This window comes from Arthrobacter sp. S41 (genome assembly GCF_004320535.1).
In the GTDB taxonomy this organism is placed as follows: domain Bacteria; phylum Actinomycetota; class Actinomycetes; order Actinomycetales; family Micrococcaceae; genus Glutamicibacter.
Genome location: NZ_SIHY01000003.1, coordinates 285,395 through 343,065, shown reverse-complemented (window position 1 = coordinate 343,065; position 57,671 = coordinate 285,395). Strand labels below are relative to the sequence as shown.

General features: G+C 55.4%; 50 protein-coding genes and 4 tRNA genes (1 of these 54 cut by a window edge). 33 read left to right on the top strand and 21 right to left on the bottom strand.

All coding sequences use genetic code 11. The annotated features are described in order from the left end of the window. Positions 1-126 carry the 3' end of a dihydrofolate reductase family protein gene (locus EYR88_RS15600; RefSeq protein WP_131090673.1) on the top strand. The gene continues 432 nt to the left of window position 1, outside the view, so the window shows 126 of its 558 coding nt (coding positions 433-558); the start codon falls outside the window, past its left edge; the stop codon is at positions 124-126. A 57-nt stretch (positions 127-183) separates the two neighbouring features. Here the strand turns inward: EYR88_RS15600 and EYR88_RS15595 are convergent, their stop codons facing one another. Further along, positions 184-1,671 (bottom strand): mannitol dehydrogenase family protein, encoded by a 1,488-nt coding sequence (locus EYR88_RS15595; RefSeq protein ID WP_131090672.1) that lies wholly within the window; start codon positions 1,669-1,671, stop codon positions 184-186. 27 nt (positions 1,672-1,698) lie between these two features. Beyond that, positions 1,699-3,012 carry an MFS transporter gene (locus EYR88_RS15590; RefSeq protein WP_131090671.1) on the bottom strand — a complete coding sequence of 438 codons (1,314 nt, stop codon included), beginning with the start codon at positions 3,010-3,012 and terminating at the stop codon, positions 1,699-1,701. Positions 3,013-3,153: 141 nt separating this feature from the next. Between EYR88_RS15590 and EYR88_RS15585 the strand changes: the two genes are divergently transcribed. From EYR88_RS15585 to EYR88_RS16310, 8 genes are read left to right on the top strand one after another with little or no spacing between them, the layout of a single operon-like run. Next, positions 3,154-3,990: a DeoR/GlpR family DNA-binding transcription regulator gene (locus tag EYR88_RS15585; protein WP_131090670.1), complete on the top strand. Its 837-nt coding sequence runs from the start codon at positions 3,154-3,156 to the stop codon at positions 3,988-3,990. Next, positions 3,987-5,375: a xylulokinase gene (gene xylB, locus EYR88_RS15580; protein ID WP_131090669.1), complete on the top strand. Its 1,389-nt coding sequence runs from the start codon at positions 3,987-3,989 to the stop codon at positions 5,373-5,375. The genes EYR88_RS15585 and xylB overlap by 4 nt, the downstream gene beginning before the upstream one ends. 26 nt (positions 5,376-5,401) lie before the next feature. Next, the gene (locus EYR88_RS15575; RefSeq protein ID WP_131090668.1) at positions 5,402-6,271 is read left to right on the top strand and encodes a glycerophosphodiester phosphodiesterase family protein; all 870 of its coding nucleotides are present in this window, start codon (positions 5,402-5,404) and stop codon (positions 6,269-6,271) included. A 46-nt stretch (positions 6,272-6,317) separates the two neighbouring features. Further along, positions 6,318-7,001 carry an AzlC family ABC transporter permease gene (locus tag EYR88_RS15570; protein WP_131090694.1) on the top strand — a complete coding sequence of 228 codons (684 nt, stop codon included), beginning with the start codon at positions 6,318-6,320 and terminating at the stop codon, positions 6,999-7,001. Between the two features lie 2 nt (positions 7,002-7,003). Beyond that, positions 7,004-7,321 (top strand): AzlD domain-containing protein, encoded by a 318-nt coding sequence (locus EYR88_RS15565; RefSeq protein WP_131090667.1) that lies wholly within the window; start codon positions 7,004-7,006, stop codon positions 7,319-7,321. Between the two features lie 25 nt (positions 7,322-7,346). Then, positions 7,347-7,649, top strand: a complete 303-nt coding sequence (locus EYR88_RS15560; RefSeq protein WP_131090666.1) for a thiamine-binding protein — start codon at positions 7,347-7,349, stop codon at positions 7,647-7,649. 14 nt (positions 7,650-7,663) lie between these two features. Further along, a complete protein-coding gene (locus EYR88_RS16315; protein ID WP_242632618.1) occupies positions 7,664-7,813 on the top strand; it encodes a hypothetical protein in 150 nt (49 codons plus the stop codon). Between the two features lie 24 nt (positions 7,814-7,837). Continuing rightward, positions 7,838-8,239: a class I SAM-dependent methyltransferase gene (locus EYR88_RS16310; RefSeq protein ID WP_242632617.1), complete on the top strand. Its 402-nt coding sequence runs from the start codon at positions 7,838-7,840 to the stop codon at positions 8,237-8,239. Positions 8,240-8,369: 130 nt separating this feature from the next. Here EYR88_RS16310 and EYR88_RS15550 read toward each other — a convergent pair whose 3' ends face one another. Beyond that, positions 8,370-8,750: a hypothetical protein gene (locus tag EYR88_RS15550; RefSeq protein ID WP_131090665.1), complete on the bottom strand. Its 381-nt coding sequence runs from the start codon at positions 8,748-8,750 to the stop codon at positions 8,370-8,372. A gap of 154 nt (positions 8,751-8,904) precedes the next feature. Here EYR88_RS15550 and EYR88_RS15545 point away from each other — a divergent pair, with 154 nt between their 5' ends. Both EYR88_RS15545 and EYR88_RS15540 read left to right on the top strand, forming a co-directional pair. Beyond that, entirely contained in the window at positions 8,905-9,411 is a 507-nt protein-coding gene (locus EYR88_RS15545; RefSeq protein WP_242632626.1) for a GNAT family N-acetyltransferase, read from the top strand. After that, a complete protein-coding gene (locus EYR88_RS15540) occupies positions 9,404-10,231 on the top strand; it encodes a fused MFS/spermidine synthase (RefSeq protein ID WP_131090663.1) in 828 nt (275 codons plus the stop codon). The genes EYR88_RS15545 and EYR88_RS15540 overlap by 8 nt, the downstream gene beginning before the upstream one ends. Here the strand turns inward: EYR88_RS15540 and EYR88_RS15535 are convergent. Continuing rightward, positions 10,228-10,731 (bottom strand): DUF2087 domain-containing protein, encoded by a 504-nt coding sequence (locus EYR88_RS15535; protein ID WP_165477400.1) that lies wholly within the window; start codon positions 10,729-10,731, stop codon positions 10,228-10,230. The genes EYR88_RS15540 and EYR88_RS15535 overlap by 4 nt on opposite strands. Positions 10,732-10,825: 94 nt before the next feature. Continuing rightward, the gene (locus EYR88_RS15530; RefSeq protein ID WP_131090661.1) at positions 10,826-12,274 is read right to left on the bottom strand and encodes an NCS2 family permease; all 1,449 of its coding nucleotides are present in this window, start codon (positions 12,272-12,274) and stop codon (positions 10,826-10,828) included. A 170-nt stretch (positions 12,275-12,444) separates the two neighbouring features. Between EYR88_RS15530 and EYR88_RS15525 the strand changes: the two genes are divergently transcribed. Next, the gene (locus tag EYR88_RS15525) at positions 12,445-13,419 is read left to right on the top strand and encodes a universal stress protein (protein ID WP_131090660.1); all 975 of its coding nucleotides are present in this window, start codon (positions 12,445-12,447) and stop codon (positions 13,417-13,419) included. Positions 13,420-13,494: 75 nt separating this feature from the next. Here the strand turns inward: EYR88_RS15525 and EYR88_RS15520 are convergent, their stop codons facing one another. Then, positions 13,495-15,249: an NlpC/P60 family protein gene (locus tag EYR88_RS15520; RefSeq protein WP_131090659.1), complete on the bottom strand. Its 1,755-nt coding sequence runs from the start codon at positions 15,247-15,249 to the stop codon at positions 13,495-13,497. Between the two features lie 526 nt (positions 15,250-15,775). Beyond that, complete coding sequence (locus EYR88_RS15515; protein ID WP_131090658.1) at positions 15,776-16,147, bottom strand: metallopeptidase family protein; 372 nt, start codon at positions 16,145-16,147, stop codon at positions 15,776-15,778. Between the two features lie 134 nt (positions 16,148-16,281). On the opposite strand from EYR88_RS15515, the gene EYR88_RS15510 reads away from it, so the two are divergent. The 4 genes from EYR88_RS15510 to EYR88_RS15495 all read left to right on the top strand — a co-directional run bounded on the left by EYR88_RS15510 (position 16,282) and on the right by EYR88_RS15495 (position 16,739). Next, positions 16,282-16,354, top strand: a tRNA-Glu gene (locus tag EYR88_RS15510). A gap of 55 nt (positions 16,355-16,409) precedes the next feature. Then, positions 16,410-16,483 (top strand) — tRNA-Asp (locus EYR88_RS15505). A 49-nt stretch (positions 16,484-16,532) separates the two neighbouring features. Continuing rightward, positions 16,533-16,605 (top strand) — tRNA-Phe (locus EYR88_RS15500). 60 nt (positions 16,606-16,665) lie between these two features. Then, positions 16,666-16,739, top strand: a tRNA-Asp gene (locus tag EYR88_RS15495). Between the two features lie 56 nt (positions 16,740-16,795). Here the strand turns inward: EYR88_RS15495 and EYR88_RS15490 are convergent. Together EYR88_RS15490 and EYR88_RS15485 are read right to left on the bottom strand one after the other, a co-directional pair. Then, complete coding sequence (locus EYR88_RS15490; protein ID WP_131090657.1) at positions 16,796-17,650, bottom strand: hypothetical protein; 855 nt, start codon at positions 17,648-17,650, stop codon at positions 16,796-16,798. A 2-nt stretch (positions 17,651-17,652) separates the two neighbouring features. Then, on the bottom strand, positions 17,653-18,453 hold the full coding sequence (locus EYR88_RS15485; RefSeq protein WP_131090656.1) for an exodeoxyribonuclease III: 801 nt from the start codon (positions 18,451-18,453) through the stop codon (positions 17,653-17,655). Positions 18,454-18,558: 105 nt separating this feature from the next. Between EYR88_RS15485 and EYR88_RS15480 the strand changes: the two genes are divergently transcribed. Then, positions 18,559-19,587, top strand: a complete 1,029-nt coding sequence (locus tag EYR88_RS15480; protein ID WP_131090655.1) for a 3-hydroxyisobutyryl-CoA hydrolase — start codon at positions 18,559-18,561, stop codon at positions 19,585-19,587. Positions 19,588-19,611: 24 nt separating this feature from the next. Here EYR88_RS15480 and EYR88_RS15475 read toward each other — a convergent pair whose 3' ends face one another. Continuing rightward, positions 19,612-20,115, bottom strand: a complete 504-nt coding sequence (locus tag EYR88_RS15475) for a MarR family transcriptional regulator (RefSeq protein WP_131090654.1) — start codon at positions 20,113-20,115, stop codon at positions 19,612-19,614. A 187-nt stretch (positions 20,116-20,302) separates the two neighbouring features. Here EYR88_RS15475 and EYR88_RS15470 point away from each other — a divergent pair, with 187 nt between their 5' ends. The 3 genes from EYR88_RS15470 to EYR88_RS15460 are packed head-to-tail and all read left to right on the top strand — an operon-like array spanning position 20,303 to position 21,239. Beyond that, positions 20,303-20,506, top strand: coding sequence for a hypothetical protein (locus tag EYR88_RS15470; RefSeq protein ID WP_131090653.1), 204 nt, complete (start codon positions 20,303-20,305; stop codon positions 20,504-20,506). Next, positions 20,503-20,943: a hypothetical protein gene (locus EYR88_RS15465; RefSeq protein ID WP_131090652.1), complete on the top strand. Its 441-nt coding sequence runs from the start codon at positions 20,503-20,505 to the stop codon at positions 20,941-20,943. Before EYR88_RS15470 ends, EYR88_RS15465 begins: the two co-directional genes overlap by 4 nt. Continuing rightward, positions 20,940-21,239, top strand: a complete 300-nt coding sequence (locus tag EYR88_RS15460) for a transcriptional regulator (protein ID WP_131090651.1) — start codon at positions 20,940-20,942, stop codon at positions 21,237-21,239. The genes EYR88_RS15465 and EYR88_RS15460 overlap by 4 nt, the downstream gene beginning before the upstream one ends. A 3-nt stretch (positions 21,240-21,242) precedes the next feature. Here the strand turns inward: EYR88_RS15460 and nadE are convergent, their stop codons facing one another. Beyond that, a complete protein-coding gene (nadE, locus tag EYR88_RS15455) occupies positions 21,243-22,067 on the bottom strand; it encodes an ammonia-dependent NAD(+) synthetase (protein WP_131090650.1) in 825 nt (274 codons plus the stop codon). A 96-nt stretch (positions 22,068-22,163) separates the two neighbouring features. Then, positions 22,164-22,607: a MarR family transcriptional regulator gene (locus EYR88_RS15450; protein WP_131090649.1), complete on the bottom strand. Its 444-nt coding sequence runs from the start codon at positions 22,605-22,607 to the stop codon at positions 22,164-22,166. Between the two features lie 39 nt (positions 22,608-22,646). Here EYR88_RS15450 and pyrE point away from each other — a divergent pair, with 39 nt between their 5' ends. Beyond that, positions 22,647-23,204, top strand: coding sequence for an orotate phosphoribosyltransferase (pyrE, locus tag EYR88_RS15445; RefSeq protein WP_207306536.1), 558 nt, complete (start codon positions 22,647-22,649; stop codon positions 23,202-23,204). A 79-nt stretch (positions 23,205-23,283) separates the two neighbouring features. On the opposite strand, the gene EYR88_RS15440 is transcribed toward pyrE, so the two are convergent. Beyond that, positions 23,284-24,498 (bottom strand): LacI family DNA-binding transcriptional regulator, encoded by a 1,215-nt coding sequence (locus EYR88_RS15440; protein WP_242632616.1) that lies wholly within the window; start codon positions 24,496-24,498, stop codon positions 23,284-23,286. Positions 24,499-24,579: 81 nt separating this feature from the next. Between EYR88_RS15440 and EYR88_RS15435 the strand changes: the two genes are divergently transcribed. The 4 genes from EYR88_RS15435 to EYR88_RS15420 are packed head-to-tail and all read left to right on the top strand — an operon-like array spanning position 24,580 to position 30,189. Then, the gene (locus EYR88_RS15435; protein WP_131090647.1) at positions 24,580-25,878 is read left to right on the top strand and encodes an extracellular solute-binding protein; all 1,299 of its coding nucleotides are present in this window, start codon (positions 24,580-24,582) and stop codon (positions 25,876-25,878) included. A gap of 8 nt (positions 25,879-25,886) precedes the next feature. After that, positions 25,887-26,924 (top strand): sugar ABC transporter permease, encoded by a 1,038-nt coding sequence (locus EYR88_RS15430; RefSeq protein ID WP_131090646.1) that lies wholly within the window; start codon positions 25,887-25,889, stop codon positions 26,922-26,924. Then, positions 26,921-27,808, top strand: a complete 888-nt coding sequence (locus EYR88_RS15425) for a carbohydrate ABC transporter permease (RefSeq protein ID WP_131090645.1) — start codon at positions 26,921-26,923, stop codon at positions 27,806-27,808. The genes EYR88_RS15430 and EYR88_RS15425 overlap by 4 nt, the downstream gene beginning before the upstream one ends. A gap of 50 nt (positions 27,809-27,858) precedes the next feature. Beyond that, positions 27,859-30,189 carry a glycoside hydrolase family 3 N-terminal domain-containing protein gene (locus tag EYR88_RS15420; protein ID WP_131090644.1) on the top strand — a complete coding sequence of 777 codons (2,331 nt, stop codon included), beginning with the start codon at positions 27,859-27,861 and terminating at the stop codon, positions 30,187-30,189. Positions 30,190-31,000: 811 nt separating this feature from the next. On the opposite strand, the gene EYR88_RS15415 is transcribed toward EYR88_RS15420, so the two are convergent. Beyond that, positions 31,001-32,122 carry a type I restriction endonuclease gene (locus EYR88_RS15415; protein ID WP_242632615.1) on the bottom strand — a complete coding sequence of 374 codons (1,122 nt, stop codon included), beginning with the start codon at positions 32,120-32,122 and terminating at the stop codon, positions 31,001-31,003. 395 nt (positions 32,123-32,517) lie between these two features. Beyond that, positions 32,518-33,360: an HAD-IIA family hydrolase gene (locus tag EYR88_RS15410; protein WP_131090643.1), complete on the bottom strand. Its 843-nt coding sequence runs from the start codon at positions 33,358-33,360 to the stop codon at positions 32,518-32,520. A gap of 138 nt (positions 33,361-33,498) precedes the next feature. Here EYR88_RS15410 and EYR88_RS15405 point away from each other — a divergent pair, with 138 nt between their 5' ends. The 5 genes from EYR88_RS15405 (at position 33,499) to EYR88_RS15385 (ending at position 39,310) form a co-directional block, all read left to right on the top strand. Continuing rightward, positions 33,499-34,155 (top strand): RNA methyltransferase, encoded by a 657-nt coding sequence (locus EYR88_RS15405; RefSeq protein ID WP_131090642.1) that lies wholly within the window; start codon positions 33,499-33,501, stop codon positions 34,153-34,155. 106 nt (positions 34,156-34,261) lie between these two features. Beyond that, positions 34,262-35,659 carry a M23 family metallopeptidase gene (locus EYR88_RS15400; protein WP_131090641.1) on the top strand — a complete coding sequence of 466 codons (1,398 nt, stop codon included), beginning with the start codon at positions 34,262-34,264 and terminating at the stop codon, positions 35,657-35,659. A gap of 161 nt (positions 35,660-35,820) precedes the next feature. Beyond that, a complete protein-coding gene (gene fbaA, locus EYR88_RS15395) occupies positions 35,821-36,843 on the top strand; it encodes a class II fructose-bisphosphate aldolase (protein ID WP_131090640.1) in 1,023 nt (340 codons plus the stop codon). Between the two features lie 2 nt (positions 36,844-36,845). After that, a complete protein-coding gene (locus EYR88_RS15390) occupies positions 36,846-37,262 on the top strand; it encodes a DUF3151 domain-containing protein (RefSeq protein WP_131090639.1) in 417 nt (138 codons plus the stop codon). A gap of 95 nt (positions 37,263-37,357) precedes the next feature. Then, a complete protein-coding gene (locus EYR88_RS15385; RefSeq protein ID WP_131090638.1) occupies positions 37,358-39,310 on the top strand; it encodes a serine/threonine-protein kinase in 1,953 nt (650 codons plus the stop codon). A gap of 110 nt (positions 39,311-39,420) precedes the next feature. Here the strand turns inward: EYR88_RS15385 and EYR88_RS15380 are convergent, their stop codons facing one another. The 6 genes from EYR88_RS15380 to EYR88_RS15355 all read right to left on the bottom strand — a co-directional run bounded on the left by EYR88_RS15380 (position 39,421) and on the right by EYR88_RS15355 (position 50,666). Then, the gene (locus tag EYR88_RS15380) at positions 39,421-40,383 is read right to left on the bottom strand and encodes a hypothetical protein (protein ID WP_131090637.1); all 963 of its coding nucleotides are present in this window, start codon (positions 40,381-40,383) and stop codon (positions 39,421-39,423) included. Positions 40,384-40,385: 2 nt separating this feature from the next. After that, on the bottom strand, positions 40,386-40,979 hold the full coding sequence (locus EYR88_RS15375) for a DUF805 domain-containing protein (protein WP_131090636.1): 594 nt from the start codon (positions 40,977-40,979) through the stop codon (positions 40,386-40,388). 48 nt (positions 40,980-41,027) lie between these two features. Then, positions 41,028-41,507: a DUF1307 domain-containing protein gene (locus EYR88_RS15370; RefSeq protein ID WP_131090635.1), complete on the bottom strand. Its 480-nt coding sequence runs from the start codon at positions 41,505-41,507 to the stop codon at positions 41,028-41,030. 205 nt (positions 41,508-41,712) lie between these two features. Then, the gene (locus EYR88_RS15365) at positions 41,713-46,032 is read right to left on the bottom strand and encodes an FtsK/SpoIIIE domain-containing protein (protein WP_131090634.1); all 4,320 of its coding nucleotides are present in this window, start codon (positions 46,030-46,032) and stop codon (positions 41,713-41,715) included. An 81-nt stretch (positions 46,033-46,113) separates the two neighbouring features. Then, positions 46,114-47,427 (bottom strand): ABC transporter substrate-binding protein, encoded by a 1,314-nt coding sequence (locus tag EYR88_RS15360; RefSeq protein WP_131090633.1) that lies wholly within the window; start codon positions 47,425-47,427, stop codon positions 46,114-46,116. Further along, positions 47,427-50,666: a hypothetical protein gene (locus tag EYR88_RS15355; RefSeq protein WP_131090632.1), complete on the bottom strand. Its 3,240-nt coding sequence runs from the start codon at positions 50,664-50,666 to the stop codon at positions 47,427-47,429. Before EYR88_RS15355 ends, EYR88_RS15360 begins: the two co-directional genes overlap by 1 nt. 375 nt (positions 50,667-51,041) lie before the next feature. Here EYR88_RS15355 and EYR88_RS15350 point away from each other — a divergent pair, with 375 nt between their 5' ends. The 3 genes from EYR88_RS15350 to EYR88_RS15340 all read left to right on the top strand — a co-directional run bounded on the left by EYR88_RS15350 (position 51,042) and on the right by EYR88_RS15340 (position 57,665). Beyond that, entirely contained in the window at positions 51,042-51,323 is a 282-nt protein-coding gene (locus EYR88_RS15350) for a pyrophosphorylase (protein WP_131090631.1), read from the top strand. Between the two features lie 121 nt (positions 51,324-51,444). Then, positions 51,445-57,198 carry a DUF6531 domain-containing protein gene (locus EYR88_RS15345; RefSeq protein WP_131090630.1) on the top strand — a complete coding sequence of 1,918 codons (5,754 nt, stop codon included), beginning with the start codon at positions 51,445-51,447 and terminating at the stop codon, positions 57,196-57,198. A gap of 20 nt (positions 57,199-57,218) precedes the next feature. Continuing rightward, entirely contained in the window at positions 57,219-57,665 is a 447-nt protein-coding gene (locus EYR88_RS15340) for a hypothetical protein (RefSeq protein WP_131090629.1), read from the top strand. Positions 57,666-57,671: the final 6 nt, after the last annotated feature.

The following is a 57,671-nucleotide window of genomic DNA, read 5'->3' as shown; positions in this document are numbered from 1 at the left end:
ATCATCGCTGGGCATGGGCCACGGTTGTACAACTCTGGTTTACCTGATGCGCGTCATCTTCAGCTGCTCGATACCAAGACACTAAGCAACGGCGTGATCGCTGTTCACTATTCTCGCGCACAATAAGGCCGGCCCGCTCATACATTGGGTGCACGAGCGGGCCGGCTGTCAGAGGCCAGTTGGCTAGCGGGTGGAGACCTGCTGATCCATGAGCTGCGCCAGGGTGGCCACAGCGCCTTGCTGATGCAACGACTCCAAGGTCTTCAGATACGGGGTGGTGAACCGTTCATCATCAATAACGTCCCCAAAGAGGTCGCGCTGGCGCAGGAAGGCTAGCGGATCTTCGCTGTGCTTAGCCGCGGCAGCCTTGACCTCTTCGGCCAAGCGGTCCACGATGGTGATCTCTTCGCCCGCTTCATCGGTCCCCTCGGCATAACGAGCCCAGCTGGCGACGATGGCTGCGGATAAGGTGACCTCACGATCGGCGACAAGATTTTCGCGAACCACTGGCATGAGCCATTTGGGGATGCGATCGGAGGAATCCGCGCAGAGGCGGGCCACGGTATCGGCAACGTACTCATTGCTGTAGCGCTCAATGAGCTTGTGCTGGTAGGCGTCCAGGTCAACGCCGGGCAGTTCGCGCAGGGTCGGCTCGGCCTCGTTTTTCATGTAGCGAAGCAAGAAGTCTGCAAACAACTTGTTGCGGGCCACGTCGTGCACCGCTTGGTAGCCGGCGAGGTGGCCAAAGTAGCATAGGCCCTGGTGGGTGGCGTTAAGCAGGCGCAATTTCATCAGCTCGTAGGGCACCACGTCGTCAACCAATTGCACGCCAGCTTCTTCGTAGGGTGGGCGGCCGGCAACAAACTTGTCCTCCAGCACCCACTGCTCAAAATCTTCGCAGACAACTGGCCAGCCGTCCTCGATGCCATAACGCTGCATGACGTCGGCGCGATCGGCATCCGTGGTGACCGGGGTAATGCGGTCCACCATGGAGTTTGGGAAGGACACGTTCTCTTGGACCCACTGGCCGAACTCGGCATCGAGGGCGGAAGCAAAAGCACCAAACATCTTGTGGGCCACTTCGCCATTACCTTGGATGTTGTCGCAGCTCATCACGGTGAAGGGGGCGATGCCACGGGCTCGGCGCAGCTTCAGCCCGGCGCTAATCAACCCGAAGGTGGTGCGTGGTGCCTGCGGGTTGGCAAGGTCGGCGGCGATGGCCGGATTGGCGGTATTAAACTCCCCGGTGACTGGGTGGACGTTGTAGCCGCCTTCGGTGACCGTCAGTGAGACGATGCGGATCGCAGGATCGGCCAGCTGGTTGATGGCGGCGTTTATGTCATCTGGTGCGTAGAGGAAGTCGAGGATCGAACCGATGACTTCAACATCGCGGGAGCCATCAGGGTTTTTCACTACGAGGGTGTAGAGCCCGTCGCTGTCCTTGAGTACATCGCGCATGCGCTGATCGGACTCCATAACGCCCATGCCGATAATTCCCCAGTCCAATGCCTGGCCCTGATTCATCAGCCGGTTCAGATACATGGCCTGGTGAGCGCGGTGGAAGCCACCTACGCCGAAGTGCACAATGCCGGCGCTGGCTTGTTTGCGGTCGTACTGTGGGGTGCGAACCTGCGGGTCAACCTGGTTCAGGGTGTGGTTGCTCAGTTTCATTATTCAATGCTCCTTAGTCAGGATCGATTAGTGGGTGCTGACGGCGGCGGGTTGGGCGACACCCTGAAAGCCCGGCTGGGTGCCGCGCAGTGCGTGGGACATCAGGGCCGCGACGAGGTAGAGGGCTGCAAAGAGGAAGACCATGCCCGCAGCACCAAGTACGTTGTAGAGCACGGCGACCAGCAGTGGGCCAGCAAAGACGGCGGCGCCGATGCCGAGGTTATAGGAGGCCATGGCTGCCCCTGGATGTTCGGGAGCTAGGGACACGGCGATGGCCGAGAGTGGAACAAAACCTGCCAGCCCGATGCCAAAGATCGCACCGATGATCAGGGCCAGTGGGTAGGCGAAGGGGTAACCGTGATCGGTGGCCCACGCTGGTACGAGGTACAGTCCTGCCATGGAGATCGCGCACAGCACCGCGCCAAACCACACCACCACTTTGGACCAGCCCAGCTTGTCACCCAGTGCGCCAAAGAACAGGTTGAACGGGATGTTCACCGCGTAGATGACAGTGGTCAGGATCAGGAACTGGCCCACGCTCCAGCCGAAGCGGTCCACGAACAGGGCCGGGAAGAAGATGGCCATGCCGTAGGTGGGGACCGAGTTGATGGTTCGGGTGAGCATGACCATCAGGGCCTTGCGGTTGCTCACCAGCAGGCGCAGGCCGAAGCTCATGGTGCTGAAAACCTGTTCGGGATTGGCCACCAACGGTGCCCGTCCGGTCTTTTCCTTCACGCCGATCAGCGCGATGGCCGCTCCGATGACCACCAGGGCCAGTGAGACCCAAAGGGTTTGGTAGTAGCTCAGGGAGAAGAGTTCAAGGCTGGCGCTGGCGGTCAGTGCGCCGAGGGTTGGCAGTCCGGAGCTGAAGGCTACGTAGAACCAGCCAATGGCCACGGCCAGTCGTTTGGCGTTGGCGGTGGCCGAAATCCAGACGAGGAAACCGTAGGCGAAAAATGGGTAGCCAAATCCGCGTAGTCCGTAGGCGATAAAGATCAGAGGCAGGCTTGAGGTGTTCAGTGCGACGCCCAAAAAGAGCAGTTCAAAAATCACCCAGATGCCGGCTCCGATGAACATCACCTTGCGTGGGCCCCAGAGGTCGGAAAGCGAAGCGGAGAGGAAGGCAGCGATGGCTACGGCCACTCCGTAGATGGTGACCAGGGTTCCGGCCAGCGGGATGGAGAAGCCATGTTCGCCGGTGAGGTACGGGGCGAGGATGTTGGTTTCTACGCCGTCGCCGATCATGAAGATCATCAGGCCCACAAAACCCCATAGGAGCGGACGCGGTAGCCCTAGGCGATCAAAGATCGAGGGGTGTGTTGGCGTTGAGTTTGTGGTCATGACGCTCCTTTGCGACGGCCTTGCCGGTGTGATCGATTGAACCAATCTAACACCAAACAAACAAACTCAACAGATTTTCTGTTAAAAACTTGAAGAAAGTGATGTTTTGAGACTTGAGACGCAGCATCTATCATCAGAGATGTGGCAAATCACGAATTCGATGTTGAAAACGATGGTCCCGGCTTAAGTCAGGGGCTGCCTCCAGAGACCCGCCGGGACGAAATCACCGGGCACGTTAATAAGGTGCGCACTTCACGGGTGGAGGAATTGGCCGAGCTCTTCTCGGTCAGCGCCATGACCATCCACCGCGACCTGGACTACCTGGCCAAGGAAGGCCGGCTCGAGCGCATCCGCGGTGGAGCACGAGCCATTACCGCCCGGCTGGCCGAACGCGATGTACGCCTGCGTCGGCACCTGAACGCTGAGCTAAAAAGTCAGCTTGCCGCCATCGCCGCCAAGCTGATCGAACGCAATTCGGTGATTGCGCTGGATGACTCCACCACGGTTGGGGCGCTCGGTGCGCACCTAGAAGAGCGCGAGCCTTCCACGGTAATCACCCACTCGCTGGCGCTCATGGGCGCGGTCTCGGCCATGGCACATATCGACATGGTGGGCCTCGGTGGACAGTACTATGCCGAAACCGATTCCTTCCTCGGCTCCATCGTGGTCGAACAAGCACAACGGCTGACCGCCGACGCAGTTTTTGTCTCCACCACCGCCATCAAGAACAACGCCTTATTACACCCGGATGCCGAGGCAGCGCGCACCAAACGCAGCCTGCTGCAGATGGGGCGACGCAAGATCCTGGTGGTGGACTCCAGCAAATATGAATCGGCAGGCATTTATCATGTGATGAACCTGTCCGAGTTCGACGATGTGGTGATCGATGATCAACTTGATGACGCACTGATGACCCAGCTGCAGCAGCTGGGCCCACGCATTCACATAGCCACCACCTCTGCAAAGGCGCAGCCATGAAGCCCACCTATGTACTAGGCATCGATTCCTCCACCCAGTCCTGTAAGGCACTGTTGGTCGACGCGAACAGTGGTGAAGTAGTGGCCGAACAACGCCATGGGCATCCGCAGGGAACACAGGTTGACCCGCAAGAGTGGATCACCGCACTTGAAGCGGCCACCGATGGATTACTTCAGCGGGCCTCAGCGGTGTCCATTGCCGGCCAACAACACGGCATGGTCGCCCTTGATAAGCACGGGAATCCGGTGCGTGACGCGATGCTGTGGAATGATACTTCTTCGGCGCAACAAGCAAGGGAGCTGACCGAAGAGCTCGGCGGCGAGCTGGCCTGTGCGCAGCAGATTGGCAGCGTACCGGTGGCCTCACTGACGGTGACCAAGCTACGTTGGCTACGTGATCAGGAAACGGAGAACGCAGAACGCACAGCGATGGTCTTATTGCCACACGACTACCTCACCTGGCATTTAGGTGGACGCAAAGAGGCGGTCAGTGATCATGGGGACGCCTCGGGTACGGGATACTATTCCCCAGCGCAGCGCCGCTTTGTACCCGAAATAGCTGCCGCAGCGTTGGGGCACCAGGTGCAATTGCCACGCCTAGCGCAGGGCAACGAGGTGGTCGGTCGAACGTCCACCGGGGCGGTAATCGGTGCGGGTACCGGAGATAATATGGCGGCCGCCTTGGGGCTGGATCTGCAGCCCGGTGACGTCTGCATTTCCATGGGCACCTCCGGGGTGGCCTCCGCAGTGGTAGAACACAGCGTGCATGACGGATCGGGCATGGTTAACGGCTTTGTGGCCGCCAACGACAAATTTTTGCCACTGGCCTGCACGCTAAACGGGGCACCGGTGCTGGACTTCGGCGCCCGCATGCTCGGGGTGGGACAACAAGAATTTTCAGACCTCGCGTTGGCTGCACAACCGGGCTCGGGCGGGGTTGTATTACTGCCCTACTTTGGCGGAGAACGTACCCCCAATCGGCCCGAAGCCACCGGTCTATTACAGGGGTTACGCACCAGCACTTCCCGCGAACAGATTGCTCGCGCGTATGTGGAAGGACTGTTGTGCTCCATGAAAGATGCGGTGGCTGCCCTGGAGGCGAGCACCAAGGTGAGAACCCGACGCATCTTGCTGATCGGTGGGGGAGCGCAGTCCGAAGCGGTGCGAGTGATCGCCCCACAGATCTTCGGCGTCGCCGTCCAGGTCCCGCAAACAGCAGAGTACGTGGCCTTGGGTGCTGCGAGGCAAGCGGCCTGGGCACTGAGCGGGCAGGATCAACCGCCGGTATGGAATAGCGCCGAGTCCACTACCTATGAGGCGCAATCCCGTCCAGAAATTTATGCGAACTATGCACGCCTGCGTGATGACACTAAGGGGTGGAAATAAGCGACAGATCGCGTAGCGTAGGGACTATGGATACGCTCTTTTTCGCCCACCGCGGCAGTTCCCACAAATATTCGGAGAACACCCGGGCCGCCTACCTGCAGGCCATTGATGAGGGTGCGGACGGTATTGAATGCGATGTCCATTTGAGCTTGGACGGTCAAGTGGTATGCCACCACGACCCCACCGTTGATCGCACCTCTGATGCCTCGGGACTGGTATCTACCTTTACCCTCGAGCAGCTCAAAGCCATGGACTTCACCGGGGTTGTACCGACCGAAGTACCGGCAGAGTACGGCACGGAAAATGAGCAGCTACTGAGCCTTGATGAGCTTTTGACGCTGATCGAAGAACGCGGCAAACCGGTGGGTTTGGCTGTGGAGATCAAACACCCCAGCCCTTATGGGTATCTACTTGAAGACCGGGTCATGCAGGTCCTTGCTGCTCACGGTTTTGATCCTCAAACCGGGCGGGCCGGAAGCGCGGGGCAGATCGCGGTGACACTGATGAGCTTTGATCCTGGCTCATTGCGCTACCTTGGCCGCAAGGTGAATCCGGACTTGCTCTGCCAGCTGATGACCGAGGTGAATCCCGATTACATTCAGGAGCTTGTAGATTCGGGGCAGGTGGGCCGGGCCGGTGTGTATTCGGTGCTGTACCGTTCGGTGGCCGAAGGCATTGAACTGATCAACGCCGGTGGAGCCGGGATTATCGGCTCGGGCGTTGCCTGGACGCGTGCCAATGAACCGATGGTGCGCCAATGGTTGGCCGAAGGGCGACATGCTCGCATCTGGACGGTGGACCGCCCTGCCGATGCACAGTATTTGATTGACCTTGGGGTTGGTGAGCTCACCAGCAACCGGCCAGTGGAGCTTCGCCGGGAATTGGAACAGCATTAAAAGATGAGCGATACAAGTGAATAAATGGTTGACCCCGGCCACCAAGATGGGCCTATCCATCGCGGTCGCGACCGGGTTGTACGGTATTTCTTTTGGTGCGTTATCCATCGCCGCGGGGCTGAACCTGTGGCAGACACTCGCGCTGAGCGCGCTGATGTTTACCGGCGGATCGCAGTTCGCTTTTATCGGCGTGATCTCTGGCGGCGGGGCCGCATCGGCGGCATTTTCCGCGGCTTCATTATTGGGCATCCGCAACGCGGTATACGGGATGCAGATTAAACAATCCTTGCGCCCGCGCGCAGCGCAGGTGCCGGGAATGGCCCAAATAACCATCGACGAATCCACGGCCGTGAGCCTAGGACAAGCAGAAATCGGCGAAAAGCGTCGCGGATTTTTCACCGCGGGCATTGGCGTTTATCTGCTGTGGAATCTCTTTACCCTGGTGGGAGCACTGCTGGGTGAGAAGATGGGGGATCCTGCCGCTTGGGGCCTCGACGGTGCAGCGGTGGCCGCGTTTATTGGGTTGCTGTGGCCGAGGCTCAAGTCGATGCAACCGATACTGATCGCGCTCGCGGCGGCGATCGTTACTGCGCTCGCGGTGCCGGTGGTTGCACCGGGCTTACCGATCCTTTTAACTGCTATTTGTGCCGCCGTTTATGCGGTGCTTTCGGCGCGACAAAAGCCTGCTGCTACCCAGCACGGTGATCTAGACCGTGTGGACGGGGAGTAACAATGAGTGAATTAAGCTGGTGGGTTCTAGCCAGTTGCCTCACGGCCTATGCCATCAAATTGTGCGGCTATTTTGTCCCGCGCAAGGTGCTGGATTCGCCGATGATGTCCCATGTGGCTTCCACCTTGACCGTTGCCCTGCTGGCCTCCTTGGTGACAGTAAACGCCTTCACCTCGGGCCAAGAACTGAAAATTGATGCCCGCATTGGCGCCTTGGCAGCGGCAATTATTGCGCTGATCTTCAAAGCGCCCTACCTGGTGGTGGTATTGGCTGGCGCACTGGCAGCGGTGCTCTTGCGGGCCACCGGGCTAGCGGCCTAAGCCAAGTAAGTGGGACAGTAGAGGCATGATTGTAGCTTTTTCTGTAGCCCCAAGTAACGACAACCCCAACGGTTCAGTCCACGATGCCGTGGCTGAAGCTGTGAAGATCGTGCGTGATTCCGGTCTGCCTAATCGCACCAGCTCCATGTTCACAGAAATTGAGGGTGAATGGGACGAGGTTATGGAGGTCGTTAAGCAGGCCACGATGGCCGCTGGAAAGTTCGGATCCCGCGTTGCGCTGGTGCTCAAAGCCGATATTCGTCCCGGCTACGAGGGCGAAATTGACGCGAAGATTCAACGGCTTGAGAAGGCTATCAAGGATAGTTAGGAGAGTGCGTCGCCATGATTCACCATAGGGCTGAACGTGAGGCCGGTGCGGTTGAGCAGTATCTGGAAGAATCCCTCGGGCTTCAGGTCCAGGCCCTGGAAAAAGGCCGTGAGCATGATCGGGCCTCGGGGCTGCCGTCCATTGAAGTCAGCACGGGGCAGTGAAAATTTCTGTAGTTAGTAGCGCAGATGATTGGCGCTCGCCGAGTGCTAGAGATCGGGACCTTAGGTGGCTACTCCACCAGCTGGCTGGCCCTTGGTGTTGGTGAATCGGGCAAGGTGATTACCTGCGAATTTGAGCCCTTGCATGCCCGCGTAGCGAGAGGAAACCTCGAACGGGCCAGGCTTGGCGACCGTGTAGAAATCAAATTAGGTGCCTCCCAAGCAACCTTAGACTCACTGATTACCAAACGCACCGAGGCATTTGATCTGATCTTTATCGATGCCGACAAGCGCAATAACGTGATCTATCTTCAACGAGCGCTGGAACTCTCGCACCCGGGAACGGTGCTGGTCTCAGACAACGTGGTGCGAGGCGGGGCGATCTTGGATGATTCGGGCCAATTGGGAAGCCAAGAAGCCGACGTGTGAGGAGTCCAAGAGGCACTGATCTGGCTACGTTATCATTCGCGGGTCTCAGCCACCGCACTGCAAACAGTGGGCGCCAAGGGCTGGGACGGGTTTGCGCTGGCCAGGGTGCTGTAAAAATGCGGAGACGGTACTAGCGTGCCGAGTGGTGTTCGCTGAAGCTGCGTTCGGGTTCCTCGTCGGCCTCCGGAGCAAAAGGTGGGGCCTTGATAATCAAGACGTACATTGCCACAGCGCAGATCACGGCGACCGGGGCTCCGATCCATAGGGCGTATTCGGTGTTGCGCACTAATCCTGCAACAACCGGGCCAATGAGCATCGGGACGATGTAGTAGTAATGCTGCGGTGTGGCCGGGCCCCAAATACGCTCGAGTTTTGAGATGAGACTGAAGCCGGCGGCCAAAAGAATGCATCCGAGCAGGATGACCCAGAGCGTTGATGAAAGGCTGATAGTCAGGGTCAGCGAGCCGACTAGGCCCGCGGTTAGATAGGCGTACTTCGTATTTTGATGCAAGCCTTCTCCCTTTTCTGCTCCAGTTTGATTTGATGCGATACATGTATTTTTTCAAACCTTTGGACAGTTCGCAATGCTACTTAAGTAGGAGGGGTGCCGGGAGCGTTGAAAGAAATAAGCCCAAGCACTGCCGTAGGCTAGAAATGTGCCACAAATGAACGACTACCGAATCCGACTGGCGACCGAAAACGACGTACGCCCAGCCTTGGAAATGAAACTTGATTCCTGGCGCGAAGCCTATGCTGCGTTACGCGAGCCCTCCTTCTTCGCCCATCACCAAGAACAGCTCGAAGGCCAAGTAGCTTGGTGGGAGCGGGGCTTGGCTTCCGGCGCGCAATTTTTTATCGCCGAAGATGAGCAGGGCAAGATCATTGGCCTTGCCGGCGGTACCCCAACCATTGAAGAAGACAAAGACACCGGCGTTGAGATCGAGCTGGGCATGCTCTACGTAGAAAAGCAGTACTACGGCAGCGGGCTGGGTGCACACCTGATGGACGTGGTGCTCGGTCAGCGTGATGCGCTGGTTTGGGTGCTGGAAGGTAATTCGCGAGCCCAGGCCTTCTTTGAAAAGCAGGGTTTTAAAGCCGATGGAACTACCGAGTCACTGGTGGGCACCTGGCAGGGATTGATTGAAAGACGGATGGTACGCGCCCATGGCTAGGGACTCCAAGGACTCATTGCTCGGCGAATTCCCCATTGATACGGGCACAGCCATTATTGAGTCCGATCCCTACGGCGGAAACCGGTACATCCTCAAGGTCAACGGGGTCCCGTCCTCGCATATTGACCTCGACGACCCGACGTACCTGGACTTTGAGTACATGCGCTGGATGGAACCGATTTTCACCTATGGTTTCCCCGCCGAAGACTTTGACGGCCGCGCCCGAAAACTGCGGGTGCTGCACCTAGGCGGCGGCGGTTGCTCGATGGCCCGCTGGGTGGCCGCGAGCTACGAGAACGCTCGCCAGGTGGTGGTGGAGCTCGATGCCAAGCTGGCCGAGCTGGTCCGTACCTCATTCGACGTGCCTCGTGCTCCGCTGGTGCGCCTTCGTGTGGGCGATGCCGCCGCGGTATTGCCAACCCTGAGTGATGACAGCCGCGACGTCATCATCCGCGACGTTTTTGCCGGAAGCACCACACCGCGGCAGCTGACCACGGTGGAGTATGCGCGAGATGCCCAGCGGGTTCTGGATGCGGGAGGTGTGTACATCATCAACTGTGGTGACACCGCCGATCTGGCCGGAGCTAAGGCTGAGGCCGCCACCCTATTAGAGGTCTTTGAACACGTGGCCATGATCGCCGACCCGCCAATGCTTAAGGGCCGTCGCTACGGGAACATCGTGTTCTTGGCCAGCGACGAACCATTGAAGCTCGGGGCCGGATTTGAACGCAACCTGCGCACCGCACCCTTGCCAGCACAGTTGGTTGCAGGGGCAGGTGTGCAACGCTTCGCTACCGGCGCCAGCGCAATCCTGGCCTAGTTAGCGGCACCGCGCTGGTAGCTGGAGCCATCAGCAGCACGCAGCAAAAGGCCGTGATCAACCATGTAACGACGCAACAGTGCCACATCGGGGTGAAAGACCCGCAGGCGCTCATTAACCTGTTCCTCGCGCAGTTGATCATCCTGGCCGATGATCGCATCACGAAGGTAGACCAGTACCTCGTGGCGGTCCGCCGGCTTGGCCGGCAAGGTATCCAAACGGTGACCGGTGAAAAAACGCTGAATGCCGCTGGACTCCGGCTTTGTTGCCGCGGCCGAGGCTAGCGTTCGCTCCAAGAACTGCTCGTTGAGTACCCAACAGTCATCCGCTTCGGATAACAAACCGATTTTCACCCAGCGCGCTAAATCTTTGCGTTGGGTTTTGGCAGGTTGCTCAGCAAGGTCGGACCCGGAAAGCACTGCACCAAGAAGCTGACGCATTGAAGGGTTTTTTAGCCCGGCAGCAACCTGAATCCACTCATTGGTCTGTTGTTGACTCATGAGCAACAGTCTAACCATTTTCTGCCTTTGCTCTGGATGCACAACAGCCCGCCATGACTAGGTCATGACGGGCTGTGAAGACAAGTGGTGAGTATTAGACCCCAACCCACATTTCAATCAAGCCAATGCCGAAGAACAGCACAAAGGCCGCGGAAACAACCCACATCAATGGGTGGATTTCCTTGGCGCGGCCCTGGGTGGCGCGGATGAAGACGTAGGAGATGAAGCCTGCACCGATGCCGTTAGCGATCGAGTAGGTGAAAGGCATCAGGGTGAAGGTCAGGAATGCTGGCAGCGCAATGCCCCAGTCGTTCCAGTCGATCTTTGAGACCTGAGTGATCATCATGAAACCAACAACTACCAGTGCAGGCGCCACAGCTTCGAAAGGCACCAAGTAGATCAGCGGGCTCAGGAACATGGCCACGATCATCAACAGACCGGTCACCACAGACGCCAGACCGGTGCGTGCACCTTCGCCGATGCCGGCGCCGGATTCCACAAAGATTTGCGCCGAGGAACTCGAGGTACCGCCACCGACGATAGCGCCGGCTGCATCAACCATCAGGACCTTATCCACGTCTGGGATCTTACCGTTTTCATCCATGGTGCCAGCTTCAGAAGCCAGACCAACCATGGTTCCCATGGCGTCGAAGAAGATCGATAGCAGGATCACGAAGGCCAGCAGCGAGGCGGCGGTGAAGCCCAGCTTGCTGAAGGCGCCGAAGATGTTGACGTGCCCGATCAGCGACAGGTCAGGCAAAGTCCAGTTTGGCAAGGACGGAACAACCAGCGACCAGGTGCCGGTCTTAAACGTGCCAATGTGGAAGATGGATTCAAGGATGTTGGCGATTACCGCGGAGACGACGATACCGATCAGGATCGCGCCCTTAACCTTGCGGACAACTAAAGCCATGGTCAGCAGCAAGCCGATGATGAAGACCAGGATTGGCCAGCCCATCAGTTCACCATCAAAGCCCAGTCCCACCGGGACGGTGGTGTTCGCGGCGTCCGGGATGCGCTGCACGAAGCCCGCGTTGACCAGGCCGATCAGCGCGATGAACATGCCGATGCCCACGACGATGGCCGTTTTCAGCCCGGCCGGAACCGCGTTGAAGACCGCGGTTCTGAACCCGGTGAGCACCAGGATGAACATGACCACACCGGCGATGAGCACCAGGCCCATGACGTCGGCCCAGGTCAGTTCCGGGTTGGTGGCCACGGTGATGGCCACAAAGGCGTTGACGCCAAGGCCGGTGGCCATGGCGAAGGGGTGGCGGGCCCAGATGCCCATGAGGATGGTCAGGATGCCGGCCACAAAAGCGGTCACCGCGGCAACGCGCTGGATGCCCAACTCGCCGCCCGAGGAGTCGGCGCCGGAAAGCACCAGCGGGTTGAGGACGACGATGTAGCTCATCGCGAAGAAGGTGGCGATGCCGCCGCGAACCTCGGTGGAGAACGTGGAGCGCCGTTCCGAAATCTTGAAGTACCGGTCGATCCGCGCGGCCGCAGACGTGCCGGAAGCAGTTTTGGTGGAGGAGGACATGGAAAAATTCTATGTTGTTTTTGTTGCGTATCGATATCTAACTTCTAACTAACTAGGCACAATCAGAAAACTTTAGACCCAACTCACACCTAGTAACTGCCAAAGCAAGTACATTGGAGGTAAGGGAAATCACACCCATGTTGATCTGAGGTTATGAAGGAGCGATTCAGATGAGTGATGAAGCGCCAGTCGCAGCAGAAAAGATCGAAGGAATTGTTGTCGGTGTTGATGGTTCGCAGCAAAGCAAGTGCGCTTTGCGGTGGGCCGAACGCGAGGCGGTGCGCCGCGGAAGCGTGCTGAATATCGTTTCCGCCTACACCATCCCGGTCTTCGCCGCGTCCTCCATGGATGCTGGTTACTCGACCCTGGACGATGATTTGATTCGCGGCGGAGCCGAGGAAATCGTCCGGCAGGCGCGGGCCGATCTTGAAGGCAGCCAGGCGCAGATCCGCACCTATATCGAATCCGGGGATCCGGCCGGTGTATTGCTGGATCTTAGCGCGGATGCGGAGCTGGTTGTTGTTGGCACCCGAGGCCGTGGTGGCTTTGTTGGTCGCTTGCTCGGCTCGGTGTCTTCGGCGCTTCCGGCACACTCCAAGTGCCCTACCGTCGTGGTGCCTTTGTGCATGTCCAAGGAGCAAGAAGCCGGAGCCGCGAGCACAAATGAGCGCAAGGCGGTGGTGGTTGGTATTGATGGTTCGGACCGAGCTCGTTCGGCCGTGCTAGCTGCCGCTGATGCTGCGATGGCCATCGGCCTGCCGATCCGACTGATTTGTGCGGTGCCGCCGGTGGGTGCAGCGCTGGCATGGATGCCAGCGACCATCGACCAGGAGGCAGTGCTAGAAGATGTCCGCTATCAGATGGGCGTTGGAACCCGATGGCTTAATTCCCACTACCCAGATTTGCAGATTGAAACCGACGTGGTTTCTGGGCCACCGGTGGAGGTGCTGATTCGCGAGTCTGAGCACGCGGTACTCACGGTGACCGGTTCACGAGGTCGTGGCGGATTTACCGGCATGCTGTTGGGCTCCACGTCTCAGGGCGTGCTGCACCACTCCAAGGGGCCGGTGATGGTGGTCCCTGACTCGGAGGATCCTCGCTTGGCTGATCGTCATAAGTTCGATACTCGCGCCCAGGAACAGTAGAAATAACTAAATGAACATAGACTAACGGCCACACACCCCAAGGGTGTGTGGCCGTTAGTCTATGTTGGCTGCTGCTTAGTAGCGAGCTGCCTGTGAGTACAGGTTGTTGACCCAGCTCAATGGCGTTACCGAAATACCAACACTTGGGTTACGGGCGTGTACTACGTTGCCGTTACCGATGTAGATCGCAACGTGGTAGAACGATGCGCCACCGTTGGAGGACGAGAACACCAGGTCACCTGGGCGCAGGTTGCTCAGCGACACGTGCTGTGGTGCGCTGAAGAACTGCTGGGTCGAGGTGCGTGGCAGGTTGATGCCCGACTGGCCGAAAGCACGCTGCGAGAAGCTCGAGCAATCAAATGCGTTTGGACCGTTGGCACCGTAGACGTAGTACTTGCTTGGATCGTCAGCGGTCTTTAGCGCCCAAGCGAAAGCAGCCGAGTAGCTCTTACCTGAAGACTCTGGCTCTGGCTCAGCGGTCTTGGTTGGCTCTGGCTCAGCAGTCTTGGTTGGCTGTGGCTTTGGAGCTGGCTTAGGTTCGGCCGTTTTGGTCGGCTTAGGTTCAGCGGTCTTGGTTGGCTTTGGTTCGGCCGTTTTGGTCGGCTTAGGTTCAGCGGTCTTGGTTGGCTTTGGTTCGGCCGTTTTGGTCGGCTTAGGTTCTGTAGTCTTAGTCGGCTTTGGCTCTGCAGTCTTAGTCGGCTTTGGTTCGGCCGTCTTAGTTGGTTTTGGCTCTGCAGTCTTGGTTGGCTCAGGATCAGCCGACTTAGGAGGTTCTGGAGCGAGGGTAGGAGTTACCGTATCGAGCTCTACAGCCTTTGGCCTGACCGTGTCCTCTTCTTCAGAGTCCTCGGTAGTCTCAAGTTCCGTTGGTTCTGCTACGGCCTTTGGCTTAACCGTGGCTTCTTCTTTGGAGTCTTCAGTTGGCTCAAGTTCCTGTGGCGCAGCTACAGCAAGTGGCTTGATAGCTTCAGGTGCTTCTTTTGGAGCTTCGGCAGTGTCTGCAGTAGCGATAACCTCTTCGAGGGCTGCTTGCTGCTCTTCGTTCTCTTTTTTCTCAACTGCCTTGCGAACTTCAGCCTTTTCCTTCTGCTGCAAAGTAGCAAGGTTGCTGATTAGTTCATCGCGAAGCTTCTTTTCCGGATCAACAGCGTTCTCATAGGTGGAAAGAGTGCTGTTGGCGGTAGCTGCGGCGGAGTCGTAATTTGCGGCGGCATCTTCAGCGGCGCTTTGTGCTGCGTCAGCGTATTCCTGCCATGCCGAAACCAGTGCTTCAGCTTCGGAAGCGGTGTTGACCGACTTCACCTGCTGTTCGCTCAGTGCGTCAATGGTGGCGGCCTTTCGGAACAGGTCACCATCCTGGTTGTCATCCAGCAACAGGCCTAGTGTCGAGTTGCCTGCACCGTTGCGGTAAATATCAGAGGCGATAGCGCCTAGATCCTTGCGGCTCTGTGCAAGGTAGGTTTTTGCGTAATCCAGCTGCTGGACTGCCTTCTTGGCATCAGCGGTGCGCAGATCGCGCTCTTCGCCGGCCGATAGCAGTGACTCTTGCGCCTGAGCAGCTTCGTTTTCTACTCGCTGCATTTCAGCGCGGCTGGAAGCCAGGGATTCCTCGATGCGAGCGATCATCGCGTTCGTCGAGTCTTTATTCTTCTTGGCTTCTTTGATCTCTGCGTCAGTAGGCAACGCGGAAGTGCTTGGTGCAGCTGCAATGGACACAGATGCAGGGAACGTAGCAGCGGTTGATGCGGAAGCAGGTAGAGCACCTGCAAGGCAGGATGCTGCTAGGGCCAGCGTGCTTGCGGCAACACTGAGCGTGTGGCGAGTAGCCATATCGTTCCTCACTAAGTACTTGGATGACGTGGAATCTTGAAAACGTGACTCTCTGAGGTAGAAAGATCACGATTTGGATAAGACTCCAATTAGCACATTAGGCTAATCGTGACACCCTTGGCAACACTGTTCACATCAGTCACATGAATCCCAAACGTGTAATTCATCTGCGGTTTTAGCGCGTGATCTGCGGGAACGTGTAATTGCGCGTGGTGAACTTTCTGAAAGAAACCTTGGAAAAATTTTCTGAATTTATGTCCCGAGGCTTGGTGCACTGAACTAAAGGTGAAGCGTTGGTAACGCGGGCAGCACGTCCCGGGGGTGATTCCTAACGACAGTAAAAAGTGGGTGCGTTAATAGGGAGCGTTTGGCACGTACTGGAAAGCGGCAAGATGGACGCAGGCGTGTTCCCAAATATCCGCGCGAGCCAGGCGTGTGGTCCGCCTCTCTTTTATTCGGTCTCTGGCCACCAGCTTCGTTGAACTTTGTGAGGCAGATCTCAAAACAAGTTTTTGCGTTTTTTGCCTCAGGACCACCCCAAAGCATGCAATTTTTCATCATCGATTCCAAAGTGATGGGCCACTTCGTGCATGAGCGTGATTCGAATTTCACGCACCACGTCTTGATAAGTTTCGCAGGCCCGAAGGGTCGGATTTTTGAAGATTGTAATGTGGTCAGGCAGCGCTCCGGCGTCCCATCCTGAATCTCTCTCGGTGAGGGCTGTACCCTCATAAAGCCCCAAGATTTCAAGGTTTTCTGGCTCGCCTGGACGTGGCGTGTACTCGTCTTCGATGAAGAAAATGACGTTTTGCATCATGTCTATGGCGGAGTCCGGAATGGAGTCGATGGCCTGTTCAACTAGCTGCTCAAACTCGTCGTCGCTGATGTTCAAAAGCATGTTTTCAGCCTAGGCGAGGACGCTGAGTTGAGCATCGAAAATTTGGATCAGGAGCCGATTTTGCGAAATCAAAAAACCCCACGTATAGTTATTGGAGTCCGCTACGGAGAAGCAAGAAACCGAAGCGAACTTAGGCCCCCATCGTCTAGCGGCCTAGGACACCGCCCTTTCACGGCGGCGGCACGGGTTCGAATCCCGTTGGGGGTACAAGCAATCATTTTATGATTGTTAGATGGAGAAATCCATTGGCTTGCGAAAGCAAGGCCCTGTAGCGCAGTTGGTTAGCGCGCCGCCCTGTCACGGCGGAGGTCGCGGGTTCAAGTCCCGTCAGGGTCGCTCAATTTACTAATCTATTAGTAAATTTGGTGTCCACTTAGTGGTACCAGGCTCTGTAGCTCAGTTGGTAGAGCGTTCGACTGAAAATCGAAAGGTCACCGGATCGACGCCGGTCGGAGCCACGCAGGCCCTCGGTTTACCGAGGGTTTTACTGTGTGTATTGAAATAAATTCAAAACACTAGGCCCTGTAGCGCAGTTGGTTAGCGCGCCGCCCTGTCACGGCGGAGGTCGCGGGTTCAAGTCCCGTCAGGGTCGCATATGAACAGAAGCTCCGGTTTGATTACCGGAGCTTTTGCTGTATCTACAGCACGTCAGTTCGCTCGACCAAGGTGACGCGGACCCAACCATCGGTTGCTCAAACGGCGGTATGCCGCAGCTGCGCCTGTCATGTCACCATCTTCCATTGCTTGAAGGCCATCCAAGAGATCACTGGCGGAATCATCGGGCCAAACAATCTCAGCCAGTAGCCCATAGTCCAGCTCAATTACCGAGCGGCTATCAAAGGACTCGAGCCAACTGCCGAGGTCTCCTAGCTCTTCAAAAAGCTGGGACTGCGGCGCATGGGTAACTAAAGTCTGCACGGCCCAGGCTAGGCGCTCTACGGCCTGTTCAAAACCGATATACATGCGCACGGTCTTCAGGCGTTCACCCTCGTGCACCGTTTCGCATTCGTCGTCTTCACGGAACAGCGCAAACCAGCTCAGCGGAATTCCCCACGAAGAGGTACGGGTATGTAGGTGTGTTAGATCTGCAGCCAAACGATCTGGATCGATCCGCTGTGAGTTGGCTTCACGAGAAACCGGCGGAACCAATAGATCGAATACCTCGGGGCGAATGGCTTCTTCGGCTTGTTCTGTCGCCAGGAAGCTGCGGGCTTGCAGTTGCCCGGGGCAGTAACGGGTATGTTCGGTGCCCTGATAGTCCAAGGTCTTCACGCTGCGGAAGAATTCGGGCTCGTTGTGTGGGAACGGGTCTGAGACGCTACGCAAGGTGCGCTGCCATAGACGTGCGTTCTCAAACTCATCCCATTGATCAGCGGTGCGTGCCGGCGCACGCAAGATCATCGACTGGGCCCAATCTTCAAAGGTATCTAGTGGTTCGTAGACACGAAGAAGTGCTGTGGCCGAAGTAAGTTCGCTGGTGGGCCCAGTCAATTTTGGGTTCATAGTTAGTCCGACAACTCCACGATGACAGGCGCGTGGTCACTGGCGCCCTTACCCTTGCGTTCTTCACGGTCAATGCTCGCAGAAGTCACTCGCGCGGTGAGGGCCGGGGAAGTTAGCGAGAAGTCAATGCGCATACCTTCACCCTTTGGGAAGCGCAGCTGGGTGTAATCCCAGTAGGTGAATTGTCCCTCAGTGTAGTCGCGAACTACATCCTTGAATCCAAGCTCCTCAAAGGCGCTGAAAGCTGCGCGTTCGGGTGCGGAAACATGGGTGAGCTTGTTCTCTAAGAAGAAGTCGATATCCCAGACATCTTCATCTTTCGGTGCGATATTCCAGTCACCCATCAAAGCGATCTGCGCTTCGGGGTTTTCGCTGAGCCACTGGCCAGAACGCTGCTTCAGCTCATCAAGCCAATGAAGTTTGTAGGCCATGTGCTCATCGTCTAGGGCGCGACCGTTGGGAACATAGAGGCTCCACACCTGGACTCCGCCACACGTCGCGGCAATGGCGCGCGGTTCTTGAATCGGGTTCTTGCCACCCTTGCCAAATTCTGGCTGGCCCGGGAACGTTCGTTGTACATTTTCGAGTCCCACACGGGAGGCGATGGCTACACCGTTCCACTGGTTCACGCCAAAGTGGGCTACCTCGTAGTCATTGTTCTCAAACAATTCCCACGGAAAATTATCGTCTTTGCATTTTGTTTCCTGAATAGCCAGGACATCTACATCTGAGCGCTGCAGCCAATCCTCCACGCGGTCAGCGCGGGCTCGTAGCGAGTTCACATTCCAAGTTGCAATCTTCACTAGTTCAACCTATCAAGTTTGCGGAAGTGTGCCACTTCAATTTACTCGGAAGCCCGAGTATATTCTTAGTCAAACTGTGGCGCCATTCATTCCAAGGAGGCAACGTTGCCTGAAATTTTGACTGAACGACGTGGGCATTTGGGTTTGATCACGCTGAACCGGCCCAAAGCGCTGAATGCGCTTAATGCCGAAATGTGCCAGTTAGCTCTTGAAGCTTTGTTGCAGTGGCGAGATGACCCTGAAATTGTTCAGGTGGCGGTGCAAGGTGCAGGGGAGCGGGGACTGTGCGCCGGTGGCGACATCGTGGCTATTTACCGAGACATCAAGGAACGCACCGGTTCTTCGGAGAATTTTTGGCGTATTGAGTACCAACTCAACGCCTTGATCAGTGAATACCCCAAGCCATATATCGCCATCATGGACGGAATCGTACTTGGCGGTGGCATCGGAATCTCCGCCCATGGCAGTCACCGAATTGTCACGGAGACAAGTCTTTGTGGCATGCCTGAAGTGGGTATCGGTCTGTTCCCAGACGTTGGTGGAACGCACCTTCTAGCTAAGGCGCCTCAAGCAGCAGGCCGCCTTGCGGCCCTGACCGGAACCAAATTTGGTGCAGCCGATGCCATGCTGCTCGGCCTGGCCGATGTTTATGTTCCGCAGGCGCGGCTAGCAGAACTGCTAGAGAAGCTGGCCAGTGAGCCGGTGGATGCATTATTGGGGCATTTCGCTGAAGAGCCAGCCGAGGGGTTTATGCACGAAGAATGGGTGCAGGCTTTCACCCATCAGAATCTGCGAACAGTGTTGCTTGAACTTCACAAAGAATCGGCTCCGAAGGCGCAACAGATGGCGAAGGCGCTGCAAGCTGCCTGCCCAAGTTCGGTGCGACTGACCGATGAGCTGATACAACAAGCCGGAGGAGATCTTCGGGTGGATCTCCAGCGTGAATTCCGTGCAGTGGTTCACCGGTTAGATGATCCTGATTTTGCTGAGGGTATCCGGGCCGCGGTTATCGACAAGGACCGGACGCCACACTGGGTTGAATACCTGCCGGGCCTAAGCCACGAACAACGCACCGCAAAACAGCTCGGTCCCCTTCCCGGGGCGGAGCTGAATTTTGCATTGCTGGAGCACTAAATTTCGCGCTGATGGTTTGAGACTTTAGACGAAGTCTCCGGAGGCTTTGCGGAAGCGGGAGAGGATCTCAAATAATTCGGTAGCGTCCGAAGCACAGAGATTGCTCTGGGCAAAGAGCAGTTCGTTAAGATCATCGCGGGCCGCGTTTAATACCTGCTGACCTTGTTTGGTCAGTTCTAATAAACGCGTGCGCCCATCGGTAGGGTGCGCCATGCGCCGAACCAAACCGGTGGATTCCAACCGGTCTACCGAGTTGGTCAGGCTGGTGGCGTGAACCTGTAGTAACTCGCTGGCCTGGCTCATAGGCAGGGAACCGCGCTTGGAGAATCCCAGCAGTGCAAGCACCTCAAAGCGGGCAAAGGTCAGGCCATGAGGCTTCAGGATGGAGTCGGCTCGTTGTAAATAAATTGAGGCAGTACGCATCACTGCGGTGATTGCTGCCATCGGTTCGGCCTCAGCTTTCCACCCGTGTGAGATCCATTGTTCTCGCGCTTGGGCGATCGGATCGCGGGACAAAGGTGAAGCCATTGAGATACCCCTAAATTAGAAGACTTAGTCCAACAATATACTTGGACTTCCTAGGGAATGAAAAGAGCGCCCGCTCGACCTGATGGCCACGGTAGCTCAAAGAATGTTTCAACAAGTACTTTCCAATATGGAAAGTACTTGTTAGTCTGAAGGTATTCGTTAGGTTCGCAGGCAAAGGAGTAGGGCAATGAAGATGACCTTCAATTCTTGGTACGTCGCCATCATTAGCGCGGGAGGCTTGATCTTCCTCGCCTTGGCGATGACCGCCTACGTTACCGGTCATTCCTACCTGCTCTGCGTGGGGATTGTTTTCTTTACCGCGGTCACCGTGACGATGTCCTCTATTTACGCACAGCGTCAGAACAAAGCTCGCAAGGCGGCCGGCAAATGAGTTCCGAAGAGCAGATGAATGCCGATGAGCAACTGGCCGCCCTGAATGTGGTGCAACAGCGCATGGAGCGCGCCTCCGGCTACGGCGCCAAACTCATGGGCGTTTACTGCGTGATCTTGGGTTTGCTCATCGGGTCACTAGCGGCCCTATTGCAGGTCTACCGCCCCGAGAAAAACTTCACCGGATTCATTATTCTTACCGCACTTTTTGTCATAGCTGTTGTAGCAATATCGTTGGCCTACGCAAAGCTATACCGTTCACTACCGCGGGGATTTTCCAAACTATATCTTCGCGGATTCTTCGGGAGTATGGCCCTGTACATGGTTGCGGTTGCCATGCTTAACGCGGGTGAAATGGGTTGGTGTGTTACCGCGTTGACGGGGCTTATCGTAGCTGCGCCGCTGTGTCTCACTGGAATAGTGATGGTGCGCAAATGAGCGGCCACGCTCGCGAACGACTCAATGAGGACTTCTCAAATCCGGTCAGACTCTCACTCATGGGATCTTTGCGAGCTGTAGATGAGGCTGACTTTAAAACCCTGAAGGAAACGGTGGGAATTTCCGACTCGGTGCTTTCTAGGCACTTGAGCGCGTTGGAGGCAGCTGGATACGTGCGTATCAAAAAGGGTTACGTAGGCAAAAGGCCCCGTACCTGGGCGAAGCTAACTTCGAGCGGGCAAGAGGCCTTTGCGCAACATGTTCAGGCGTTGAAGGAAATCACCGGATTGGCGTGAGCCTTAGGCCCGCCACCACTTGTCCCAATAGGTGGCTGGGACTGCACGCTTGTGACGGGAATTCACAAAACGCTTCTCGATGGCTTGGGCAGCAGCCTCACTAATCTCGCGACCTTCAAGATAGTCATCAATCTGCTCGTAGGTCAGCCCAAGTTCATCTTCGTCGGTGCGCTGCGGCTGACCATCAAGAAGGTCAGCGGTAGGCTTCTTCGACCACAGCAACTCAGGAGCCTGGAGCTCACGTAATAGGGACTGGTTTTGACGCTTGTTTAAGCCAGCCAATGGCAAGAGGTCTGCTCCGCCGTCGCCAAACTTGGTGAAAAATCCGGTGACGGATTCGGCAGCATGGTCAGTGCCCAGTACCAACAGGCCGCGGTCACCAGCCAGCGCGTACTGCACGATCATGCGGGTACGCGCCTTAGCGTTACCACGGTTGAAGTCGCTGATCTTATCCAAACCGGCATCGGCAATAGCTTCATCCAGTGCGGCGACGGGCTTTGCGATGTTTACTTCGTACTGTTCATCTGCAGCGACGAAATCCATGGCCGCGGCAGCATCAGCGGCGTCTTGCTGTACTCCATGAGGCAGGCGCACCGAGACAAAGCGAGCTTCGCCGCCGGCCTCGCGGACTTCCTGCACTGCCAACTGGGCTAGGCGACCGGCCAAGGTTGAATCAATACCGCCAGAAATCCCCAGCACGAACCCCTTGGCGCCGGTTGCGGCGAGGTACTCCTTGAGGAAATCGACCCGACGCCGGATCTCCTGCGTGGCGTCAATTTCAGGGCGTACGCCCAACTCTTCAATGATCTGTGATTGCAATTCACGCATGTCTTTAATCCTAGGCAGTGGGGGTGGGCGCAGGGCAACTACGATGGCGTTTGCCGCGAAATTTAATCTGTTCTCAACATAGGCGTTGATCAGTGGTTAGGGAGTTTGTGGCTCTTGCTCCGGTTCCCAGCCCAGGCTGCGCGCAATCTTTTCCAGAGTCTGGATAACAGCGTCATATTCTGAGCCGTCTAGATCCTGACCGAACTGCGTGCGGATCTTCTCCACTAGCTCGCTGAGCTTCAGCAGTGAGGTGTGGCCACGTCCAGTGATCGAATACTCACCGTTATGTACGGTGACCCACCCGGATTCCACCAGCTCGGCCAAGTGCTCACTGAGCGACTGCGGTTCATCTTCGGACGCGAAGAAGGGGGAGAGGTCGGTGTTTAGCTGCGCTTCGCTGGCAGGTTGATGTTCTAGCAAGTTCAGGACCTGCCACTGCCGGCGTGTCACACCGTGTTCTTCTAGAGTCGCTGCAAACTGCTCGTCAATCAGCGAATCCACCAATTTTAACCAGTAACCCAAGGGGCGTTGTGCGTTCATAAAATCAGCCTAGCGATGATGCCGACTAGAATCGAGGGTATGAGCGAAACCGGCGCCCGTGCGCGACTAAAAGAACTGATCCAAGAACTAGCCATTGTGCGTGGCAAGGTCATCTTGTCTTCGGGCAAGGAGGCCGATTACTACATCGACCTGCGTCGTGTAAGTCTGCACCAGGAAGCTTCGGGTTTGATCGGCGAGGTCATGCTTGACCTGCTTGATGAAGCCAAGCTGGAATTCACCAATGTTGGTGGTTTGACCATGGGCGCTGACCCAGTGGGCACCGCCATCATGCATACCGCTCGCGCCAAGGACCGCGCCATTGATGCGTTTGTGGTCCGCAAGGCGCAGAAGTCCTACGGCATGGGTCGTCAGGTTGAGGGCCCAAGCGTTGAGGGACGCGACGTCATCGTGCTTGAAGATACCTCCACCACCGGTGGCTCGGCGCTGACCGCAGTTGAAGGTGTGCGCAAAGCTGGCGGCAACGTGATTGCCGTAGCCGTGATCGTAGATCGTGACACCGGTGCCAAGGAACGTATTGAATCTGAAGCTGGCGTGCCGTACCTGTTTGCCTACGGCAAAAAGGAGCTGGGCCTGTAACCAGTAGTTGCTTTTTTGGTCTCACAACCCGCTATTCCGAATCATTCGGAATAGCGGGTTGGCTGTTTTCTGAACTGTTTTAGCTCTGCGGTGGGGCAGCGGTGGTATCGCGCGGAACCAACACGGCAGGTAGCTGGTGCGGCTCGGTGACCTCTTCACCCTGAAGCAAAGCCAAGAGCATGCTCACCGCATGACTACCCATTTCATGCAGCGGCTGGCGCACGGTACTGAGCGCGGGGGCGGATTGGGCAGCGGCGGGAATATCGTCAAAGCCGATAATGGATAGTTCCTGCGGAACGGCGAGTCCACGTGCGGAGGCGACCTCTAGGGCCGCCAAGGCGGAGATATCGTTGGCCGCAAAAATTGCGGTGGGTGGCACCGGTAGGGCGAGGAGTTGTTCGGCCGCTTGCGTCGCGGTGTCCCATTGGTAATCGCCAGCGTGGATCAACTGCTCATCAAATTTGATGCCGGCTTCATCCAGCGCTCGCCGGTAGCCTTCTTCGCGTAGGTGTGCGGAATTCAAATCATCGCGCCCACGGATATGCCCAATGCGTTGATGGCCCAGATCAATGAGGTGCTTGGTGGCCGTATATGCGCCACCAGAATTGTCCACGTCTACGGTGTTGGGCATATCGGTGCCGGCCTGCGGGTCGATGGCGACAACAGGCACTGAGCTGTGCGGGATTTCTACGGTTGGGGTGACAATGATGGCCCCGTCAATGAGCGTTCCACCCAAGCGTGAGAGTGAACGACGTTCCCAGCCGACATGCCCTTCTGGGCTCAGGTTGCCAGCGTAGGCCATGAGGTCATATTTGGTGCCGCGCAGGGTGGCGGATATTCCGTTGAGAAGCTCCAGGGCGAAGGGCTCAAATTCGGCAACCAGGATGCCGATAATGTTCGTTTGAGAGTTGCGCATCGAGGATGCGACCAGTGAAGTTTCGTAACCGAGTTCATTGATGACCTGATGCACGCGAGTGATGGTTCTTGGTGCAACGCCGTAACGACCGTTAACAACTTTGGAAACGGTGGACACCGAAACTTTGGCAACGCGTGCCACATCATTGATGGTCACTCGGCCTTCCGCTGGCTTTTCGGCAGACGTTGGAAACTGCCCAGCGGTGGCATTCACGTGGTGTTGGGTCTCAGGGGTCATCACCCGACTAACAGTAGCGCATAAATCCGCGAAAACAGTGGTGTTTGTGGACTTGTGACCGGTGATTAGCAAATTTTCGATAACGTTTTCGCTAAGGATTTCGAAAACGTTATCGAAAACGATTGACATGACGTGCGTCACAGTGCAATTCTTGGTGGAGCCAAGTGCCTGCCGCGTGGAAGTCGACGGGTCATCACATCATCAATGCACAGGAGCACACGTATGTTGTCCAAGTCCCGAACTGCGAAAATGTTGGCGCTGGCAGCCACTGGCTCGCTACTTTTCTCCGGCTGCGCCTCAGGCTCTGATACTCCTGAAGCCTCGACAAACGGAACCACCACCATCACTTGGTGGCACAACTCGAACAACGGAGAAGGCAAGGCCTACTACGAAAAGGTCGCCAAAGATTTTGAGGCTACACATCAAGGCGTGGACATCGAGGTTAACGCCATGCAGCACGAAGACATGCTCACCAAACTCGACGCCGCTTTCCAAAGCGGTGACACCCCAGATGTGTACATGGAACGCGGTGGCGGGGAACTGGCCGCGCACGTGGAAGCCGGGCTGACCAAAGACCTCAGCGAGCAAGCCAGCGAAGAACTAAAATTCCTCGGAGACACCGCCGGCGGCTGGCAGATCGATGGCAAGACCTACGCCCTGCCGTACTCATTGGGCGCTGCAGGGTTCTGGTACAACAAAGCATTGTTCAAAAAAGCCGGCGTCGACAAGGCGCCCGAAACCTGGCAGGACCTTCTTGACGCCAGTGACAAGCTCAAAAAAGCTGGCATCACCCCAATCTCCGTAGGAGCGGGTGACAAATGGCCGGCAGCTCACTACTGGTACTACGCTGCGGTGCGTGAATGCGCCCAGCAAACCTTGGCTGACTCGGTCACCAATATGGATTTCAGCGACCAGTGTTTTGTGAAAGCTGGAGAAGACGTAGATCAGCTGATCAAGACCGAGCCGTTCAACCCAGGATTCCTCTCCACTCCAGCTCAGTCCGGTCCAACCTCAGCCTCGGGCCTCCTAGCCACCGGCAAAGTTGCCATGGAACTGGCCGGTCATTGGGAACCGGGCGTAATGCAGGGGCTCACCGAAGACGGTAAAGGTCTAGGCAAAAACACCGGCTGGTTCTCCTTCCCCGCAATTGAAGGTGGCCAGGGTGATCCGAAAGCACAGTTAGGTGGCGGCGATGCCTGGGCGGTAGCTCAAGACGCTCCAGACGAAGCAGTCGAGTTTGCCAAGTACATGGTCTCCGAGAAAGTCCAGAAGGGCTTTGCCGAGTTGGACATGGGCTTGCCTACTAACCCCAAGGCCAAAGACTCCGTTGCAGACCCAGCCTTGGTATCCATGATGGACGTTCGGGATAAGGCGCCTTACTTCCAGCTGTACTTCGACACCGCTTTTGGTGCTTCAGTCGGTGGAGCCATGAATGATCAAATTGCGTTGCTCTTTGCTGGCAAGTCCGATGCCCAGAAGATCGTTGATGCCAGCCAAGATGCCGCTGATCTAGAGAAGTGATCCCTACCGTGGCTCAAGAAGTAAGTTTTGTATCAAGTTCGCGTACCGATGACGCTGACCCAAATCCGGTGAGCGTTACACAACCGACCAGAATCAAGTCGGTCAAGGCCAAAGAGCGTCGGCGCAAACCAGCAGATAAACGCAAGAATCTAGAAATCTTGTTTTTCATCAGTCCGGCATTGATTCTCATCGCAGTATTTATGCTGTTGCCCATCATCCAAGCTGTGCGCTTCTCGGTGTACAACTGGAAGGGCTTCGGCCCACTGGTGGACTTTGTAGGGCTGAAAAACTACGCCCGCGTACTGCAAAACGAGGTTTTCACCGATGCGATGATTCATAACCTGATCATCATTGGTGGATCTATCGCTCTGCAATTGCCCATTGGTTTAGGGATTGCTCTCTTGCTCAACCGCAAGATGAAAATCCAATCATTGCTGCGCACCATCATCTTTGTTCCTTATGTGCTCTCCGAAGTCATCGCCGGGGTGATCTGGTTCCAACTCTTGCAACCCCAGTACGGGGTCGTGGACACCATCATCTCCAAGCTGGGCATCCAAGGTCCTGCCCAAGGCTGGCTCGGCACTCCCGAGCTGGCGCTGTGGACGGTACTGGCCGTACTGACCTGGAAGTACCTCGGGCTGGCGGTGATCTTGTTCTTGGCAGGACTCCAAGGGGTTCCCTCGGAGCTTTACGAAGCAGCACAAATCGATGGAGCGTCCTGGTGGCAGATCCAACGCAAAATCACCATTCCATTGTTGGGGCCGACCCTGCGCACTTGGGGATTCTTGTCCATGATTGGTTCACTGCAGCTCTTTGACATGGTTTGGATTCTCACCGGCGGGGGACCGGCCAACTCAACGACCACGATGGCCAGCTTCCTAGTCTCTGAGGGAACAAAACGGCAGAACTTCGGTGTGGCAGCTGCTGCCTCGGTGATCCTGTTTGTCGTTGCGTTGATCCTCGCAGTTTCCTACCAGCAGTTTGTTCTTAAGCGAGACTCGCAGCCAGATGACGAACGAACCAAGCCGAAGAAGGTCAAAGCATGAGCACCATCCTGGCCACCGGACCACAGCACACCCCAACCCAAGCGAAGCGCGCTAAAAAACGTTCCAAAAACCAAGGCGGAAACGTTCTGGTTTATGCCCTTGCGCTCGCCGTAGTCGCTCTAACACTCGGCCCGGTGCTCTATGGGGTGCTTGGTGGCTTTCGCACCAACGCTCAGTTAGCGCAAAACCCTGCGGGGCTGCCGGCCCCATGGGTGTTGGATAACTACCTAGGCGTGCTAAAAAACCCGGACTTCTGGAACTACGCACTGAACTCATCAATGATCGCGGTCATCACAACCCTGATCGTGGTGATCTTTGGAGTGATGGCGGCCTACCCGCTGGCGAGGTATCAGTTCCGACTGCGCGAACCGATCTTTATGGTCTTCGTTTTGGGTCTGCTTTTCCCGGCCACTGTGGCCATCGTTCCACTGTTCATCATGATTACCAGGGACCTGCATATGGGTAATACCTGGTGGGGTGTTGCCCTGCCACAGGCGGCATTCGCCTTGCCGATGACGGTGGTCATTCTGCGCCCGTTCCTGATGGCGCTGCCACAAGAATTGGAAGAAGCCGCCCAGCTCGATGGCGCCAGCCGAATCGGATTCTTCTGGCGCATCCTGCTGCCTCTATCGGGACCGGGCATGGTCACCGTGGGTGTCTTGGCCTTTGTTGGCTCGTGGAACGCCTACCTACTTCCACTGCTCCTATTACAAGGAGATATGCGGACCCTTCCCTTGGGCGTCGCAGATTACTCATCGGAGCACTCGGCGGACACTGCCGGCGTTTTCGCCTTTACCGCACTGGCAATGATTCCAGCACTGATCTTTTTCCTTGCCATGCAAAAGCGCATCGTCAACGGGCTACAGGGAGCAGTCAAAGGCTAATGCGTCCAGGCGAAAACACGCCTGCCCACTTTTTGAAGAATAGGACTTTCATGAAAACTGCCGAGCAGACTTGGCGTAATACCGCATTGCCAACCGAACAGCGCGTAGCTGCTCTTATGGAGCAGATGACCCTCGAAGAAAAAGCGGGGCAACTTGGTTCCTACTGGATCCGTCCAGAGGAAGAAAACCACGATAGTGAAGCCAACGTGGCACCCATGGCTGATACCTTCAGCGGCGGCCCGAGCTTTGATACTGCGATCCAGAACGGGCTGGGGCACATCACCCGTGCCTTTGGCACTGTCCCCGTAGATCCGGGCCAGGGGCGAGACCGGTTGGCTGAACTCCAAGAACAAGTTATTGCTGCCAACCGATTCGGCATCCCGGCCATCGCCCACGAGGAATGTCTTACCGGATTCACCACCTTGGGGGCTACCTGCTATCCGGCATCTATTGCGTGGGGAGCGAGTTTTAACCCGGAACTCATCAAATCGATGGCCGCACGCATCGGTGCAGATATGAAAAAGATGGGTGTACATCAAGGTCTTTCTCCGGTCTTGGATGTAGTGCGTGACTACCGCTGGGGACGCGTTGAAGAGACCATCGGTGAAGACCCACACCTAGTCGGAGAATTAGCGGTCGCCTACGTGAAAGGACTTCAGGGCTCTGGAGTCAACGCCACCTTGAAGCATTTCGCCGGTTACGCTGCCTCCCAAGCTGGACGTAACCACGCGCCGGTATCAATTGGTCCGCGTGCTTTGGAAGATGTGGTCTTCCCACCTTTTGAACGCGCAGTGCGTGAAGCACAAGTGGCGTCAGTAATGAACTCGTACGCGGATATTGATGGTGAAGCACCGGCCGCGAGCCGCCGGCTACTCACCGAAGTCCTGCGTGAACGCTGGGGCTTCACCGGCACCGTGGTGGCCGATTACTGGGCCGTGAGCTTCTTACACAGCATGCACGAAATTGCCGAGAGCGAAGATGCTGCTGGGCTGCTAGCGCTTTCGGCCGGCATGGACGTGGAGCTACCTGAAACCATCTCCTTCGCCAATCTGGCTGAGGCGGTACGTGCTGGGCGACTACATGAAGACGTGCTAAATACCGCGGTGAGCCGGGTGCTGACACAAAAGATTGAAGCCGGGTTGCTGGATCCTGACTATGACCCGCGGGGTGCATGGCTAGGTGACGATACGGAACTGGACTCGATCGAGAATCGAAAGCATGCCCGGGCCATGGCCGAAGAATCCATTATTCTTTTGCGTAATGAGCAGATCCTTCCACTCAAAAGTCCGGCACGCATGGCGGTCATCGGCCCCAGCGCCACACAGCCACGCACCAACCTGGGTTGTTATTCCTTTACCAACCACGTGTACTCGCGCTTCGCTGAACACGAGGACTATGGCGTCGAAATGGTATCCATTCTCCAAGCGCTTGAGGACTCCCCAGCGCTCGCCGGAAGCAACATTGAGTATGTTCGTGGCGTGGACTTCACCGACCTCGATGACAGTGGAATTGAACAGGCCGTTCAGGCCGCCCGTAACGCGGAAGTTGCCGTGGTGACAGTTGGAGATCTAGCCGGACTCTTTGGGCGTGGAACTTCGGGTGAAGGCTGTGACGTGGTGGACCTGAAGTTGCCTGGGCGACAGGCCGAACTTGTTGAAGCGGTCTTAGAAACCGGAACACCTACCGTGCTGGTCTTGGTCACCGGCCGCCCCTACTCGCTCGGACAGTTCGCCCATCGTGCGGCAGGCATCGTTCAGTGCTTCATGCCGGGTGTCGAAGGTGGCCCCGCACTCGCTGCGGTACTGACCGGCCAAGTGAATCCATCAGGCAAATTGCCGGTGCAGATTCCTGACCATGTGGGCGGACAGCCAGGAACCTACCTGACGCCCAAGCTGGGTTGGCACTCTGACGGAGTTTCGAATCTTGATCCCCGTCCGCTCTATCCATTCGGCTACGGCATTTCTTATACAGAATTTGAGATATCCGAGCTGCAGCTATCCCACACAGAAATCTCAACCGAAGGAAACCTGGAGATCAGTGCGACGATCACAAACACTGGTGGATTTGCAGGCGCGGAAGTAGTCCAACTGTATTTGTCGGATGAGGTCTCACAGGTGGTGCGTCCGCGACGTTGGTTAGCTGGTTTTGCCAAAGTTCAGTTGGAAGCTGGTGCTTCGACGCGGGTCACCTTCGACGTGCATGCGGATAGAACATCATTTATTGGATTAGCTGGGCGCAGAATTGTGGAACCGGGCAACTTCATCGCGACGGTCGGCTCAAGCAGTGAAGACCAATCTCACCATGCGACGTTCCGAATTGTTGGGGATATTCGCGAAGTAGGTGAGAGCCGGGTGATGGATACTCCGGTGGTCGTCCAGTAACCGCAATTCATCGCCGCAGCACTGGGTGGAACAGGCTCTTGAGATGCTCCCTCAAAAGTGCCGACTTTTACAGTCCAACTTTCGGTGAGCAGTTCAAAGTCACATCAATTTTTGGGGAGATTCTCCTGCGCGGACCAAACGCACTATCTGCACTCCGACGCGAACGGCTTGTCGAACAGTTCAAGCGGCAAAATCGCTAAAAACCTGTTGGCATTGGGCTTTGGCGTGGACCCCGGACACCGTTTACGTACGCGACAAGACAGGGCTTCGTGACGATTCGGAATACTGTATTTGTCTTCCATCATGGATCTGTTTGACCGCAGCATCCTGAGATTCGCACTTGCGGAGATAGCGGACTCCATCGTTAACCCGCGAAGCCTTAGTTCTGGCCCTGGGGACAAGGAAGTTCAGTAAGAAGCTGTTGGTTCGCAACAACCGAGAATAAAACCAGCGAAGAACTAACTTTCTTGAGAAGTGCGGTGCGACCCAATCGATGTCTTGTGAAGGCAATTACTTCGACAACTCTGTCCTGGAGAATTTCCTTCGTCAGCTCAGTGCAGAGACGTATTGCGGCGATCGTTTTACTGATTCTGAGGGGCTCAGGGTAAAGACATGCGCGCGTATCGATTGGTGTAGCTGGAGTCGGCTTCAGGAACGAATGAACGGTATGGCGCCGATGAAATATCGGTGCCATACCGTTGGGGTGTGAAGTGGGACTAATGCTTGACTAGTGCGTAAGCAATATCGCGCTGCTAGGCGTTTAGTGACCTATTTTGCCGTATCCCGAAAATGAGTCCCACTAAAGTAGGGTCTAGTCGTTGACTAACCTAACTACAACCGATCGGATCTGGTCCGCGAAGAGATAAATATCTTCAAGGTCGTCGATCGGGTAGCGAGTCTCTTTCTTGTCCTCATCAAGAATGCCAATATATTTTTGTGCTCGCGCATTGAAGTGAAGACGCGCGATCGTTCGCCGATTATTGTCGTCAAGCAATATGCCAAAGTAAGTTTTGCTGTCCCGGTGCGTGACTCGGTTAGGTTTTACTTCGCTGCAGGCGATGGCCTTGACTATCTGGTACCCGGCGAGTTCTTCCTCGGTCGTGATGACCCCGGTTTTGTCCGCTAGTTCTTTTGCTTCAATCGCGTTTTCAGCAGACTCATGAACCTGCAACGACGTCATATCGCTTCCGTCCACAAGCGGGATGTCAATCCTGTCGCCTTCATGGAGGGCACTCTTCAGACGCTCATGAACTTTTTCTTTCAGGTACTGCTTGGTTGCTTTGCCGACAAGTTCTGAGAAGAGGGTCAAGTTATCGGCTGTCGCTCGACGGTCAGTGACTCTTGTCATTAGCAGTCGAACGAATTCTTTTCCAGGCTCTTTGAACTCGATCGACAGTTCTCGTTTGAGTGCGCCAACGTATTTAAGTTCTTCGGCTGAGTTCAGTACTGAATCAAGATTGAACGTTTCCTTGGTCAGTTTTGAAAGCTCGGGGTAAACGACCTCGTCGATATCTAGGAGGTCTAGGACAAGGAAGGGCTTCTGATCCATGATGTTCGGAGCATCCAGGTCTGTAAAGAAGTGGTAGACCTGTCCATTAGTCAGTACGCCGATGCGAGCGTTAGTGACCGAAAAGTAGCGGAACAATTGCGACGCATGTTTGACGTTCAGCGCGTCTCCAACATGTTTGCATTCGATCAATATCTGAACTTCGCCATCCTTCATGATCGCGTAGTCGACCTTTTCGCCCTTCTTCGTCCCATGGTCCGCGGTGAATTCTGGAATGACTTCGAGAGGGTTGAAGACGTCGTATCCCAACACGCGCGAAATGAATGGCATTACAAAAGCGTTTTTTGTAGCTTCCTCAGTCTGGATTGAATCCTTCTGCGCGCGCAGTTTGGCGGACAAATCTTCGATTCCAATTTCAATTCCCAAGGGTTCCCCTTAAACATAATCGTAAAAATGCTCGTAAAAACCACTTGGTTAATTCGATATTTGTGATGCTAGCAGATGCCTACGACAAGAAAGGAGAAACTTAGTTTACGGTTTGGAGAAGATTCTTCGAGGAAATGATTTCAGATGTACAACGCGACCAGAAAGTTGCCCCGTCATGTTCGGGGGCAACACGCAGTGACCGTAGCAAGGTTGTGGCTTGAGGTTGCTGAATCAGGTGCAAAACAAATGTCGTTGGGGCTGGGTAGCGTCGAAAAGCTGCCGATATGGGTAATGGGTGGTCTGTGGGCTTGCCGTCGCTACGCTGCGAAAGCGGATTCGGCCGACGGGCAGCACAAAGGCCGGGCAAATGCCCGGCCTTTGTGCTGCGTTAGAAGTTATTTCTTAGCTTCCTTGGCTTCAGGAACTACCGCGTCCTTGGCCAGTTCTGCGTGAAGGTTCGCCACGGATGGGTACTGAAGGTCCGGACGGAATGGGAAAGTATCCATATCTTCACGGGCGGTGATGCCGGTGAAGACCAAAGCGGTAAGTAGACCAGCTTCCATGCCAGCAACAATGTCGGTGTCCATGCGGTCACCAATCATTGCAGTGGTTTCCGAGTGTGCATCAATGCGGTTCAAAGCAGAGCGGAACATCATCGGGTTGGGCTTGCCAACTACATATGGTTCGCGGTTGGTTGCACGAGAAATCAGCGCAGCAATGGCACCGGTGGCTGGCAGCAGACCTTCTGCCGATGGGCCGGTAGCGTCAGGGTTGGTTGCGATGAACTTGGCGCCGCCTTCAATCAGTCGGATCGCCTTGGTGATCGCTTCGAAGGAGTAGGTGCGAGTTTCGCCCAAAACCACATAGTCAGGATTCTGGTCAGTCATGATGAATCCGGCATCGTGCAACGCGGTGGTTAGCCCGGCTTCGCCGATAACAAAGGTGCGTCCACCCGGACGCTGGCGAGCTAAGAATTCAGCGGTAGCCATCGCGGAGGTCCAGATGTTTTCTTCAGGGACGTCCAAGCCGGAAGCCAGCAACCGGGCACGCAAGTCACGTGGGGTGTAAATGGAGTTGTTGGTCAAGACTAGGAAACGCAGGTTGTTTTCGCGCCAGTAGCTCATCAGCTCTGCGGCACCCTTAACAGCCTGATTTTCATGGACAAGAACGCCGTCCATGTCAGTAAGCCAGCACTTGATGTCGTGGACAGTGCGGGCAGCGCGGTTGGTAGTCGTCACGAGGTGAAGTCCTCCCTGATGAAATTGTGGTGGGAGCTATCTGCGTTGAAAGAATCCCCTGCTACTAAAAAGACTACACAGCCTTGGAGAATTGCGCCGTGAACAAGGGCACGATTAGAAAGAACTACGCTTAATAACGTGAATCAAGAAACGCAGGAACCAGTAAACGACCCCAGCGAGCAGCATGTCATTGGAGTGGGCCCTTGGGAAGGGGAGCATCCAACCGACGAAAAGTATGATCTTGAGCTGCTAGCCAACGGTGATCGTCGCAATGTTGCTGACAAGTATCGCTACTGGAACATGGACTCGATCATCGCGGATTTGGATGAGCGTCGCCACGATTTCCATATCGCCATTGAAAACTGGCAGCACGACATGAATATCGGCACGGTGGTGCGAAGTGCCAACGCGTTCCTCGCCAAAGAGGTCCACATTATTGGTCGTCGCCGGTGGAACCGCAGGGGAGCGATGGTGACCGATCGTTACCAACACGTGCGTCATCACCCAACGGTCGATGATTTTGTTACCTGGGCGGAATCCGAGGGGCTGACCATTTTGGGGATCGATATCTTCCCTGACTCCGTACCTTTGGAAACCTACGACATTCCAAAGAATTGTGTTTTGGTGTTTGGCCAGGAAGGACCCGGGTTAAGCCCTGAAGTTCATGCGGCAGCCAAAGACACCTTGTCAATTGAACAGTTCGGTTCAACGCGTTCTATCAATGCGGCCTCGGCCGCTGGAATTGCCATGCACGCATGGATCCGCAGACACGTTTTTGGGCAACAGGTGGGGTAACGGAGAAATTAATACTCATGAGTATTAGTCGAGCATCTGGATTAGTTACTTTTTTCAGCTTACTCTGGAATCCAGTTATGGAAATGTGATCTGGGAGCGAGTGGCTGTGAAACGTCGTCATCAAGTGAATCATGACTTACTTCTGCCCGGGTTACACCGAAAGAAACGACCAGCAGTTGTGTGGTCAGCCTCGGTGATTGCGGCCCTGGGGTTGACCGGCGCATTAGCAATCCCATTGGTAGCCCAGCCAGCTGATACTCGTCAGGGGAACGTCCAGGTGTCCATGGACGCCGTCGCTGACGCTTCCTTGGCCTACGGGCCGGTGTTTGTCAGTGTTGATGCTCCGCTGAATGCTTTTGGGGCCTCGGGTAGGCAACTTGCCATCGACGGACGTCCCATCGGAATGGTGGCCGGTGCCTTAGATGCCTCCGAAGTGGTAGAAGCTGAGACCGTGGACGCGGAACAGAGTGCCGAAAGCGAAGAAGAAAATACCGCCAGTACTGCACTTTTGGCTGGCACGGTAGGCGAGATTGGCAAGCTCCCGGGAGACCTGCAGTTGATGCACCCGGTGACTTCACGCCGAATTTCTAGCCCTTATGGTTGGCGTTCGAACCCTACCGGTGCCGGAAACCAGATCCACATTGGTCAGGACTACCCAGTATCTTGTGGCTCTCCTGTCTACGCCTCTGAAGATGGAACGGTGAGCGTTTCGGGATGGGCAGGCCACTCTGGCATGCGTGTGAGCATCGATCACGGATCAAATATCCAAACCGGCTATAGCCACAACTCGAAGCTCATCGCTAAGGTGGGGCAGCACGTACAACAGGGCGAGTTGATCGCCTTGGCCGGTACCACCGGTAATTCCACCGGATGCCACGTGCATTTTGAAGTCATCATTGATGGTCGGTGGCACGATCCACGCAACTACCTGCCTTTGATCCCTGGCCAGCGTCAGGCAATGATCAATTCCCAGCGTCTGACCGTCGGCGCAAACTCTGCTCCAAAGAGTGGTGCTCCACGAAGCTCCGCACCTTCTACCAATCAGCCGGATCCGGACATTATTGTTCCGGAGAACGACACTCCATACATTCCTAGCCCAGCTCCCAAGCCGCGTCCGGTGCCAACTAAGACGGTCAAGCCGACACCGACCCACAGCGAGACTAAGACTCCTACCCCAACAAAGAGTCCAAGTACCTCAACTGCGCCGCCCGAAAGCACCACCAAGGCGCCTTCACCTAGTGCGAAGCCAACGCCTAGTACGTCGCCAACAAAAATTCCTTCGCCAATGCCTACAACTAAGGCGCCTGAACCCACCACCTCGAATTCGGCACCGCCGGTACAAAGTACACCGGATAAAGAGCCGACTACGCCCTCGCCAACGGTGAGCAGCACGCAGGAAAAGAAGAGTGGCGCTAGCTCGCCAACAGGCTCAGAAGGCTCGAGCGGCAGTGCTACCCCGAGTACAGCAGGTAGCGCCAGCAGCTCAGCATCGATAACCCAATAAGCAACCATCCGTGAGGTGGTGGCGCTCTGCATTGCAAATACAGGTTCTTTACCGTGTCACGATATGAGATTTTAGGTTGAGATAGTGACCTAGGCGATAGGATGGATGGCGAACCGCCGTCAATGGAGACGCGAAACCTCGCTAATCACCAGGAGTGAAGCATGCCTATCGCAACCCCCGATAAGTACAATGCCATGATCGACGCTGCCAAGGCTGGCGGCTACGCCTTCCCAGCAGTAAACGTGACCAGTTCGCAGACCCTGAATGCCGCTATTCGCGGCTTCGCTGAAGCTGAGTCTGACGGCATCATTCAGGTCTCCACGGGCGGTGCCGCCTACTGGTCCGGTGCCTCCGTTAAGGACATGGTTGTTGGCTCGTTGGGCTTCGCAGCTTTCGCTCGCGAAGTAGCCAAGAAGTACGGCGTCAACATCGCCCTGCACACCGACCACTGCCCAGCAGACAAGCTGGATAGCTTTGTGCTGCCACTGTTGGCTGCATCTGAAGCAGAAGTTGCTGCAGGCCGCGACCCATTCTTCAACTCCCACATGTGGGATGGCTCGGCTGAGACCCTTGAAGAGAACCTGCGTATTGCTGCAGAACTGCTGCCACGCACCGCTGCTGCCAAGCAGATCCTCGAAGTTGAAATCGGCGCAGTGGGCGGCGAAGAAGACGGCGTAGAAAACGCTATCAACGACAAGCTGTACTCCACCGTTGAAGATGCACTGGCTACCATCGACGCTTTGGGCGCCGGTGAAAAGGGCCGCTACATCACCGCACTGACCTTCGGTAACGTACACGGCGTGTACAAGCCAGGTAACGTGAAGCTGCGTCCGGAGATCCTGAAGGATATCCAGGCTCAGGTTGGTGGCAAGATCGGCAAGGCTAACCCATTCGACCTCGTCTTCCACGGTGGTTCGGGCTCCTCCGATAAGGAAATCGCGGATGCTGTTTCCTACGGTGTTATCAAGATGAACATTGACACCGACACCCAGTACGCATTCACCCGTCCAGTAGCTGGCCACATGTTGGGCAACTACGACGGCGTGCTGAAGATTGACGGCGAAGTTGGCAACAAGAAGACCTATGACCCACGCGTTTGGGGTGCCAAGGCTGAAGAGGGCATGGCAGCTCGCATCGTTGAAGCTGCTCGTCAGCTGGGCTCGGCCGGAAAGTCGCTGAAGTAAATATGGCTGGCGAAAACCTGTTGGGCATTCCAGAAACTCTGCTTCCTGAGGAATCTGAGGTTTTGGCTCGCCTTGAAGCTGGCGATGAGCCAACGGACCTGGCCGCCAAGTTCCCATCATCCTCTTTGGTGTGGGCACTGCTGGCTGATGAAGCGCACGGCGAAGGCCGCATTGTGGAGTCCTACGCGTTTGCTCGTGTTGGCTACCACCGTGGTCTGGATTCGCTGCGTAAAGCCGGTTGGCGCGGACAGGGACCAGTTCCTTGGAGCCACGCGCCGAACCGCGGCTTCCTGCGTTCGCTGTATGCGCTGGGCCGTGCGGCTGCAGCCATCGGTGAAGCTGAAGAAGTTGATCGCATCGGCAAGTTCCTGAACGATTCGGATGCTTCTGCCAAGGCTGAAATCGAAGCCGGCAAATAAGTATTTTGACTCTGCAAACGGCGGTTCTTCCCTTTTGGGGAAGAACCGCCGTTTGGTGCGTAGTTGAGTAGTAAAGGAAATTAGAAACTAACATTATGAGCGTTCTGCAAGCAGGCGATGCACTAGGTTCCAGCTACAAGCTGATCAAGAAAATTGGCTCCGGCGCTGTCGGAGAAGTTTGGTGTGTCAGCCAAGAGCGTGGAGGCCCAGATCTAGCCGCCAAGCTCTTACGCCAAGAACATGTGCAAGACTCAGACTTGGTGGAGAAATTCATCAAAGAGCGCTCAGTGCTTTTGAATCTGAAGCACCAAAATATTGTTGTCGCTAGAGACCTCGTAGTCGAAGGTCAGCAACTAGCCATCGTCATGGACCTTGTCGAAGGTGGGACGCTTAGAGACGCCTTAGAAGCGCAGGGGACACTGGCCCCTTCCTCGGCCATTGACTACACAGTGCAGGTTCTGGACGCCTTGGCTGCGGCTCATCAAAAGGGTGTCACCCATCGTGACATCAAACCGGACAATGTCCTCTTGGATCACGCACAAGCGAAGGTCTCTGACTTTGGTATCGCCTCTGTGCTTCAGGGAGCTAAAAAGAGCACTTCCGGCATGCTCGGCACCCCGGCCTATATGCCTCCCGAGCTGTTTACTCGCGGTGAAGCCGGCACCGCAGGAGACATCTATGCCGCGGGTGTGCTGCTTTACGAGTTGCTTGCTGGCCGAACTCCTTTTGCTGGAACTGGTAATGACTACACGTTGTCCTTCCGACACGTTTCTACCGTTCCACCACGCTTAGATATTCCAGATCCATTATGGGATGGCTTGTCATCCATGCTGGAGAAGGACCCTTCGCTTCGACCTGATGCAACTTCTGCTGCGCACCAGCTTCGTGGGCTAAGCAAAAAATACACGCAACTGCCTGCGCTTGAATCAGTCACCGCGCCAGAGCAATTTGAAGAGCTTGAACGTCCCGCCACGGTCATTCGAAGCAAGGACAAGCCAAGAACCACAAGCGATGCAAAACCTGCTGGATCGCTTAACCCAAGCGACCTGCCGGATTTGGGTGTGCCGGCCAATCACACCGTCGTTCGCCCGATGGCAACAAGGAAACCAGCAGCTCCCGTTGACGAAGAACCAACAACGGACCAGAAAAACCAATTCAGCCGTCCCGAGTGGCTGACCACGAAGGCTATGTGGCTACTTGGCGCTGCAGCCTTCCTCATCGTGGCGCTGGTACTCGGGTTTACCTTGATTCCTGGATCATCGGGCAAGGGCAAAACAAGCGACGAAGCGCTCACCGCAACGCAACAAGATCAAATCTTGCCTTCAGGGCTGGGCATATCCCGTCGTGCGGAGTACAAACCTCAAACGGGCGAAGTGGAGCTGACGCTAACTTATGCTGCTCAGAAGACACCGCTGCGAGGAGAGCTCTTTGAATCTCTGCCAGCTCCTGGGGAGGCAGGTAACTGCCCGAACGTTACTTGGGAAGGCGCCAAAGCCACACGCAACCAGCAGAGCATCAATGGTGTGGCAGCTGACTGTGGATGGCAATTGAGCGAACTAGCCATTCCTAAGCAATCTACTGCTGAAGTCAAAGCAAAACTAAACGTGGAGATTGCAGACCAGCAGGCGTTGGATCAGTGGCTGAAAAATGCTGCTGAGGCGACACTTACGGCAATGACGGATCCTGCCACTGAGGGCAGTGCTTATCCCGCTCAGCGACTGCAAGACATTGCGGTAAAGACTCCAACCAGGACAGTCAGTCAAACTCCGCTACCGGTGAAGTTGATTCCTGTTTGGCCTTCAGGGCCTGACGAACTCAATCCGATATACGCCAGCCCAGCGACAGGAAAACCCACCGCAGTGTTGCAAGCTGTTTCCCAAGGTGAAAGTGGAGTTCGTTTCTCGGACGGCTGCTCGGGTGCCTTGGCGGTGTCTAAAGATGGACTGGTGGTTACCGCGCTGTCAGTGTCACCGCAATGTACCGTTCGAGCAACGGTAGGCAACTTTACTGAGCTGGTCAGCAACCAGTTCAGCATTACGACTCGATGATGTGAACGACGCGGTGAGTTCTCACCTAGAAGCAACGCAACCGACCTGTTAAAAACGTCAGCCACGACGCAGGAGAACAGAACTGCGACGTGGCTGACGGAGATACGTTGTTAGCCGTTATTGACGGGCTGAGTCGTATCGGTTTGTGCTTCCCTCGTGGACGCGAACGGACGAGCCTCGTAGGCTTCGTCTCCTTCGGACCACTTCTTGCCCGCTTGGATAGGCGCTCCAACTGCGAAGCGGTCTACTGCTTCAGCGACAGCCTGAACCGAGTTCAACATTTCCTCACCAAAGACCGCTGGCCTGAACCCGGGGAAGGTCCTAGCGGTGTTCTTGGACTTCTTGTGCGCTTTAGGCTGCTGACCGTAGGGGTCAACCATACTCGCGTTCGCGGCCGGATCATCCAGCAGTTGAATCCACTGCTGCGCTGAGGCAGGCAAGGTTGAATCCTCGGTGTAGAAGAGAATATATCCTTGCTTGGGTCCACCGAACACGTCAATGCGAGCGCCCTTATTGAAGGCACTGAAACGAGTTCGTTTCTTGCCGTTCAGTGACTGGAGGAGCGCCTGCAAGTCTGCTGGAGTGGCTACAGAATTATCAAATTCCATACGTCCTTCACGCCACCAAGTGATGAGACTATTGTCGTTTTTACTCTGGAGGGCGAGAGCTTCCCGGTGTTGCTCGACCGATTCTTCTTCGCTTTTGAATCCGACGGATATCGCGATGGGCACGCCAACGATCAGACCAATTATGGCTGCGATGCAAGTTGACAGTGCACCGTTCGAAGAGAAGTTGTCCGCTAGTCCGATGACGATGAATACCAAGACGATATCCACCAGGATCGCGACCACTCGTGGCAGATAACGGATGAGCACAATTGAGATTGCCACACCGAGGATCAGCCCGAGAAGGTAACCCACCACGGGCGGAAAGTATCCAGTAAAGAGATTCTTGAAACCAATGGTGCGAGAATACGTGAGGAAGCTGATGGAGATCATCAGTGCTACAGCCACTTGTGCACGTTTCACTACGCCGCTAGAGGCGCGACGCTTCCGTGTGGTGGTTGGCTGCATACTTAGGAAACCTGTCCCGCCCGGTCAAAGCGCGCGCCTTCAGGCTTGGAAGGCAGCAGCGTCAGGATGAGCAGGATGATTCCACCTACGCCAGGAACCAGCGAGATGAAGTACCAAGGGCCTGGGCGGTTGGTATCGTGCAGACGGCGCCAGGTGATGGCCAAGTTAGGAACAATTAGTGCAAGGGTAATCAGAAGCAAAAGTGCCACGCCGAGGTAAATCCATACCGAGTCCGGGCTTTGGATTCCACCAGGGCCTCGGGTGTAGGTAGCCATGTCATCACCGTCAACGGTTCCGTACGGTACCTCCACCTGGTACTTATCGGCCCACGCGATGCCACGGGCTACACCAATCGTCATGAATATCGAGGGAATCAGGCTGACGATAAAGGTGAAGAGCGCTACGTACCAGTACTCACTGCGCGATGCTCGCCCGCTGAAGGTGGCGTACTTCTTGAAGTAACGCGAGATGGCCTGCCCGAATGAAGCCCCGTAGAGAGGCTGGTCCAAAGGCTGTGCCGATGAGGCTGGCTGTTGAACCTCTGGCGCGTTGTAGTCAGGGTTTTGCTGGGTCAAATCTTGTGGAGTTGAAGTCATGAGGTTGAAAATCCTTCTGCAGTAGTCGAAAAAAGTTGGACGGCCGAATTACTGTTCTTTGGTGTACCCAATTTTGGTCAGCGCATCAATGGTCTTCTGCAGGTCCACAAAGTCGGTGGCATTTTCGCCGGTGAAGTCCCCCTGAATGATGTCGAGTTCTTTGAGCTTGGCAAGATCTGCATCTTCGAACTTCACTTCGGTGTACTCGAGCGCTTTGTTGTCGTTTACTGCGTAGCGGTATTCAACTCCATCGACGCCATTGGTCTTTTGCTGGTAGTCGTAAATTGCGCCTTTGATAGCGTCAGGGGTGACGCCCATTTTTTTGAAATCGATGGCATTGGAGCCGTACTGTTCGATCAGGCGGTCACCTTTGGAAACAAGAACCATTTCCGACTTGACACCGTTTTGGTCAGTGACCATTTTGACAGCCTGCGTGCCGCAGCCAGTGAGCAGTGTGGTGCCCAAGAGCAATGCGGCGGTGCCGATGGCTAACTGACGTTTTTTCTTTGATGGGCGAGTGACGCTCATATGCTTTTTCCTTTGCTACGTACATGACGGTCCGACGGGCCACGAAGAATTGAGAAAATTCGGGATATTTGATTCGAACTCTCTGTCGACTTCGTAGACTTATCCACCCTAACCACGCTTATTACTGAATTTTCAAACTGATGAAGTTACAGGGGTTGGTTCGTTGCTTCGTTCTCCGTCTGTTGGCTGCCGCTGTTATCCGTCCTCAGGCATCGGTTTTGAGATCGGCAGGGCTGACGGTTTGCACTAGAGTGATGTGTCCTCCGGTATGCATATATCCACGACCCGGCGTCAGCGCCACAGGTGTTTTACCCGGCATATCGATGCCGAAAATTGATTGGTCCTTGTACGGATCAGGCTGCAGGAGAACACCGGTGCCATAGCTTCTGAGAACCTTCTGCCAGCTATAGAGGCTCCTCAGTTCTGCGCTACGACCAGCGCCAATAATGCAGACTCCTTCTGGGCCGCTCTTGAGCAAGTTCTCTATCGCAGACCCCTGATCATCTAGCTTTTCAACATCGTCAAGCAGCAAGAATCGATGCCCCTCGCGGAACATCAAATCGTTGATAAGGCCACTGATATCGGCACCGGGTGCGCAGACTCTTTCAAGTCCAGCATCACTGAGCGGGGAGCGCTTGTCGCAGATAGCCCAGACAGTGGGAGCTGGTGCACCTTCGACCCGCGTTTGTTGCAGCATCTGTGACAGAGCAATCATCAACGTTGACTTGCCCGAGCGTGCGGGACCGGCGATCAACACGTGCTCCTGCGGGTATATCTCTAGGAACGCTGGAGACAAGTCACTTTCACGAATGCCCACCGGAATCTTCCAAGACTCGTCATCAAGCACCGGAATTGCGTTCAGCTCCGTCGAGGAGAGTTCACCCGGTAGATTACGGATCAATGCTGGCCTTGGTCCACGGTTGCCCCAATGCGAATCGACAAAAGCGACTGCTTCGGAAATATCTGAACCGACAGTGGCAATATGCATTTGCTGTAATTCATTAATGCTGACGCAACGCCCAGGTACGGGCGCAGGGATATTTCCTCGCTTGATACCTAACGCGCTGTATTCATGATGATCCGAGAGCTTGAATACCCATTTTTGAGTGGTAATAGCATTCATGGCAGTTGGGATTCTGGTATTGATCGAACTAGTCACCGCGAAGTGCAAGCCGAGGGCAGGGCCCTCGGCGTAGGCCCGCATGAACTGTTCCATCAAGGAACCAGCTGATCCGTACGCGTCGAACTCTTCGCGAAGGGCAACAAATCCGTCGACCAAGATGATGGTCTTCTTCCGTCGGTGCGGATCAGCTTTACGGGCAGAGAGCTCATTGCCCAGGTGGCGCAGGAAGCGTGCTTGACGTTCTTTGCTCCCTTGATCAGTCCCTACGTAGGCAAGGGTGTGGGGTAGGCGCGAGAGGGGGCGAAGCGATCCTGCTCCCAAATCCAACACCATTAGATCTAGATCGTCGGGGTCCGTGTTCAATGCGGCGTTCAGAGCTAAAGAGCATAACGTGGTGCTGGTGCCTGAGCCTGGGATGCCAACGAGCAGCAGGTTACCTTCTTTCAGATTCCAACCAGTTGAAATCTGACGTTGCAGCTTTGGTTCATCGCGTACGGCGATTTTCAGGACGTTGTTATTAAACCCGCCAGCGGTGTGGATGGCCTCGGGGTTGGTCCCGGGCAGAGTTTCAAATCCTTGAAGCTCGGCCTTTTGACCAAGCGCCTCTGGCCAAACAAAACGCGGTTTTTTTATCGCGAGGTCGTCATTGGCTTCATTGATTGCTTCAATGAGCAAGTCGAGGTCACTGTCCTGGCTGAGTACGGTGTTGGTGTTCAGCGGTTTGGTTCCAGCTGCACCAAAGTTTCCTGGTTCCAACACGTGCAAGGTCGGTCCGCTACTGATGACGGCACGGCCGGTGACCAACGCAGTCTGTACTGCTGAGATATCGTCCTGCCCCAACTTTACGTAGCTTCGACCCATCTGCTTTCGGCTGATGCTGGCCGCAACTGGCACGCCAATAACGTTGTTGGAATCTTCGCGGGACTGTACGCGCAACGCAACACGCAAGTTGGTGTTTGCAAGAATATCTTCGGTCACTACACCAGCCGGACGCTGAGTTGCCAAGATCATGTGCACGCCAAGGGTTCGTCCCACGGCACCCACCGAAACAAGCGACTTGAGCACTTCAGGGAATTCTTTGGCAAGCATTGCAAATTCATCGACCACCAGCAGTAGTCGAGGCATTGGCTCAGCAGGATTGGTTTTGAGATAGGCATCAAGGTTGTCGATGTCCTCGCCAGCGGCAGCGAACTTTCGCTGGCGGCGCTCCATTTCGGCCTCCAACGATTCCAGCGCGCGGGTAGCTAGCTGCTCATCGAGGTTGGAGATAGTTCCGATGGTGTGGGGGAGGGCTTCACATGCAGCGAAGGCTGCGCCGCCCTTGAAGTCCACCAGGATGAAGTTGAGCTTGTCGGGAGCGTTACGCGCGGCTAGGCCAGCGACCATTGAACGCAGGAACTCACTCTTGCCTGAACCGGTGGTGCCACCTACCAGTCCATGCGGACCGTCTTTGACCAGGTCCAGCGACATGACGCCTGCTTCGCTGATGCCGATAGGCGTTTCAAAGCCTTTAGACGTTGCCCAGAGCTGTTTAATCTGGCTCCCGCTGATCTTCTGCAGGCCCAATAAGTCAGGAAGTTTGGAGAGGGAAGGCAAACCAGCGCCGGGCACAACAAGTTCCGGGTCATCAAAGCGAGCCAGAGATTGAGCTGCAATTTCAGCAGATATTTCACTCAAACCACTGATGGTGACGTGCTCAACGGACTGCTGCACATGTCGTTGGTCCACGGTAGCTTCTGCGTCTTCTCGTACGTGAATGACGGTATTACAAGCAGCGGGCAGGTAGTGCTCATCGGTGGCAATGACAATGCCGGAAATCTGATGCTTCCTAGATCCGGGAGCTTTGTAGCCAGTTTCAAAGGACCGCCCGTGCGCAAGTAGGGATCGCGCCGGTGCGTCACGACCTTCGGTTAATACTTCGGAGTCCACCACCATGAGGGTTAAACCGGGGACTTGGGCATCTGTGGCTTCTCGCAGATCTTTGAGTAGCGCTTTGCTTCGTTCACTTTGATCCGATAGCCATTGCTCATGCTCGCTACTGCCATGCCGGCGAGTATGAGGCAGCCACGAGGCAAAACCCCAACCATCTGCGCGACCGCGGTCGCAGAAGACAGCAATCCGAAGATCGGCGGGGCCCACATGGGTTGCAGCTTGGATCACGAGGCTACGCGCTAGGGCAAGCGCTCCTTCGCGTTCGCCAACGATACCCACGACGCCGGCGTTTGAGAGGTCGGCGATTACCGGTGCTGCCAGAAGTTTGTTGGCCTCATAGGTGTCTCGGATGTCCTTATCCATACGAGACACATTGGTTCCCGGAGCCAGTTCGGGTTTCCAGTTGCTCTGGCCGGTGCCGGCGTTCAGCGTCAGTACATCATCATCTTGGGCACGGCGTTGCCACAGGCGAGTAGTTGGGAACCGGCCGGTACGCAGAACGACGGAGGTATCCGGCACCCATTCGCGGATGCGTTCGGCCTCATCTTTAGAAGCTTCAGCCATCTGTTCCTTGAACTCGTCCAAGGCCTGGCTGAAGCGGGATTCTTCTTCGGCGAGGTTTTTCTTGTGGCGGCGCTTTTGCTCGAACCACATACCTATGGCCATTACCGGGCTCAACAACGCGAACATGGCGTACCGTGCGTTGCCCATCATCATGACCATCGCACCGGCCATCAACAATGGCGCAATGACGGTGATGTAACTGAACTTTGATGCCGGAGCAACCACCTTGCGCTCTGGAGGTGTCAGTGGCGGATGGTCTGCAACAGTACCTGGCCGTGGTGGACGGTTAAAGGGCGCAGTCTGAGCGGAAGTGAGGTTGTGAAGGGAACCAGGCTTAGGAGCCTTTTGCTCCGCAAAATCTGGGCGAAGTAGGATGCTGACCCCGCCAAGGGTGACCGTGGCGGTTTGTGAGATCAATATTCCTTCATCGTCTGCAGGGACTTGTTCCCCATTAACGAAGGTTCCGTTGGTAGATTTTGAGTCGCGGATTCGCACCGCTAATCCAGAATCCGACTGTTCTTCAACTTCAAAGGAAGCATGTTCCCATGACGCGCTTTCGGTATCAAGCTGAATATCGGCGTGAGGCGAACGGCCCAGAAGCAAGCGCCGATGTTCCGGAAGGCTAATCAATGCTCCGGTATTCAATCCGCCAGCGATGGCAGCAATCCAGCCGGAGAAACTCTGTTCAACACTGCTGGGCTGATAGCTAATGATGCTGCCCTCAAGCAACGTCAGGTCACTAAGTAGGGTGCTTGTTTCGGTGCGAACATCATCCACATAGACATCCCGATCCGAAGCGCTCTCCTGTCCGACTTTGGACAACAGGTCGCTCAAAGTCGTGGAATCGTCGGCTCCGTGAATGTCACGGATCATTCGCTGACCGTCAAGGTCGAACGCGATACGCATATGAATCAAGCCCTTCTTCAAAAGTGGACTGCAACGGTCATCAGCTCAAAGTCAGCAGCGCGCTGTGAACGAACGGGAATCCTACTGCGGCGCGGTGACAGCGAACCACTGGTTGGCGGATCCGTCCTTGGTGTTCATAGAGCGCAAACCTAAGTCTTGGTTGGTTAGGCGTAGCTCTTTTGTCTGGCCTGCGAAAGCTTCTTCCGAGTCGAATTTCAAGGCATCCTGAGTCAGCCCGTCGTCGACTCCAAGTGAAAGTCCGTGCAGGTTTTTGGCGACCTTTTGCGGTTGTGTGTTTCGAGCGTCATCAATGGCCCGGACCATCGCGACTACTGCATCATGAGCTCGTGAATCAGCTAGCGGTGCAACTTCACCGAAGGGGCGGTCAGCGGCCAAACTCAAAGTATCTTCGTCGGTAGCCATCTGCTGCACCACTGTTAGATAGCTGTTCATCGCCTGGCCCGACGCTCCTTTACTCAACGCAGCGTCGTCAAAGCTTTGGCTTCCTGCACTGGCAAGTTCGTTGGACAAGCTGGCGTTTTCAGCAATCATTGTCTTGGCAAAGACAGGGCTAGTTGCTTGCGGAGTTAACGCAATAGGCAAGCCGATTTTTGCTTTCTGCAGCTGGGCGACTAACTGAGCTTGGCGCTGTGCAGTGCCACTAACAACTACCGCATCAATGGGGAATTCACGGTCAGTTGAAGCCAGAGACTGGATCGACTTGGCCACGGTACTTAGATCTTCGGAGGCACCAACTTCACGCACGGCTCCAGCGGTCAGACCCTCTAACGGTTCTCCACCAGCATTGAGCAGAATTGGATTAGTTGCTGGCTGAACAATCTTGTTCAGTGTGGAAGCTACATCCTTATTACTTGCGCCAGTGCGGTACATGTCTGAGTACTGAGCTAGCGGACCGTTGTAATAAGGGAGAATAACTGGAAGTCCAGATTTTTGGGCTTCGTCTAGTGCTCCGGAAACGTGGTCGCCTGACGAAGCAATTACGATACCTGAGACATTTGATTTTTTCAGGTCTTCTACCGCGGCTCGTGCTCCGTCCACGGTGCCACGGTCATCGCGAGTTTCAACTGCGATATTGGTTCCACCCAGTTCAAAACGCTTCGCCGCTACCAGTGCACCGTTGGCTGCATCTTTCCATTCAGAGCCTTCGGCATCACCATAGGTGACGACAATTCCGATGGTCGAATCTTTCGGAACTCTTGATGCCTCTAACGCCATCGTGACAGGCGCGTCCGCGATCGGTTCCTTCTTCTGCGCTGGACGGAAAAGTGCACTACCGGCAACAACCAGGCCGATGACAACGAGGAATGCCGCAACAAGGATGATTTTAGTCTTGGGCGACTTTTGAGCGTTGGACTTCTTGTTCTCTTCTTCCATTAGGAATTACCTTCCAAGCGGAACGAGTACAGGGTATTGCTTTGGGCTCCCTGCGGAACTTCAATGCCAAATGCGGGCAGTTCGCTGCTGGCTTGCATTGAAGCTTTCACCTGAGCTTGGCGATGCAGGATTGAGGAAACATCCTCTTCTCGCAGGTTCGCATATTCCTCAGCAGTCTTGCTTGCCAATGCGAGCTGATAGTCAGCAGTTTCAGACAATGCAGCGCTGGTGCTCAATGAACCCAGCAGACCAGAGCCATTCACCTTGCGGTTACCCAGATCCAGGATCACCTTATTCAAGGAAGCAGTGAGCATTGCCTTGGCACCATTCATGTCCCTGGCTGACTGCCCGGACGACTGGGCAATTGCTTCTAGTGCCCCAGCGGTTTGGTCATCCATGCCGCGGCCTAAGGCGTCTGCTTGCTTCTGCAGATCTGCATGCTGCTGCTCAAGGTTTTTCTTTGCGTCATTTTCAACATTGTTAGATGTCGCCAAGAGTCCTGCGACAGAGTGGTCAAAGGCATTGATGACCTCTTCGCGGCTCAGGTTTCCCTGATTAGAAACGACGCGCACTTGATCATTGATGAGTTGGGATGCACTCTTCGAAGAATCAACTGCAGCTTGGGAGAAGGCATCACGGATCTGCGACTCGAGAGCTTTCTGTTGTAGCTCTAGCTGCGACAGGCTGTCTCCAAGATTGGCATTCGTTTCCAGCGTTTTTGCGAACTCCTCATCCAAGTCAGCCAGTGCATTTTTGGCAGAAGATGAATCTGAGTCATCCTGCTTAGTTAACGCATCAAGCTGTCCGCTGAGCTGTTCAAGTTGCTTGGAAAGATCCTTGAGTTCTTCTCCGGCACCATCATTCTTCTTTGAGGTATCGGAGGCATCCAAAACGACAGCCCAGTCCTCAGCCTGATCGCTGAGCTGAACATCCATGGGTGCGTTTAAGTCCTCATCCTGATCGTCTTCAGGAATCTGTCCGACTGGTGGCTGTTCATCGTCCGGTGTCCCCGATGGAGTGGGTTCATCTTCTGGAATGTTTGCGGTTGGAAGGGCTGAGTCAGAAGGCTCCGGCGATTCAAAAGGCTTCGGGGGATTCGGTTCATCTTCGGGGATGTTTGCCGTTGGGAGGGCGGATTCCGAGGCCTCTGGCGACTGTGAAGGCTTTGACCTCACAAAGGCCGCAGGCTCAGCAATGTCGATCTTCTTTTCAGAAGGTGTTGCCGATGCTGAAGGGCTGGAGCTTGAGCTAGGCGCCGGGCTCTCGGATGGAGTCTTGCTTGGTTTCGCCTTATCGCTTGGAGCAGGGCTTTCCGAAGGAGTTGGGCTTTCGCTGTCCAACGGAACCTGTGTCGGGGTCAAAGGCGTGGGGTCTACGTCTTCTGAAGGGGTAGGTTCTTCGGAGTGCTCAGGCACCTGCGACTCAGAAGGACTTGCGGTAGCGCTCGGAATGACTGGTAGATCATCCAAGCAGTCGGCATTGTCCGTGAGGTGATCGAGAAGTTTCTTTGCCTCTTCTGGAGAGATCCCGTGTTCTTCGTCGGACTGCTCCACCAATGAACAGATCTCGTCAATCAGTTCCTGGTTCTGTCCTTGCATGGAGGAGGTTTTTTTAGCTTCGCCGATACGTTCAATGTTCTTCTCAGCAAGCGCGTGCAGCGAATCTAGGGAGGCGGTCATCTGTGAAAGCTGTTCCCGCGAAGTGTCGACTGACTCTTTCAACTTTTCGAGATCTTCAGCTTTGATATTTCCACCGGCCTGCCCGTGCAAGCTGTCGAGGTCCTTCTGAGATTCCTCTAGAGACTTAACCAAGTCCTTATGAAGGCTCATGGTGTTGCCGATAAGTTCGGGCTGTAGATCAGCAATCAGTTTTTCCCCGTTGACAACCAAGCCAATTAGTTCTTCGGTAATCTTCATCGAAGATTCGCGGAACGCGCAGGTCATCGATGGGTCATCGCAGTTCTCCGCCGTTGGTTCAGCTGGGCCAATGGAGTCCGCCAAAGCCTGCGATAGGGAATCACGGCAGCCAGAGGTCGCCTTTGCGTATCCGTTGAGCTGAGAAGAGATTTGGCTCAAGCTGGAGTAGGCACTGTAGTTTCGGCCATTGCTTTGTACATTGGCACCGCAGCTGTCACCTTCCAACTGGGCGGAAGCTGGCGCTGCTGAGGTGTCGCCCAACATGGAGTCCATGGCGGAAACAACTTCCGAGAGTTGCTCGTTCGTTTCCTTGCTGGTTGTCTCAGTATTGGCGGCGAGGTCAACGCTAAGCTGCTCGACCTGCTTGTGAACACCCTCCATGGTCTTTGTCAGTGATTCACTGTTAGTTTTTAGGCTCTCCGCTGCGTCAACGCCGAGAGTGCCTGAAGTGGTATCTAGATTTTCTCGGACGTCGGTCATGGTCTTGCCTGCCCGTGCCAACACATCGTTGACGGACATAACGACGTCAATGGTGCGCTTCTGCATTTCAAGTTCGTCTGAACTGTTGCTCTGTGCGCCAGCGGTCAGAACACCAGCCGAGGATGGATCAGTATTCAGGCCTGGTTGAACTGCGATATCAAAACTTGGCACGTCAAAGTTTTCAACGTCGGCTGAAAGGCGCAAGCTCGTCTGAGCTGGCGATACCGGGGGAGCCAAGAGAGTTGCCCATTGAACTACGGTAGTGGCGGACGGGCCACTTCCATCTTTGCTGGCTGAAGACTCATCACCCGTTGACGTGGAGATGATTCCGTTTGTTCCTGATTTGCCGTTGCTATCGGAGGGGTTCAACTGATCAACGCGAACTCCAGGGAGCTCTGCGGAAGCCATCACCGTTAACGGGGCACCAACCAGCGCTGGATCGGTTTTTGACTGGCCGGCTACGTCATAGGAAACGTCTTGGGACTTAACAGTAAGGTTCTGAACGTTCAACCCAATTTCAACTTTGCCCGTATAACCTGCAAGGTCTTCGAGATTTGTACCCGTGGATCCGTCTTCTGCGCGGTAGGTCGTGCTGACGCGGATAGGTAGATCATCAACGAGATCAGAGCCCATCACTTTGTGGTCGCTAGACATCTGCCCGTCTTGGCCTACAGAGACAGAGTCGCTCACGATCTGAGTAATTGACGCGTCGGGTGCTAGGGATACCTGCACACCTTGGGAAATGTTCACAGGGTCTTTGACCTTTGGAGGCGCTTGAGTGCACCCCGCGACGAGCCCAATAGCTGCAAGGGTTGCCGAACCAAGTAATAGCTGACGCTTCATTCTTCTCCCGATAGATAAACCAGAGTCAGTCTAATTGAACCAACGCTGTCGACCGAATTTCGCTTTGTTCATCCACAGGAAAGAGTTAACTTGTAGCTTCAAGTAAGTCGCACGTCGACAAAAGATTACCCGTAAGTTACGTGCGCGAAATCCCCTGTATCGCACGTAAACACTAGAGGGTGTCACTTGTGAGGCGAAAAAGCGACGCAACTCAAGGTGTTGGATGAATTGCGTGACTAGTTATGCTGCGCTAGATTGTAATCAGTCGACCAGTTGGTTGAATAAACACGGATTGCCACGCCTAGATGAACACAGTGTTAACTAGGCATGACCTTCCGAAACCTAGTTATTGAAACTTGTTAGGAGCTGAATTTCATGTCCCGCGTTCTATCAACCGAACAGGCCAAAACTGCCATCACGGCGTTGCAGAACATCATCACCGGTGGTTTTACCGATCAGATCGATGCTTTGGACTCACAGGGCCGTATCCTCTCTGATCCCAACGTCTGGGATGGCAATCTCGCTTCCCAGTTCCGTGCCGACACTTGGCCAGAAACCAAGGTCGCCTTGGACAAGGCTCGTGCTGAGCTTGAAGAGCTGAACCTGCAGCTTGGCAAGATCTCGGACGATATCTTCTCCGCTGGTGGAAACCAGTAATTTCTTTCGTCGGCATCGAAGCCACCGGCTGGTAACTAAGGCCGCCGGTGGCTTCGTTACGCTTAGCCACCTCATCTTGTGACGCGATAGTTCGCAGCAGCTGATTTCAAGGAGTACTACGATGCACGCAGCTGAAAATCTCACCTTTAATTTCGGTACTGCTGAAACAGTTGCGGGTAAATTCCGTTCAGCGGCACAAAGTGTGAGGGATCAGCAGTCCGGTAGGCAGTCCTTCGTCTCCACGGGTAGCCAGGATTTCAAAGGCGGCTTCGCCGATGGCTTCACCTTTAATGCGGAAACGGCATCAGCTGACGGTACTGAGCTTGCTACGCAACTTGATCAGGTGGCCGAAGCGGCCGAACATCTGGCGAGCCAAGCGAAGGAAGAAAACGAGCGACGACAAGTCGCTCGTGAATACTACGAACACAAAGATTCGTGGCAAGGCAAAGTTGAAGAGTTCTTCCACCTCGAGGGGCCCGCCCCGACAGGGCCTGAATCAAGCCCGGTGACGCCACCGAAACCCATCGAATCAAAGGGCATGGCACGTCAGAGTCCGCTGGAACTTGCCACCGCCTCCAATGGTGTTTCCTCCGGCAACCCAGAAAACCTTCGTTCCTACGCTAATGGTTCGGCAGGCCTCAACGAAGAGTTGTCCGGCCTTCCTGGAACACTGAGCTCACAGCTTTCCAACTTCGCCAGCCAATGCCAGTTCGGCTCCCTGAATGCCGACGGAGTCATCACCGCCTTCAATGACTGGATGACTGCAAATAAGAACGACGTTACCTGGGCACGTACCGTGGCCGATGCTTTCGAGGCAGCTGGCGGCGAAGGTAGCGTTGCCACCGTTTCTAACGCTTCGCTCTTCGCCGCGTTGAAGAACGCCGGGGTTAATGCCAGCCGCACTGACCTTAAAATTCCAGCCGCCCAAGTTAAGGGTGGCGAGACCACAACGGGTTATGCTTCAGACCCAATCAATACCGCCAACGGTAACTTCATCGAGCCAGAGCTCGATTTAGCTTTTGTTGGGGCTGCCCAGGCGCTGCGTATTGAACGCATGTACAACAGCATCTCGGAAACCAATGGTTCGTTTGGGCCAGGTTGGGACAGCGTCCTGGACGTCCGGCTGGTACTGAACTCCGAGGGTGCTACCTGTGTCATGTCTGACGGGCGCGAATTGTTCTTCCCTCGCCAAGGTGAAGGCTGGGGCCGCGCCAACGCTGCCAGCTACTGGCTAGCCAAGCACACCATCAACGGCGCGGAACGTCTTATTGTTTCCACCAATGAGGCAGCACAGTGGGCATTCAACACCGCTGGACTTTGGCTATATAGCACCCAGGGTGAAGGTACTCGTATCGACGTGGAACGCGATGAGAACGCTCGCGTATCCCGTCTTGTTCATGAATTTGGTCGCTGGATCAGCATCGAGCGCGTAGCGTCCAAGGATCCGCAGGCGCCCGAGCAACGTGTTGCCAGAGTGGTGTCCAGTGACGGACGCACCTCTTCCTATGAATACAACACCTCCGGCCAGCTCACCGCTGTGACCGCTACCGGTGCTGGTACTCGGCGCTATGAGTGGAATACTGCTGGCCTAATTTACAAGGTCATTGATGCCCATGGCGTTGTTGAAGCAGAGAACACCTATGACGAGAAAAACCGTGTCACCACTCAGGTCTCTGAGTTTGGTCGCACCACACGTTTCGTGTACCTCCCGGGGCTGGTCACTAGCGTCTCTGACGTGGACGGTTCACGTTCGAACACCTATGTTTCAGATCAGCAAGGCCGATTGATCAGCATTACCGATGGCAATGATCAAGAGCAACGCATGGCATATGACCATCACGGCAACTTGCTCAATTCTATTGAGCGTGACGGTGGCGTGACCCGTCATCTGTACGATGACCGTGGACGCCGAATCCGCACCAAAACTCGTGAGGGTGCAGAACTAACCTACGGTTACGATGACTTTGACCGTATTACCGCTGTGGTGGCTGGCAATGGGGGCACCACTGCGTTTGAATACGATGATCAGAACTTTGAATCTGATGCTGAAAGTGGTTCTGCTTTCGGGCCGACTCGTAACCCGTCGGTCATCGTTGATCCCATGGGCGGACGCTCCCAGATGACCTGGGACCACGGTAAGCTCACCCGAGTTGTTGACCCAACAGGTGTTATCGTCACTTTGGGTTATGACGAGTTTGGGGACCTGGCCACGGTTACCAACGCGTACGGCAACACTGCCACCTTTGAACGTGATGGCGCGGGACGACTCATTCGTGCCATCAGCCCGTCAGGGGCCGTGACCTCGTTTGATTACAACGCTGTGGGCAACCTGATTCGCCTCACCGATGCAGAAGGTGGAACCTGGCACTACGAATACGGCACCAATGCCCGGATCAGTGCCAGCATTGATCCGACCGGTGGCCGAACAGCCTACGAATACGATCCTGTCCATGGCCATTTGGTGTCCACGATTGATCCACTGGGCCGTGCCACCAAGCAGTCCTACGATGATCTCGGACATGTAGAAGCGATTACTCTCGCCAACGGCGCACAGTGGTCTTTCGAACATGACCTACTCTCACAGTTAACTTCAGTCACTGATCCGCTCGGTGGATTGTGGCGTAACGAGTACGGCGTGAATGGGGATTTGACGGCCACCGTAGATCCGACCGGTGTGCGGGAATCAGCCTCCAATGATCAGAAGTCTAAGACGCTGACTGTTTCGGATGCGTTCAGCAAAGAAACCATCAAATTTGACGAGTACGGACGTCCCGTCAAGTCCGTTGCTAGCGATGGTTCAGCAGAAGTTATGGTCTATGACCTAGCTGGCCGTGTTGTTGAATTCTTGGACGGTGAAGGACACCTGACCAAGTTCACTTATGACCTAGCTGGCCGCATGATTGAAGAGACCTCTCCGAGTGGTGCAGTGTCCCGGTATGAGCATGATGCTGCCGGACGTCCAAGCCTCATGACTGATCCTTCCGGGGCTCAAGTCCGTTTGGAGTACAACGAGAATTCTCTAGTCATCGCCCGTCACTTCAGTAGTGAAGATCCGCAAGCTGTAGATGGTTGGCTGAGCGAACGCACCCATTACGACAGGCTAGGCCGCGTGATTGCTCAGGGTGCTGCGCGCTTCCAGTACGACGCTTGCGGTCGTATCACCGCGTTGCAAGATCCGCTGCACGGTACACGACGTTTCCAATATGATGCTGCCGGTCAGCTCACGGCCGTCGCTAATGGTGTTGGTGGAGTCACGCAGTACGAGTATGACGTGACGGGTAACTTGGTGAAAACCATTGACCCTCTGGGTAACATAGCCACGCGAGAATACGATGCTGCAGGACGCCTGGTCGCGCAGGTTGATCCGCTAGGACGCAAAACCTCTGCCGGTTATGATGCTGCTGGTCGTTTGATCTGGCAGCGCACCGGTGATGAAACTGGTGTTGAGCAAGAGCTGCGCTGGACGTACGACAACGCAGGCAACCTGAAAACAGTAGGCACCCCAACTCGTGTTTTGGCTGAGTACGCGCGTGATGCTTCCCGCCGTTGCGTCACCATCACTGATCACACCAAAGACGAAAAGCTCCCTGTTGAGCATGTGTTGCGTTATGACGGTGTAGGGAATCTTCTCTCACATACCCGTGACGGTCAGGGCCCATCGTGGGTTTATGACAATGAGGGTCGGATCGTTTCGGTCACTGACCCGACCGGCATGAGTATCTCGTATGGTCATGACATTGTTGGTCGCGTGACGTTGGTGGAACATCCGGTCTTCGGTCAGATTGTTTACACCTATAACCACGAGGGGGAGCTGACTTCAGCTACTGCACAACCGAAGGATGCTTCGCATCCCTCGGTGACTCAGTCGTGGGAGTACGCCTACGGTGCTATTAGCCGCCATGAGGTCTCTGGCGATGGCCAGGATCCACTAGTCACCAATATTTCTCGTGATGATTTGGGACGTATCGCTGGTGTTCAAAGTTCTGATGGCGTCGAGGCGCGCTACGCCTTTGATGGGGCGCATCAGCTGGTTGGTGCGTATTCGTTGTCGGGTTCCGAGGGGGTGCAGTTTTCAGAGGAAGCCGTTGTAGTCACGGATTCTGTGGCCGGCGGGCCTGGAACTTTGGTGAGTTCTGAGTGGGTGTATGACACTGCCGGACGATTGATCCGTGAGACTGACGGCGGTACCACTACTGAGTATGTTTATGATGCTGCAAGCCAGTTACTCTCACGGACCACAACCAGTGCTGACGGATCTGAAGAAACTGCCGTCTACGTTTACGACGGCTTGGGCCGTCGCATCAGCGAACGTTCTGACTCGATGGAACGCGTCTTTGAGTGGGCTGAAACAGGTCGACTAGCAAACATCACCACGACAGCTTTGAATCCTGCGACGGGTGCACGTACAGGAGAGACCACAAAGCAGGAGTTGTGGGTTGATGCGCTGGGTGACCTCGCCCAAATTGATGGTACTGATTTGTGGTGGGACACCACTACAGCGACCCCTCAGCTTCTTGCGGTGGGTCAGTCGTCGGTGACTCACGCTCCGGCAGGTAACACGATTGTTGACGGACAGATATCTGTTTCTGGCTGGCGCAGTGAACACCCTTCACACCCTGCAACTCCGTGGTCGCAGCAAACCGTACCCGGCCGTGCGACAGTATCCGGAGCCGGAATGGGCACTGGTTTCGCTGGTATTCCTGGGTTGCCGGAGCATGTTCAGCTCACGGGTAATGGGCAGGTGAATGTTCAGGGTCTGGACTGGCTTGGTGCTCGTTTGTATGACCCGTCGACTCGTGGGTTCTTGAGTACTGATCCGTTGGAGCCGACGACTGGGGCTGGTTGGGCTTCGAATCCTTATTCTTATGCGGGTAATGATCCGGTACATCAGATTGACCCGCTGGGTTTGTCACCGGTGAGCGCTGACGGGCTCAAGTCGTATAACGAAGGCAAGCAGAGTCAGAACATCTGGAACCAGGTGAAATCCGGTGCGGCTTCTGTGGGCAACGCGATCAGCGACAGCTTCTTGGGGGATGCCTGGCGTGGAACCGGTAACTTGATCAAGAAGCATCCCTACATCGCTGGAACAGCTATGGTAGTTGCTGGTGCGGCCCTCATGTTCACCGGTTTTGGCGGACCAGCCGGTGTAGTGCTAATTGGTGCTGCTTCAGGCGCACTTACTTCAGGAGGAGCATCGCTTATTTCTCAACAGGCCACGACCGGAAAAATTGACGGTAACAAAGTCTGGGCAGACGCGGGGATTGGAGCTGCAGGCGGTGCCATCGCCGGTGGACTTGCCGGAGGATTGGTTAAGGGAGCCAAAGCGTCAGTTAGTGCGGTGGGGAATGGGTCAACACGGATAGTGGATAAAGTTGGCCAGAGGTTGTTGAGCAGTGGCACGTCACGTTCTGCGCTTTCTGCCGGTGGGGGTGGTGCGACAAGCAATGTCTTGAGCACACTTTCTGACGGCGAAAAACACAGTTGGGGGGATTACGTTGCCTCTGCGGGACTCGGCTTCGGGTTCGGGGCCGGGGGATCAGTTGGAATTGGTAAATTCTCTTCGGCTATGGGCAACTCTGTTACCCGTCGTATTAATAGCTTGAAACCGGTTGTTCGAATGCCAACTCATCGAGCTGATCAGTTGTTGCCAGGGGGGCGGGTCCCACTAACGCGGAGCAATACCCATAGGGCAGACGAGCTGAGGTTTAATTGGGGCGGATTTGCCACGGAACAACTATTTGATCGCTTCACTTCCTCGGGCGTAGCGGTTCTCAACACTAGAATGAGTGGAGAAGATTCCGCCACTGGCGCCATGAACTCAGCACTGCAGGGCTTCGCTAATGGCTCCGCCGGAGCCGTAATTGGTCGCCACTAACAAATGAAGAGACTGAACCAATGCCGTCTAACTATTCACGAGCTTTAAAATTGTTTGCGTCCGCCGGCACGCGATTGCGCACCTTTTGGGCGGCAAAAGGCTGGGTTGTAGCGTTGATCGTGTTACCGTTCTTGGCGCTTTGGGTCGGTTTGATCATTATGGGTCCTTGGCTCAACACGGTAGATCGCCAGGAATGGAAGTGCGAGGTGGTTTCTGCCGAACCTAAAGTTGGTGGCGCAGGCCTGCGCGGGGGAGCTTTGAACGCTTCTGTGGAGGTTCAAACTAAGAACTGCGGAGAGATCATTCTTGAAGGTAGGGCCGTCGATTTTGATAACAAGGAAACTGTGGCTGCTTCCTTAGAGCCTGGTAGTGAGTGGATCTTTGAAATTGGATGGTTTGCCAGAAACTATTCGATGAAAATTGAGAGGGTTTCGCCAAGCACGCAGTATTATCACCGTGCTGGCTGATTAGGG

Bases quoted from the DNA above. Each gene is read 5' to 3' on its own strand.
- EYR88_RS15595 (WP_131090672.1), bottom strand. From the start codon at position 1,671: ATGAAACTGAGCAACCACACCCTGAACCAGGTTGACCCGCAGGTTCGC.
- EYR88_RS15590 (WP_131090671.1), bottom strand. From the start codon at position 3,012: ATGACCACAAACTCAACGCCAACACACCCCTCGATCTTTGATCGCCTA.
- xylB (WP_131090669.1), top strand. From the start codon at position 3,987: ATGAAGCCCACCTATGTACTAGGCATCGATTCCTCCACCCAGTCCTGT.
- EYR88_RS15575 (WP_131090668.1), top strand. From the start codon at position 5,402: ATGGATACGCTCTTTTTCGCCCACCGCGGCAGTTCCCACAAATATTCG.
- EYR88_RS15570 (WP_131090694.1), top strand. From the start codon at position 6,318: ATGGGCCTATCCATCGCGGTCGCGACCGGGTTGTACGGTATTTCTTTT.
- EYR88_RS15565 (WP_131090667.1), top strand. From the start codon at position 7,004: ATGAGTGAATTAAGCTGGTGGGTTCTAGCCAGTTGCCTCACGGCCTAT.
- EYR88_RS15560 (WP_131090666.1), top strand. From the start codon at position 7,347: ATGATTGTAGCTTTTTCTGTAGCCCCAAGTAACGACAACCCCAACGGT.
- EYR88_RS16315 (WP_242632618.1), top strand. From the start codon at position 7,664: ATGATTCACCATAGGGCTGAACGTGAGGCCGGTGCGGTTGAGCAGTAT.
- EYR88_RS16310 (WP_242632617.1), top strand. From the start codon at position 7,838: ATGATTGGCGCTCGCCGAGTGCTAGAGATCGGGACCTTAGGTGGCTAC.
- EYR88_RS15545 (WP_242632626.1), top strand. From the start codon at position 8,905: ATGAACGACTACCGAATCCGACTGGCGACCGAAAACGACGTACGCCCA.
- EYR88_RS15540 (WP_131090663.1), top strand. From the start codon at position 9,404: ATGGCTAGGGACTCCAAGGACTCATTGCTCGGCGAATTCCCCATTGAT.
- EYR88_RS15535 (WP_165477400.1), bottom strand. From the start codon at position 10,731: ATGAGTCAACAACAGACCAATGAGTGGATTCAGGTTGCTGCCGGGCTA.
- EYR88_RS15530 (WP_131090661.1), bottom strand. From the start codon at position 12,274: ATGTCCTCCTCCACCAAAACTGCTTCCGGCACGTCTGCGGCCGCGCGG.
- EYR88_RS15525 (WP_131090660.1), top strand. From the start codon at position 12,445: ATGAGTGATGAAGCGCCAGTCGCAGCAGAAAAGATCGAAGGAATTGTT.
- EYR88_RS15520 (WP_131090659.1), bottom strand. From the start codon at position 15,249: ATGGCTACTCGCCACACGCTCAGTGTTGCCGCAAGCACGCTGGCCCTA.
- EYR88_RS15515 (WP_131090658.1), bottom strand. From the start codon at position 16,147: ATGCTTTTGAACATCAGCGACGACGAGTTTGAGCAGCTAGTTGAACAG.
- EYR88_RS15490 (WP_131090657.1), bottom strand. From the start codon at position 17,650: ATGAACCCAAAATTGACTGGGCCCACCAGCGAACTTACTTCGGCCACA.
- EYR88_RS15475 (WP_131090654.1), bottom strand. From the start codon at position 20,115: ATGGCTTCACCTTTGTCCCGCGATCCGATCGCCCAAGCGCGAGAACAA.
- EYR88_RS15470 (WP_131090653.1), top strand. From the start codon at position 20,303: ATGAAGATGACCTTCAATTCTTGGTACGTCGCCATCATTAGCGCGGGA.
- EYR88_RS15465 (WP_131090652.1), top strand. From the start codon at position 20,503: ATGAGTTCCGAAGAGCAGATGAATGCCGATGAGCAACTGGCCGCCCTG.
- EYR88_RS15460 (WP_131090651.1), top strand. From the start codon at position 20,940: ATGAGCGGCCACGCTCGCGAACGACTCAATGAGGACTTCTCAAATCCG.
- nadE (WP_131090650.1), bottom strand. From the start codon at position 22,067: ATGCGTGAATTGCAATCACAGATCATTGAAGAGTTGGGCGTACGCCCT.
- EYR88_RS15450 (WP_131090649.1), bottom strand. From the start codon at position 22,607: ATGAACGCACAACGCCCCTTGGGTTACTGGTTAAAATTGGTGGATTCG.
- pyrE (WP_207306536.1), top strand. From the start codon at position 22,647: ATGAGCGAAACCGGCGCCCGTGCGCGACTAAAAGAACTGATCCAAGAA.
- EYR88_RS15435 (WP_131090647.1), top strand. From the start codon at position 24,580: ATGTTGTCCAAGTCCCGAACTGCGAAAATGTTGGCGCTGGCAGCCACT.
- EYR88_RS15425 (WP_131090645.1), top strand. From the start codon at position 26,921: ATGAGCACCATCCTGGCCACCGGACCACAGCACACCCCAACCCAAGCG.
- EYR88_RS15420 (WP_131090644.1), top strand. From the start codon at position 27,859: ATGAAAACTGCCGAGCAGACTTGGCGTAATACCGCATTGCCAACCGAA.
- fbaA (WP_131090640.1), top strand. From the start codon at position 35,821: ATGCCTATCGCAACCCCCGATAAGTACAATGCCATGATCGACGCTGCC.
- EYR88_RS15390 (WP_131090639.1), top strand. From the start codon at position 36,846: ATGGCTGGCGAAAACCTGTTGGGCATTCCAGAAACTCTGCTTCCTGAG.
- EYR88_RS15385 (WP_131090638.1), top strand. From the start codon at position 37,358: ATGAGCGTTCTGCAAGCAGGCGATGCACTAGGTTCCAGCTACAAGCTG.
- EYR88_RS15380 (WP_131090637.1), bottom strand. From the start codon at position 40,383: ATGCAGCCAACCACCACACGGAAGCGTCGCGCCTCTAGCGGCGTAGTG.
- EYR88_RS15375 (WP_131090636.1), bottom strand. From the start codon at position 40,979: ATGACTTCAACTCCACAAGATTTGACCCAGCAAAACCCTGACTACAAC.
- EYR88_RS15370 (WP_131090635.1), bottom strand. From the start codon at position 41,507: ATGAGCGTCACTCGCCCATCAAAGAAAAAACGTCAGTTAGCCATCGGC.
- EYR88_RS15365 (WP_131090634.1), bottom strand. From the start codon at position 46,032: ATGCGTATCGCGTTCGACCTTGACGGTCAGCGAATGATCCGTGACATT.
- EYR88_RS15360 (WP_131090633.1), bottom strand. From the start codon at position 47,427: ATGGAAGAAGAGAACAAGAAGTCCAACGCTCAAAAGTCGCCCAAGACT.
- EYR88_RS15355 (WP_131090632.1), bottom strand. From the start codon at position 50,666: ATGAAGCGTCAGCTATTACTTGGTTCGGCAACCCTTGCAGCTATTGGG.
- EYR88_RS15350 (WP_131090631.1), top strand. From the start codon at position 51,042: ATGTCCCGCGTTCTATCAACCGAACAGGCCAAAACTGCCATCACGGCG.
- EYR88_RS15345 (WP_131090630.1), top strand. From the start codon at position 51,445: ATGCACGCAGCTGAAAATCTCACCTTTAATTTCGGTACTGCTGAAACA.
- EYR88_RS15340 (WP_131090629.1), top strand. From the start codon at position 57,219: ATGCCGTCTAACTATTCACGAGCTTTAAAATTGTTTGCGTCCGCCGGC.